60 protein-coding genes (2 of these 60 only partly in view) are annotated in these 53,366 nt (G+C 71.3%); 20 read left to right on the top strand and 40 right to left on the bottom strand.

All coding sequences use genetic code 11. The features are described from left to right. On the top strand, positions 1 to 845 hold the 3' portion of the coding sequence (locus tag ACZ6TI_RS03290; RefSeq protein ID WP_465343341.1) for a phosphotransferase. Its footprint begins 121 nt before the window's first position; only the last 845 of its 966 coding nucleotides appear in the window; its start codon lies beyond the left edge, outside the window; the stop codon is at positions 843 to 845. Here ACZ6TI_RS03290 and ACZ6TI_RS03285 read toward each other — a convergent pair. From ACZ6TI_RS03285 to ACZ6TI_RS03240, 10 genes are all read right to left on the bottom strand, one after another. Continuing rightward, positions 832 to 1,440 carry a hypothetical protein gene (locus ACZ6TI_RS03285; protein WP_465343340.1) on the bottom strand — a complete coding sequence of 203 codons (609 nt, stop codon included), beginning with the start codon at positions 1,438 to 1,440 and terminating at the stop codon, positions 832 to 834. The genes ACZ6TI_RS03290 and ACZ6TI_RS03285 overlap by 14 nt on opposite strands. Next, positions 1,440 to 2,303, bottom strand: a complete 864-nt coding sequence (locus ACZ6TI_RS03280; RefSeq protein WP_465343339.1) for an ATP-binding cassette domain-containing protein — start codon at positions 2,301 to 2,303, stop codon at positions 1,440 to 1,442. Before ACZ6TI_RS03280 ends, ACZ6TI_RS03285 begins: the two co-directional genes overlap by 1 nt. Positions 2,304 to 2,326: 23 nt before the next feature. Then, positions 2,327 to 3,151, bottom strand: coding sequence for a carbohydrate ABC transporter permease (locus ACZ6TI_RS03275; RefSeq protein ID WP_465343338.1), 825 nt, complete (start codon positions 3,149 to 3,151; stop codon positions 2,327 to 2,329). After that, the gene (locus tag ACZ6TI_RS03270; RefSeq protein WP_465343337.1) at positions 3,141 to 4,028 is read right to left on the bottom strand and encodes a carbohydrate ABC transporter permease; all 888 of its coding nucleotides are present in this window, start codon (positions 4,026 to 4,028) and stop codon (positions 3,141 to 3,143) included. Before ACZ6TI_RS03270 ends, ACZ6TI_RS03275 begins: the two co-directional genes overlap by 11 nt. After that, positions 4,025 to 5,227, bottom strand: coding sequence for an ABC transporter substrate-binding protein (locus tag ACZ6TI_RS03265; RefSeq protein WP_465343336.1), 1,203 nt, complete (start codon positions 5,225 to 5,227; stop codon positions 4,025 to 4,027). The genes ACZ6TI_RS03270 and ACZ6TI_RS03265 overlap by 4 nt, the downstream gene beginning before the upstream one ends. A gap of 15 nt (positions 5,228 to 5,242) precedes the next feature. After that, complete coding sequence (locus tag ACZ6TI_RS03260; RefSeq protein ID WP_465343535.1) at positions 5,243 to 6,832, bottom strand: FAD-dependent oxidoreductase; 1,590 nt, start codon at positions 6,830 to 6,832, stop codon at positions 5,243 to 5,245. 1 nt (position 6,833) lies between these two features. Further along, a complete protein-coding gene (locus tag ACZ6TI_RS03255) occupies positions 6,834 to 7,793 on the bottom strand; it encodes a LacI family DNA-binding transcriptional regulator (RefSeq protein WP_465343335.1) in 960 nt (319 codons plus the stop codon). 151 nt (positions 7,794 to 7,944) lie between these two features. Next, positions 7,945 to 8,472 (bottom strand): hypothetical protein, encoded by a 528-nt coding sequence (locus ACZ6TI_RS03250; RefSeq protein WP_465343334.1) that lies wholly within the window; start codon positions 8,470 to 8,472, stop codon positions 7,945 to 7,947. 45 nt (positions 8,473 to 8,517) lie between these two features. Next, positions 8,518 to 9,192 (bottom strand): DUF998 domain-containing protein, encoded by a 675-nt coding sequence (locus tag ACZ6TI_RS03245; RefSeq protein WP_465343333.1) that lies wholly within the window; start codon positions 9,190 to 9,192, stop codon positions 8,518 to 8,520. Positions 9,193 to 9,673: 481 nt separating this feature from the next. Beyond that, positions 9,674 to 9,865, bottom strand: a complete 192-nt coding sequence (locus ACZ6TI_RS03240) for a hypothetical protein (RefSeq protein ID WP_465343332.1) — start codon at positions 9,863 to 9,865, stop codon at positions 9,674 to 9,676. Between the two features lie 122 nt (positions 9,866 to 9,987). Here ACZ6TI_RS03240 and ACZ6TI_RS03235 point away from each other — a divergent pair, with 122 nt between their 5' ends. Further along, positions 9,988 to 10,533: a CGNR zinc finger domain-containing protein gene (locus ACZ6TI_RS03235; protein WP_465343331.1), complete on the top strand. Its 546-nt coding sequence runs from the start codon at positions 9,988 to 9,990 to the stop codon at positions 10,531 to 10,533. A gap of 80 nt (positions 10,534 to 10,613) precedes the next feature. Here the strand turns inward: ACZ6TI_RS03235 and ACZ6TI_RS03230 are convergent, their stop codons facing one another. Next, positions 10,614 to 11,069 (bottom strand): GNAT family N-acetyltransferase, encoded by a 456-nt coding sequence (locus ACZ6TI_RS03230; protein WP_465343534.1) that lies wholly within the window; start codon positions 11,067 to 11,069, stop codon positions 10,614 to 10,616. A 69-nt stretch (positions 11,070 to 11,138) separates the two neighbouring features. Here ACZ6TI_RS03230 and ACZ6TI_RS03225 point away from each other — a divergent pair, with 69 nt between their 5' ends. Next, the gene (locus ACZ6TI_RS03225) at positions 11,139 to 11,597 is read left to right on the top strand and encodes a potassium channel family protein (RefSeq protein WP_465343330.1); all 459 of its coding nucleotides are present in this window, start codon (positions 11,139 to 11,141) and stop codon (positions 11,595 to 11,597) included. Here the strand turns inward: ACZ6TI_RS03225 and ACZ6TI_RS03220 are convergent. The 3 genes from ACZ6TI_RS03220 to ACZ6TI_RS03210 are packed head-to-tail and all read right to left on the bottom strand — an operon-like array spanning position 11,548 to position 15,378. Next, on the bottom strand, positions 11,548 to 13,110 hold the full coding sequence (locus tag ACZ6TI_RS03220; protein WP_465343329.1) for an alpha/beta hydrolase: 1,563 nt from the start codon (positions 13,108 to 13,110) through the stop codon (positions 11,548 to 11,550). The two genes, ACZ6TI_RS03225 and ACZ6TI_RS03220, sit on opposite strands and share 50 nt — an antisense overlap. Positions 13,111 to 13,150: 40 nt before the next feature. Further along, on the bottom strand, positions 13,151 to 14,257 hold the full coding sequence (locus ACZ6TI_RS03215; protein ID WP_465343533.1) for an MFS transporter: 1,107 nt from the start codon (positions 14,255 to 14,257) through the stop codon (positions 13,151 to 13,153). 53 nt (positions 14,258 to 14,310) lie between these two features. Continuing rightward, positions 14,311 to 15,378 carry an ATP-dependent DNA ligase gene (locus ACZ6TI_RS03210; RefSeq protein ID WP_465343328.1) on the bottom strand — a complete coding sequence of 356 codons (1,068 nt, stop codon included), beginning with the start codon at positions 15,376 to 15,378 and terminating at the stop codon, positions 14,311 to 14,313. An 82-nt stretch (positions 15,379 to 15,460) separates the two neighbouring features. On the opposite strand from ACZ6TI_RS03210, the gene ACZ6TI_RS03205 reads away from it, so the two are divergent. Next, positions 15,461 to 16,402 (top strand): SDR family NAD(P)-dependent oxidoreductase, encoded by a 942-nt coding sequence (locus ACZ6TI_RS03205; protein ID WP_465343327.1) that lies wholly within the window; start codon positions 15,461 to 15,463, stop codon positions 16,400 to 16,402. Here ACZ6TI_RS03205 and ACZ6TI_RS03200 read toward each other — a convergent pair. From ACZ6TI_RS03200 to ACZ6TI_RS03190, 3 genes are read right to left on the bottom strand one after another with little or no spacing between them, the layout of a single operon-like run. Continuing rightward, positions 16,383 to 16,751, bottom strand: a complete 369-nt coding sequence (locus tag ACZ6TI_RS03200; RefSeq protein WP_465343326.1) for a DUF3037 domain-containing protein — start codon at positions 16,749 to 16,751, stop codon at positions 16,383 to 16,385. The genes ACZ6TI_RS03205 and ACZ6TI_RS03200 overlap by 20 nt on opposite strands. Continuing rightward, positions 16,748 to 17,467, bottom strand: a complete 720-nt coding sequence (locus ACZ6TI_RS03195) for a HipA family kinase (protein ID WP_465343325.1) — start codon at positions 17,465 to 17,467, stop codon at positions 16,748 to 16,750. The genes ACZ6TI_RS03200 and ACZ6TI_RS03195 overlap by 4 nt, the downstream gene beginning before the upstream one ends. Before the next feature lie 5 nt (positions 17,468 to 17,472). Beyond that, entirely contained in the window at positions 17,473 to 18,096 is a 624-nt protein-coding gene (locus tag ACZ6TI_RS03190) for a TetR/AcrR family transcriptional regulator (RefSeq protein ID WP_465343324.1), read from the bottom strand. A gap of 56 nt (positions 18,097 to 18,152) precedes the next feature. Here ACZ6TI_RS03190 and ACZ6TI_RS03185 point away from each other — a divergent pair, with 56 nt between their 5' ends. Both ACZ6TI_RS03185 and ACZ6TI_RS03180 read left to right on the top strand, forming a co-directional pair. Beyond that, complete coding sequence (locus ACZ6TI_RS03185; protein WP_465343323.1) at positions 18,153 to 18,920, top strand: alpha/beta fold hydrolase; 768 nt, start codon at positions 18,153 to 18,155, stop codon at positions 18,918 to 18,920. Positions 18,921 to 18,950: 30 nt separating this feature from the next. Continuing rightward, positions 18,951 to 19,736 carry a PIG-L deacetylase family protein gene (locus tag ACZ6TI_RS03180; protein WP_465343322.1) on the top strand — a complete coding sequence of 262 codons (786 nt, stop codon included), beginning with the start codon at positions 18,951 to 18,953 and terminating at the stop codon, positions 19,734 to 19,736. Positions 19,737 to 19,899: 163 nt separating this feature from the next. On the opposite strand, the gene ACZ6TI_RS03175 is transcribed toward ACZ6TI_RS03180, so the two are convergent. Further along, complete coding sequence (locus ACZ6TI_RS03175; RefSeq protein ID WP_465343321.1) at positions 19,900 to 20,451, bottom strand: hypothetical protein; 552 nt, start codon at positions 20,449 to 20,451, stop codon at positions 19,900 to 19,902. A gap of 121 nt (positions 20,452 to 20,572) precedes the next feature. Next, entirely contained in the window at positions 20,573 to 22,036 is a 1,464-nt protein-coding gene (locus ACZ6TI_RS03170) for a deoxyguanosinetriphosphate triphosphohydrolase family protein (protein ID WP_465343320.1), read from the bottom strand. 114 nt (positions 22,037 to 22,150) lie between these two features. On the opposite strand from ACZ6TI_RS03170, the gene ACZ6TI_RS03165 reads away from it, so the two are divergent. Next, complete coding sequence (locus tag ACZ6TI_RS03165; protein ID WP_465343319.1) at positions 22,151 to 23,254, top strand: MBL fold metallo-hydrolase; 1,104 nt, start codon at positions 22,151 to 22,153, stop codon at positions 23,252 to 23,254. Positions 23,255 to 23,268: 14 nt separating this feature from the next. Here ACZ6TI_RS03165 and ACZ6TI_RS03160 read toward each other — a convergent pair whose 3' ends face one another. From ACZ6TI_RS03160 to ACZ6TI_RS03145, 4 genes are read right to left on the bottom strand one after another with little or no spacing between them, the layout of a single operon-like run. Then, positions 23,269 to 24,351, bottom strand: a complete 1,083-nt coding sequence (locus ACZ6TI_RS03160; protein ID WP_465343318.1) for a hypothetical protein — start codon at positions 24,349 to 24,351, stop codon at positions 23,269 to 23,271. Beyond that, a complete protein-coding gene (locus ACZ6TI_RS03155; RefSeq protein WP_465343317.1) occupies positions 24,348 to 25,307 on the bottom strand; it encodes a hypothetical protein in 960 nt (319 codons plus the stop codon). Before ACZ6TI_RS03155 ends, ACZ6TI_RS03160 begins: the two co-directional genes overlap by 4 nt. Before the next feature lie 3 nt (positions 25,308 to 25,310). Beyond that, positions 25,311 to 26,021 (bottom strand): LbetaH domain-containing protein, encoded by a 711-nt coding sequence (locus ACZ6TI_RS03150; protein WP_465343316.1) that lies wholly within the window; start codon positions 26,019 to 26,021, stop codon positions 25,311 to 25,313. Beyond that, positions 26,005 to 27,240, bottom strand: coding sequence for a hypothetical protein (locus ACZ6TI_RS03145; protein ID WP_465343315.1), 1,236 nt, complete (start codon positions 27,238 to 27,240; stop codon positions 26,005 to 26,007). Before ACZ6TI_RS03145 ends, ACZ6TI_RS03150 begins: the two co-directional genes overlap by 17 nt. 234 nt (positions 27,241 to 27,474) lie before the next feature. Between ACZ6TI_RS03145 and ACZ6TI_RS03140 the strand changes: the two genes are divergently transcribed. After that, positions 27,475 to 27,765 carry a hypothetical protein gene (locus ACZ6TI_RS03140; protein WP_465343314.1) on the top strand — a complete coding sequence of 97 codons (291 nt, stop codon included), beginning with the start codon at positions 27,475 to 27,477 and terminating at the stop codon, positions 27,763 to 27,765. Here ACZ6TI_RS03140 and ligD read toward each other — a convergent pair. From ligD to ACZ6TI_RS03125, 3 genes are all read right to left on the bottom strand, one after another. Then, positions 27,762 to 28,793 (bottom strand): non-homologous end-joining DNA ligase, encoded by a 1,032-nt coding sequence (gene ligD, locus ACZ6TI_RS03135; RefSeq protein ID WP_465343313.1) that lies wholly within the window; start codon positions 28,791 to 28,793, stop codon positions 27,762 to 27,764. The genes ACZ6TI_RS03140 and ligD overlap by 4 nt on opposite strands. Before the next feature lie 66 nt (positions 28,794 to 28,859). Beyond that, positions 28,860 to 29,354, bottom strand: coding sequence for an LPXTG cell wall anchor domain-containing protein (locus ACZ6TI_RS03130; protein ID WP_465343312.1), 495 nt, complete (start codon positions 29,352 to 29,354; stop codon positions 28,860 to 28,862). A gap of 95 nt (positions 29,355 to 29,449) precedes the next feature. Beyond that, a complete protein-coding gene (locus ACZ6TI_RS03125; protein ID WP_465343311.1) occupies positions 29,450 to 29,893 on the bottom strand; it encodes a hypothetical protein in 444 nt (147 codons plus the stop codon). 68 nt (positions 29,894 to 29,961) lie between these two features. Between ACZ6TI_RS03125 and msrB the strand changes: the two genes are divergently transcribed. Beyond that, a complete protein-coding gene (gene msrB / locus ACZ6TI_RS03120) occupies positions 29,962 to 30,366 on the top strand; it encodes a peptide-methionine (R)-S-oxide reductase MsrB (protein WP_465343310.1) in 405 nt (134 codons plus the stop codon). Positions 30,367 to 30,375: 9 nt separating this feature from the next. Here the strand turns inward: msrB and ACZ6TI_RS03115 are convergent, their stop codons facing one another. Both ACZ6TI_RS03115 and ACZ6TI_RS03110 read right to left on the bottom strand, forming a co-directional pair. Then, positions 30,376 to 31,416 carry a sensor histidine kinase gene (locus ACZ6TI_RS03115; protein WP_465343309.1) on the bottom strand — a complete coding sequence of 347 codons (1,041 nt, stop codon included), beginning with the start codon at positions 31,414 to 31,416 and terminating at the stop codon, positions 30,376 to 30,378. After that, on the bottom strand, positions 31,413 to 32,075 hold the full coding sequence (locus ACZ6TI_RS03110) for a response regulator transcription factor (RefSeq protein ID WP_465343308.1): 663 nt from the start codon (positions 32,073 to 32,075) through the stop codon (positions 31,413 to 31,415). Before ACZ6TI_RS03110 ends, ACZ6TI_RS03115 begins: the two co-directional genes overlap by 4 nt. Before the next feature lie 87 nt (positions 32,076 to 32,162). Between ACZ6TI_RS03110 and ACZ6TI_RS03105 the strand changes: the two genes are divergently transcribed. Genes ACZ6TI_RS03105 through ACZ6TI_RS03095 form a run of 3 tightly spaced genes read left to right on the top strand, consistent with a single transcriptional unit; the run spans position 32,163 to position 34,980 of the window. Then, the gene (locus tag ACZ6TI_RS03105; protein ID WP_465343307.1) at positions 32,163 to 32,897 is read left to right on the top strand and encodes an ABC transporter ATP-binding protein; all 735 of its coding nucleotides are present in this window, start codon (positions 32,163 to 32,165) and stop codon (positions 32,895 to 32,897) included. Next, positions 32,894 to 34,303 (top strand): ABC transporter permease subunit, encoded by a 1,410-nt coding sequence (locus ACZ6TI_RS03100; RefSeq protein ID WP_465343306.1) that lies wholly within the window; start codon positions 32,894 to 32,896, stop codon positions 34,301 to 34,303. The genes ACZ6TI_RS03105 and ACZ6TI_RS03100 overlap by 4 nt, the downstream gene beginning before the upstream one ends. Further along, positions 34,300 to 34,980, top strand: a complete 681-nt coding sequence (locus ACZ6TI_RS03095; RefSeq protein WP_465343305.1) for an ABC transporter permease — start codon at positions 34,300 to 34,302, stop codon at positions 34,978 to 34,980. The genes ACZ6TI_RS03100 and ACZ6TI_RS03095 overlap by 4 nt, the downstream gene beginning before the upstream one ends. 14 nt (positions 34,981 to 34,994) lie before the next feature. Here the strand turns inward: ACZ6TI_RS03095 and ACZ6TI_RS03090 are convergent, their stop codons facing one another. The 3 genes from ACZ6TI_RS03090 to ACZ6TI_RS03080 form a co-directional block, all read right to left on the bottom strand. Next, entirely contained in the window at positions 34,995 to 35,228 is a 234-nt protein-coding gene (locus ACZ6TI_RS03090) for a hypothetical protein (RefSeq protein WP_465343304.1), read from the bottom strand. Positions 35,229 to 35,303: 75 nt separating this feature from the next. Beyond that, positions 35,304 to 35,909 (bottom strand): NAD(P)H:quinone oxidoreductase, encoded by a 606-nt coding sequence (gene wrbA, locus ACZ6TI_RS03085; protein WP_465343303.1) that lies wholly within the window; start codon positions 35,907 to 35,909, stop codon positions 35,304 to 35,306. A 73-nt stretch (positions 35,910 to 35,982) separates the two neighbouring features. Continuing rightward, the gene (locus ACZ6TI_RS03080; RefSeq protein WP_465343302.1) at positions 35,983 to 36,258 is read right to left on the bottom strand and encodes an isoamylase early set domain-containing protein; all 276 of its coding nucleotides are present in this window, start codon (positions 36,256 to 36,258) and stop codon (positions 35,983 to 35,985) included. An 84-nt stretch (positions 36,259 to 36,342) separates the two neighbouring features. Between ACZ6TI_RS03080 and ACZ6TI_RS03075 the strand changes: the two genes are divergently transcribed. Next, positions 36,343 to 36,795 (top strand): GNAT family N-acetyltransferase, encoded by a 453-nt coding sequence (locus ACZ6TI_RS03075; RefSeq protein ID WP_465343301.1) that lies wholly within the window; start codon positions 36,343 to 36,345, stop codon positions 36,793 to 36,795. Here the strand turns inward: ACZ6TI_RS03075 and hemQ are convergent. The 5 genes from hemQ to hemE all read right to left on the bottom strand — a co-directional run bounded on the left by hemQ (position 36,776) and on the right by hemE (position 41,201). Further along, complete coding sequence (gene hemQ / locus ACZ6TI_RS03070; protein ID WP_465343300.1) at positions 36,776 to 37,477, bottom strand: hydrogen peroxide-dependent heme synthase; 702 nt, start codon at positions 37,475 to 37,477, stop codon at positions 36,776 to 36,778. The genes ACZ6TI_RS03075 and hemQ overlap by 20 nt on opposite strands. Next, entirely contained in the window at positions 37,477 to 38,844 is a 1,368-nt protein-coding gene (gene hemG, locus ACZ6TI_RS03065; protein ID WP_465343299.1) for a protoporphyrinogen oxidase, read from the bottom strand. The genes hemQ and hemG overlap by 1 nt, the downstream gene beginning before the upstream one ends. Positions 38,845 to 38,886: 42 nt before the next feature. Then, on the bottom strand, positions 38,887 to 39,258 hold the full coding sequence (locus tag ACZ6TI_RS03060; protein WP_465343298.1) for a GntR family transcriptional regulator: 372 nt from the start codon (positions 39,256 to 39,258) through the stop codon (positions 38,887 to 38,889). A gap of 4 nt (positions 39,259 to 39,262) precedes the next feature. Further along, entirely contained in the window at positions 39,263 to 40,072 is an 810-nt protein-coding gene (locus ACZ6TI_RS03055) for a hypothetical protein (RefSeq protein ID WP_465343297.1), read from the bottom strand. Between the two features lie 82 nt (positions 40,073 to 40,154). Continuing rightward, the gene (gene hemE / locus ACZ6TI_RS03050) at positions 40,155 to 41,201 is read right to left on the bottom strand and encodes a uroporphyrinogen decarboxylase (RefSeq protein WP_465343296.1); all 1,047 of its coding nucleotides are present in this window, start codon (positions 41,199 to 41,201) and stop codon (positions 40,155 to 40,157) included. A gap of 77 nt (positions 41,202 to 41,278) precedes the next feature. On the opposite strand from hemE, the gene ACZ6TI_RS03045 reads away from it, so the two are divergent. Beyond that, the gene (locus tag ACZ6TI_RS03045; RefSeq protein WP_465343295.1) at positions 41,279 to 41,857 is read left to right on the top strand and encodes a DUF3000 domain-containing protein; all 579 of its coding nucleotides are present in this window, start codon (positions 41,279 to 41,281) and stop codon (positions 41,855 to 41,857) included. Here the strand turns inward: ACZ6TI_RS03045 and ACZ6TI_RS03040 are convergent. Further along, positions 41,844 to 42,857, bottom strand: a complete 1,014-nt coding sequence (locus tag ACZ6TI_RS03040; protein WP_465343294.1) for a S1C family serine protease — start codon at positions 42,855 to 42,857, stop codon at positions 41,844 to 41,846. The genes ACZ6TI_RS03045 and ACZ6TI_RS03040 overlap by 14 nt on opposite strands. A 179-nt stretch (positions 42,858 to 43,036) precedes the next feature. On the opposite strand from ACZ6TI_RS03040, the gene ACZ6TI_RS03035 reads away from it, so the two are divergent. The 6 genes from ACZ6TI_RS03035 to ACZ6TI_RS03010 all read left to right on the top strand — a co-directional run bounded on the left by ACZ6TI_RS03035 (position 43,037) and on the right by ACZ6TI_RS03010 (position 50,763). Beyond that, the gene (locus ACZ6TI_RS03035; RefSeq protein WP_465343293.1) at positions 43,037 to 44,350 is read left to right on the top strand and encodes a ribonuclease D; all 1,314 of its coding nucleotides are present in this window, start codon (positions 43,037 to 43,039) and stop codon (positions 44,348 to 44,350) included. Between the two features lie 50 nt (positions 44,351 to 44,400). After that, positions 44,401 to 45,597 (top strand): thiolase family protein, encoded by a 1,197-nt coding sequence (locus ACZ6TI_RS03030; protein ID WP_465343292.1) that lies wholly within the window; start codon positions 44,401 to 44,403, stop codon positions 45,595 to 45,597. Beyond that, on the top strand, positions 45,597 to 47,654 hold the full coding sequence (locus ACZ6TI_RS03025; protein WP_465343532.1) for a 3-hydroxyacyl-CoA dehydrogenase NAD-binding domain-containing protein: 2,058 nt from the start codon (positions 45,597 to 45,599) through the stop codon (positions 47,652 to 47,654). The genes ACZ6TI_RS03030 and ACZ6TI_RS03025 overlap by 1 nt, the downstream gene beginning before the upstream one ends. Before the next feature lie 106 nt (positions 47,655 to 47,760). Further along, a complete protein-coding gene (locus tag ACZ6TI_RS03020; RefSeq protein WP_465343291.1) occupies positions 47,761 to 48,684 on the top strand; it encodes a hypothetical protein in 924 nt (307 codons plus the stop codon). Between the two features lie 133 nt (positions 48,685 to 48,817). Further along, positions 48,818 to 49,867, top strand: coding sequence for a hypothetical protein (locus tag ACZ6TI_RS03015; protein WP_465343290.1), 1,050 nt, complete (start codon positions 48,818 to 48,820; stop codon positions 49,865 to 49,867). A 146-nt stretch (positions 49,868 to 50,013) separates the two neighbouring features. Next, positions 50,014 to 50,763 carry a DUF2637 domain-containing protein gene (locus tag ACZ6TI_RS03010; protein ID WP_465343289.1) on the top strand — a complete coding sequence of 250 codons (750 nt, stop codon included), beginning with the start codon at positions 50,014 to 50,016 and terminating at the stop codon, positions 50,761 to 50,763. Here the strand turns inward: ACZ6TI_RS03010 and ACZ6TI_RS03005 are convergent. The 3 genes from ACZ6TI_RS03005 to ACZ6TI_RS02995 all read right to left on the bottom strand — a co-directional run. Next, entirely contained in the window at positions 50,760 to 51,995 is a 1,236-nt protein-coding gene (locus ACZ6TI_RS03005; RefSeq protein WP_465343288.1) for a sensor histidine kinase, read from the bottom strand. The genes ACZ6TI_RS03010 and ACZ6TI_RS03005 overlap by 4 nt on opposite strands. Then, positions 51,992 to 52,681 (bottom strand): response regulator transcription factor, encoded by a 690-nt coding sequence (locus ACZ6TI_RS03000; RefSeq protein WP_465343287.1) that lies wholly within the window; start codon positions 52,679 to 52,681, stop codon positions 51,992 to 51,994. The genes ACZ6TI_RS03005 and ACZ6TI_RS03000 overlap by 4 nt, the downstream gene beginning before the upstream one ends. A gap of 70 nt (positions 52,682 to 52,751) precedes the next feature. Continuing rightward, positions 52,752 to 53,366, bottom strand: the 3' portion of a protein-coding gene (locus tag ACZ6TI_RS02995) for a PQQ-binding-like beta-propeller repeat protein (protein WP_465343286.1). Its footprint extends 696 nt past the window's final position; the window shows 615 of its 1,311 coding nt (coding positions 697-1,311); the start codon falls outside the window, past its right edge; its stop codon occupies positions 52,752 to 52,754.

The raw sequence follows: 53,366 nt of genomic DNA, 5'->3' as shown, positions 1-53,366 counted from the left end.
CACTGCGCGAGCCGCTCGGGCTGAGCACCTTCGTGCGGTCGCTGAACGTGCATCGGGGCAAGCCGCAGCTGCTGCTGGTCTTCGACCGGGCCGGCGGCGAGCGGGTGGTGCTCAAGATGTACGGCCGGCAGCGCCCCAACGAGAGCGTCGTGCAGGGCGCCTGGGCCGAGCACGGGGTCGCGACCGTGCCGGTGCTGGCGCGCGGCGACGATCCGGTGAGCTGGCTGCTGATGCCCTTTGTGGACGGGGACGCGGTGGACGTACCGCCGCCCGGGTCCGTCGCGGCCCGCGACCTGACCGCCCGGATGGCGGCCGAGCTGGGCCGGGGTCATGCGGTCGACGTGCCGGTCGCGGATCGGTCGGCGCTGAGCGAGCGGCTGCGGCTGCATTACGGCGCGACCCAGGGCTCGTTGATCCGGCACGGCTACCAGCCACCGGACGACTGGTGGAATCTGGTCGCGGCGCAGTTCGACGCGACACCCACCGCGTTGCTGCACGGCGACCCGGCCCCGGCGAACATGCTGTGGAACTCCGGCGGCCCGCACATCTTCGACACCTGCGGTTACCTCGGCCCGGCCGAGTTCGACGCCGCCCGGTGGTGCGCCCGGGTGGGCGGCTGGTCGCACGCCGAGGAGCTGATGGAGGTCTGGCTCGGCGTCGAGACGGCCGCCGACCCGGCCCGCGCCCACCGCCTGCTCGGCTGCGAGCTGCTGATGGAGGCCGGCGTCCGGGAGATCCGCAAGGACGAGGCCGGCGAGCCGTGGGCCGAGCGCGATCCGTGGACCGAGGCGGCGCTCGACCTGGGCGTCGCGCTGCTCGGGTCGGGACGGGTCAGTCGGAGCTGAGGTCGCGGGCCAGCATCGGCACCGCGACCGCCAGCGCGGCCACCGCCCAGACGATGAAGACCTCCACGCCGAAGGCGTCACCCTTTGCCGCATAGAGATAGGCGGAGATCGGCAGTTGCCATTTCAGCTGGCCGATCAGGCCCTCGACCAGTACGAACCAGACCGCGAAGCCGTAGAGCAGCCAGCTCGACCGGCGCACGATCGCGGCCATCGCGGCGCCGAACACGGCCATGATCGGGACCACCGCCAGCGTGCGGCGGTAGGCGAGTCCGCCGTAGTCCTGGAACAGCAGCACCGGGATGCCGCTCAGCGCGGCGATCCCCCAGGAGACCGTCACCGTGGTGATGACCTGCGCGAGCAGCACCTGGATCCGCTTCGGGCGGACCAGATAGATCAGCGCGGCCGTGCGGTGCTGGTAGTGCTGGGCGACGGTGAGCACCGAGATGCCGAACGCGCCCAGCCCGGAGAACAACTGCCACCAGTACGCGTTCTGCACACCGAACGCGGTGGCCGAGACCCCGAACACCACGATGGTCAGCCAGCTCGACCGGATCGTCGCCATCCGGTGCAGTTCGGCGCGGATCAGATTGATCATCAGGAGGCCGCCAGGTTCAGGAAGATCTGCTCGAGGTTGGGGGTCTCGGCGGTCAACTCGTAGAGCGGAACACCCGCGGCGAAGGCGACCTCCCCCGCCTCCTCGGCCGAGAGTCCGACCACCTCCTCGCCGTCGACCTGCGCGCCGGCGCTCTCGAAGGCGGCCGCCAGCAGTTGCGGGTCGCGGCCGCGGACGCGCAACCGTTGCTCGACGGTGCCGTAGAGGTCGGCCAGCGGCGTCGCGTGCCGCATCCGGCCGCCGGCGATGATCACCACGTCGTCGATCAGCTGCGCCAGTTCGGCCAGCAGGTGACTGGAGATGAGCACCGTGCCGCCGGCGTCCGCGTGGTCGCGCAGCAGCCGGCGCAGCCAGGCGATGCCCTCCGGGTCGAGACCGTTGGCCGGCTCGTCGAGGATCAGCACCGGCGGCTCGGTCAGCAGCGCGGTCGCCACCGCGAGGCGCTGCCGCATGCCCAGCGAGTAGTCGCCGGTGCGATGCTGCGCGGCGTCGGTCAGCCCGACCCGGTCGAGCAGCGGGCCGACCCGGGTGCGGCTCGCGCCGGCCAGGATCGCGTGCGAGGTGAGGTGCGCGTGGCCGCTCTGCCCGGGATGGCTGATGCCCTGCTCGAGCACCGCGCCGACCTGTCGCACCGGGTCCTTCAGCTCACCGAACGGCACGCCGTTGATCAGCGCCACGCCGGACGTCGGCCGGGTCAGCCCGAGCAGCATGCGCAGCGTGGTGGTCTTGCCGGAGCCGTTCAGCCCGAGAAACCCGGTCACCCGGCCGGGCCGCGCGCTGAAGGACAGGTCGTCCACCGCGCGCACCTTGCGATATGCCTTGCTCAGCTCGATGGTCTCGATCATCGCGGGCCACTATCCCACAGCGGTCAACCTTTCAGGCCGGTGTGTGCGAGGCCCTCGATGAACTGGCGCTGGGCCAGCACGAACACGATCAGCACCGGGATCGCGGTCATCGACGCGGCGGACAGCTGCACGTTCCACAGGGGACCCTGGTAGGCGTCGGTGAACTGGGTCAGCGCCTGCGGCAGCGTGTAGAGGTTCTTGGAGCTGATGAAGACGATCGGTTCCAGATAGAGGTTCCAGCTGTGCAGGAAGGTGAAGATGGCCACCGCGCCCAGTGCCGGGCGGGCCAGCGGCAGCGCGATCCGGCGGAAGATGGCCGGGCGGCCGAGCCCGTCGATCCGGGCCGCCTCCTCCAGCTCGCCGGGCAGGGTGATGAAGAACTGCCGCATGATGAAGGTGGCCAGCACGCACGGCGCCCCGAAGATCGGCACCAGGATCAGCGGCCAGTGGGTGTCGACCAGGCCGGCCGCGTTGAACATGCGGAAGAGCGGGACGATCGTCACCTCGCTGGGGATGAGCAGGCCGGTCAGCACGATCAGGAAGAGCGCGTTCTGCCCGGGGAAACGGATCCGGGCGAACGCGTAGCCGGCCATCGAAGCGACCGCCAGGGTGCCGGCGGTGACCAGCAACGCGATGTAGGCGCTGTTGAAATACTGCTCGGCGAAGGGCTGCATGGTGAACAAGTCGCGCCACGCCCGCAGCGACGCGTCCCGGGGCCACAGCGCCGGCGGGAAGGCGAAGATCTCCGCGTTGGGCTTCAGCGAGGACGTGACCATCCACCAGGTCGGGAACACGAACGGGATGCACAGCACGCTGAGCAGCCCGTACCCGATGATTTTAGTTCTCATGGAAGACCCACCTCTTGCGCATCTGCCACTGCACCATGGTGAGCGCCAGCACGATCAGGAACAGCAGGACGGAGAGCGTGGCGCCGTAACCGAAGGCGTGGAACTGGAACGCCTGCTGGTAGAGGTAGTAGACGAGGACCGTGGTGGAGGTGCCCGGCCCGCCCTGGGTGAGCACCGCGATCTGCGCGAAGACCTGCAGCGACCCGACCACCGTGATGATCGAGGTGAGCAGGACGGTCGGGCTGATCATCGGCAGCGTGATGCGGCGGAACGTCGTCCAGGACGACGCGCCGTCGATCCGGGCCGCTTCCAGCAACGACACCGGCACGCCCTGCAACGCGGCCAGGAACAGCACCATGTTGAGGCCGACGTTCTTGAAGACCTGCACCACGATCACCGACGCCATCGCGGTGCCGCCGGTGCGCAGCCAGTTGGGCCCCTCGATGCCGACCGCGTCCAGCAGCCCGTTGACGCCGCCGTTGCGCTGCAACATGAAGCCCCAGACGATGGTCCAGGCCACCAGCGACACCACCACCGGCGAGAAGAACGCCACCCGGAAGAACGTGGTGCCGCGCAGTTTCTGGTTGAGCAGCACCGCCAGAAGTAAAGCCAACGCGAGGTTGAAGACCACCAGGCCGGCCGAGAAGAACAGTGTGGCCCGCAGCACGCCGGGAAGGTTCGGGTCGTCCATCAGCCGCCGGTAGTTCTCCGTGCCGACGAAGTCGAAGGTGTCCGCCAGCACGTTCCACTCGTGCAGGCTGTACCAGACCACCAGCGCGAGCGGGATCAGCACGAACAGCACCGTGCCGGCGAGCTGCGGCGCGATGAACAGATAACCCGTCAGGTGGTCGCGCCGCCGCGTCGTCCAGAAACTCACTTCGCCAGCAGCGGCTGGATCGCCGTGCAGACACCGTTCAGCACGGCGGGCACGTCGGCGTCCGGCTTCCACAGCGGATCCAGCGCGGAGCGTACGGCCTGGGAGATCTCCGCGTTCCCGGCGTGGCTGGGCTTGACCACCCCGGACTCGATGCCGTCGATCACCACGTCCTGCAGCTGTTCCGGCTTCAGCAGCGGGTTGGTCTTGGCCAGCGTCTCGGCGGTCAGTTGCGACTTTCGCGGTGGCGGGAAGAACTGCGCGAGCTTGGCCGAGTTCGCGGCGTTGGTGAAGAAGCCGAGGAAGTCCTTGGCCGCGTCTGCGTTCTTGCCCTTCTTCAGCACGCCCAGCGCACCCTGGCCGATCACCGAATACTCGCCCTTGGGCCCGGCCGGCAGCGGCACCAGCGTCCACTTGAACTTCGCGTCCTTGAGCAGGGACGCCCGGGAGATCTGGGTGACCGTCATGGCCGCCTCACCGGCGAAGAAGTCGGCCGCCACGCCCGGCGGCGGCATCGCCTTGTCGGTGAAGATCGACTTGTGGATGAAGGTCATCGCGTCGATCATCGGCTGCTGGTTGAAGCCGCACGTCTTGCCGTCCGCGCTCCACGCCTCGGCGCCCCAGCCCTGGAAGATGGTGGCCAGGTTGTCCCACGACTTGTAGTCGAAGTCGCGCACCACCAGGCCCTTGGACCCGGCCGCGGCAGCCATGGCGTTCTCCCAGTTCCACGGCTCCGGCAGGGAAGCGACGAGATCGGTGTTCACGAAGACGCCGAACGGCGAGGTGGAGAACGGGTACGCGATCAGCTTGCCGTCCTGCCGCCACAGCGCGGTGGCCGCCTCGGACAGCTCGGCCTCGTTCTCGACCGCACCGTCCAGCGGCACCAGCGCGCCGGAGGAGACGAAGTCCGGCGCCGAGTTCTCCAGGATCCAGGCCAGATCCGGCGGATTGCCGCCGGCGATCTGCGTGGTGACCGTGGTGGTGTAGCTCTCGAACGGCAGCGCGTCGAAGGTGACGGTGACATCCGGGTGGGTCTGCTTGTAGTCGGCCGCGATCTGGTTGAACAACGCCACGTGCGCCTCGTTGTTCGACCAGGTGGTCATCCGCAGGGCGACCGGCCCGCCCGCCTCGCCGTCGTCGCCGCCGCACGCGGTGAGACCGGCCAGCAGCGCCAGCACCATAAAGCTCGCTCTAAGTTTCACGGGAGGGGTCCTTCCTCAATAACCGCTGACGTCGGGCCAGCGCAGCTCGACGCCGTCGGCGGTCAGGTGTTGCTGAAAGTCGGCCAGCAGGGCCGGGGTGTTGCGCACCGCGCGCGGGGTGACCGCTCGCGTGAGGCAGAAGGCGGCGAGCGCGCCCGCCACCTCTCCGGCGTTCCACTCGGTGGGGTGGAGCCGGTGCGATCCGTTGGTGATGTGGGTGGTGCCGATGTTCTTGCTCGCCGGCAGCAGGTTCTCCATCCGCTGCGGGATCAGCGCCCCGAGCGGGATCTCGAACGGGCAGGACGCCACGTCGATGTAGTTGTCGCCGCCGGTCGACGGGTGCAGGTCGATGCGGTACATGCCCACGCCGATCGCGTCGGCGTGCGAGACCGCGCCCTTGTCGCCGCGCACGGCCAGCGACAGGTCCTGCTCCACAATGGTGTATTCGGCCCGGATCCGCCGCGACTCCCTGATGTAGGGCGCCATCGCGAGCCCGTCCGCGCCGCCGGTGACGTCGCCGCGCAGCCGCAGACCTCTCCAGCCGGTGCCGCCGTCCGGCCGCGGCGCCTCGGTCTGCAGCCAGTAGAGCGCCGAGAAGGAGAGCTCTTTTGCCTTGGAAATGACGGCGTCGGGATCCGCCGCACCGATCAGCGGCTCCTCGAAATAGTCGATCATCGGCCAGTTCACCAGGCAGATGTCGCTCGGATAGAAGCCCTCGGCGAAGTTCCGCCGCGCCGCGATCCGCCGGAACGTCCACAGGTTCCCGTCCCCCGGATTCACCCGCTGGTCGGCGCTCACCAGCCAGGGGTCGTCGTCCGGGTTCGGCGTGAACGAGCGCGTCGAGATCTCCAGCGTCCGCGGGTTCGGTGTCTGCCAGGAGAGCATCGGCGCGCCCCAGAACTCCGGCTGATAGGCGCGCCACTTGGCATAGCTCGCCGGCCGGTCGACGGTGTGGTCACCGTCCACATGGTCCACCGCGAAGCACACCGAGAACGCCTGCATGTTGCTCTCGTCGCCACGCGCGGGCGCGCTCGGCTCGCCGGTCTCGTCCTGCGACTCGAAGCCGGTCACGAACTCGGCGCCGGTCAGCGGCAGCAGCTCGCCGGTCTCGGTCGCGTCCAGCACATAGGGCCCGGTCAACACCACTTCAGCGCAGTTGTGGGTCACCGTCACCGAGGTCACCCGGTCGCCGTCGACGGTCGCGCGCACCGGCTTCGCCGGCTGCAGGACCGTCAACAACCCCGATCCGCGGTACGGGGACAGCATCGCCTCGATGACCGACACGGCGACCCGCGGCTCGTGACACAGCCGGCTCACGTGGCCCGCGCCCGGGTTCAGGTCCGGCATGGCACGGGCGCGGCCGGTCAGCGGGTAGTGCCGCCGGTAGTAGTCCCGGATTCCGTTGCGCAGCTCGCGATAGCTTCGCGTCACCCCGAACTGCTCGACCCAGCTGTGCTCGTCGGGCGGCACGGCCTGGCTGGTGAGCTGGCCGCCGAGCCATGCGTACTCCTCGGTCAGCAGCACCGAACGCCCGGCGCGCAACGCGCCCAGCGCCGCCGCCACTCCGCCCAGGCCGCCGCCGATCACGACGACATCGGCCCGCATCTCACGCACGGGCCACCGCCAGCGTCGCGCCGGCCACCGGTTCACAGGGCAGCAGGCGTTGCCGCTCCTCGCCGGGTCCCTCCAAAATGGAGTTCAGGATCTCCACCGCCTGCCAGCCCATCTCCCGCCGCGGGATGCGGAACCCGGTGAAGTCGCGATCCGTCACCGCCGGCCGGGTCGGGTCGCCAAGGACCACAAAGGACAGATCTTCGGGTACGCGCAACCCGCGCGCTTCCGCCTCGCCGGCCAGTGCCACGCCGTCCGCGAACTCCTCGACGAAGACGCAGGTCGGTCGCTCGCGCATGACCAGATCGAAGTCGGCGGCCGGCACGTGCGTACCCATCTCTTTTGCCTCTGTCTGGAAGCCGCGCATCCGGTCGGCGTGTGATTCGGGACCGCTGCCCTCACCCACATAGACCAGCCGCCGGTGGCCGAGCTCGATGGCCTGCCGCACCTGAGCGGCGGTCGCATTCGGATAATCGGCGCCCACATAGGGCACCGGACCGCCGGCGTCGTCGCGGCGGCCCACACTGACGAACGGCAGGCCCTCGGCGAGCAGGCGGGCGAGCTCGGCCGGATCGAGCGAACGACCGAGCAGCACGCAGCCGTCCGCGAGGCGCAACCGGTTGTCCTGATGGAAGATGCGCCGCCGGCCGTCGATCACCGGCGCGCTGGTCAGCAGCAACAGGTCGCAGCCGATCCGCTCGGCGCACTCCTCGATGCCGACCAGGAACGGGTGGTAGAAGTCGCCGAGCCCGGCCGGGAACACCGACTCGTAGGTGAAGACGCCGAGGATCCGGTTGTGCCGGGCGGCGAGGCGCCGGGCGATCGGATCGGCCACATAGCCGGTCGTGCGGATCGCCTTGAGCACCCGCTCCCGGGTCTCCGGCGCGATCCGCACGTCGGCGTCGTCGCGCCCGTTCAGCACCAGTGACACGGTGGCCTGACTGACCCCGGTCATCCGAGCGATGTCCTGCTGCGTCACACGCCGCCCCGCGGTCACCGATCCCCCTGACTAATACGCATTAGTTACGCCGAGATGACAGCATGACCAGCGCGATAATCGCGCGTCAAGAGAAAAGCGTTTACTAATAGGTATTAGCAGCGATGCGTCAGCGAAGAAGGGCCTTCATGCCGTTGCGGTAGGCCATCGACTGGGCGCCGGATTCCCTCCGCAGGTCCTGCACCTCGGCCGAGGCCAGCACCGCGCCGGAGCCCGCGGTGAAGTCGAAGAGGTCGGCCTGGGCACGCGACTCGAAGGCGGCCCAGGAGAGGCTGCCGGGCGGCGGAACGGCGGCCGCCCGGTCCATCTCGAGGGCGACGGCCAGGGCCAGGCCGGCCATCCGCGGCAGGCTCTCCGGCGCGATGGCCGCGACCACGTCGATCGCCGCGACGGCCGCGCCCGCGCCGCGCAGCCCGGAGAGGCGGGCGCGCTCGCGATCCCTTTCCAGCGCGGCGCTCGGGTGCCAGGCGAGATCATGACCGGCGAGCCGGATCCAGCTCGCCTCGACGCCCTGCCGCACCTCGGGGAGATCGGTGCCGAAGGGCGCGTCGAGGCGTCCGAAGAAGATCGTCAGAAGCGAGCTGACCCGGTCGGCGAAGGCCACCGAGAGGCAGAGCTCCCTGCTGGGTTCGGTCACGACTCCCCTTCCCTGGGCCGGTTGATCCGGCCCGAGCGAAGGTACTCAATCGGGCTGCTTCGCGCTCGCCCGGCGGCGGTTCACGGCCAGCAGGAACAGCCAGAGCCAGCCGACCGAGACGCACAGGCGCTGCCACAGGCCGGCGGTGGCGGCCAAGGGATCGGTGCCGGTGAAGCCGATCGTCGCGAGGACGAACAGGGTGGCGAAAGCCAATCCGCTCAGCGCTGAATAGACCGCGAATCCGATGGATCGGGTTCTCCGGCGGGTTCCGTGACCGGCGAACACGACGGACGCGATCGGCATGACGAGCGCAAGGGCGAGAAAGCCGGGAAGTCCGAACGCGAAGTCGTGCAACCGGCCGTGCCAGGTGACCGGGCCGGTCAGCGGGTCGGTCACGAACACGCCGGCGCCGATCAGCGTCACGCCCCAGACGGCCACCAGGGTCGGCAGCACGCCCGGGCCGAGGCTTCGCCGGAGCCCGATCGCGAAGAGCAGCATGAGCGATCCACAAACCAGGAAGTTCGCGATCTGCGCCCAGCCGTGCGGGCCGAGGGCGAGCGCGCTGACCGGCTGTCGGAGCACGTCCGTGCTGAAGACGCCCTCGATCAGGTAGGCGGTCGTGAAGAGCGGGCCGGCGACGAGACCGGCGACGAGCAACCGGTTCGGCCGGGAGGGTGGTCGCTGAGGTGCCGCAGCGGCAACGGCCGTCAACACGGTCATGCCGTCAACCGTAGTTGACAACCTCCGAGGCGTCAACCTTGGTTGACAGATCCGGCGACCTCGGCGGGTCAGATCGAGAGCAGCAGGTCGACCACGCGGTCGGGGCCGTCTCGCAGGAAGTTGTGGCTGGTGTGCCACTCCTCGTAGCGCCAGGCCGGATCGTCGCGGACCTTGGCCATCGAGCCCGGCGCCTGCAGACCGCCCGGCGTGCCCAGAGCGGCACGTAGACCTTGCCGGGCACCCGCTTCCAGGCGCCGGTCAGCCGGACCCGCTGGATCAGGGTCGCGAGCGGATGCGGCCGCGCCCGGTCGTCGAAGAAAGGCAGCGGCGCGATGGTGCGGCCGTCCTCGCCGGCGCCCTCCTCGGTGATCTGCGGCGAGCCGTCCGGCATCAGCGTCGTGGTGAGGCACAGACTCGGCCGTTGCAGCAGGTCAACGAGACTTTCCGGAAGATCCGTACATCGACGGTACGTCGCCCGCGGCTAAGCGACGCGGGTGCGCGGGCGGGCCGGCTCCTCGGCCAGCACCCGGCCGACGCGGATCAGAACGCCTCCGATGCGGTGCCGCCAGAAGTGGGGTTCGCGCGACAAGGCAACCCGGCGGGCCTGCTCGGCCTCACGCAACAGCTCCTCGCGGCGCAGATCGGCGGCGGTGGTGATCAGGTATGGGTACATGATGGTCGCCCTCCCGACACTAGCAAAACGTCTTTGTTGGTGTTGTTGCCAACCGTAGTACCCTTGGCGGCACCGGTCAAACCGCTTTGCTGGTGTTGGGAGGGCTGATGTTGGGAGGGACAGTGCCCGCGAGTCGAGTCCCGGAGCAGTTGCACCTGGTGGAGTCGTTCGGCAACTCCGTCGACCTCAGCAGCGAGCAGGACGACCTGGAGTCGCCCGAGCGGTTCGCGCGCTGGCTGGCCGACCACGGCTTCCCCGGGATAAAGCCGTCCGCCGCGGATCTCGAGCTGGCCACGGATCTGCGCGCCGCCCTGCGCGACGAGATGGCCGCGCATCACGACGGCCTGGCCGACGCCGGAGCCCGCGCCCGGCTGGACGGCTACGCGTCCCGGATCCCGCTGCGAGCGGCCTTCGGCGAGGGCCGGGCGACTTTCGTCCCGACCGGCAAGGGCGTGCCGGCAATGCTGGGCAAGGTGCTGGCCGAGATGGTGATCGCCGAGCGCGAGGGCACCTGGCACCGCCTCAAGCTCTGCCACGAGGACACCTGCGCCGTCGTCTTCTACGACCACAGCAAGAACCAGTCCAAGACCTGGTGCTCGATGGCAGTCTGCGGAAACCGCAACAAGACCCGCTCCTACCGAGGCCGCCAGCGAGACACCACTCCCTGACGGCCGCCGCCCGCAGAGCGGGCAGAGCCGCTCGGCTCCCGGAAGGCCGGCGGAGTGGGGGTCGGGCGAGCGGTCGGCGATCAGAGCGGGCGCTTCATCCCCACGTGCGAAGCCGCGAAGCCCAGCGACTCATAGAAGCGATGCGCCTCGGGACGGCTCTTGTCGCTGGTCAGCTGGGCCAGCGCGCACCCCCGCGCACGCCCTCGTTCCAGTGCCCACTCCATCATCTCCCGGCCGACCCCGCGCCCCCGAAGGTCGGAGCGCACCCGGACCGCTTCGATCGTCATCCGGGAAGCGCCGCCCCGGCTCAGCGACGGCGTGAAGGTGAGCTGGAAGGTGCCGACCACCTCGGAGGCGGCCGAGACGGCGACGATCAGCTCGTTCGACGGGTCGGCGTCGATGGCCTCGAAGGCCGCCCAATGCGCCGCGTCCGCGGTCTCCGAGACGACGCCGTCGCGGGCCCGGCTCACGCTGTCGTCGGCGAGCAGCGCGAGGATCGACGGGACATCGGCGCGGGTCGCATCGCGGAAGGTCAACACGCGGCCCATCCTGACACGCCCGACCGGCTGACCCGGGTCGTGGCGCTGACCGGGCACGATGTCGCCATGCGAACCGTGCTGGTGCCTTTCCACAAGGCGTACCGGGGGCTGGTCTGGATGGCCAACTCACCCCGGACGCTGATCCTTTCCTACGCGCTGCTGATCGTCGTCTGCGGCCTGCTCTATCGCGTCTTCGAGGCCGACGTGTCGATCGGCGACGCGCTGTGGTGGGCCGTGGTGACCGCGTCCACGGTGGGCTACGGCGACATCTCGCCGTCGTCGTGGCAGGCCCGGGTGATGGCCGGCATCCTCATCTCGATCATGGTGCTGGTCGTGGTGCCGCTGATCACGGCGCACTTCGCCAGCAAGCTGATCGTGGACCAGGACGCCTTCGGTCACGAGGAGCAGGAGGAGCTCAAGAGCAACCTGCGCCGGGTGCGCACGCTGCTCGAGGAGCTCGCCGAGCGGGAGGGCGTCAACGTGCCGGACACCGAAGTCCCTCCTTCGGCACCTCCAGGTCGATGAGGTAGTCGTCCACCGCGTCCACGATGCACGGAGTGCTCGGATAGGCGGTGTGGCCCTCGCCCTCCCAGGTGAGCACCTGCCCGGTGCCGAGCATGTCGGCCAGCTCGGCGGTGTTCTCATAGGGCGTCGCCGGGTCGCCGGTGGTGCCGACCACCACGATCGGGGGCGCGCCGACGGCCGGGCCGGCCGGATAGGGATCACGCTTGCCGGGCCAGAAGGTGCAGGTCATCATGCCCATCGCCAGCGATGCCCCGAACAGCGGGTATTTCGTGCGCCACTCGCTCTGCAATTGCCGGATGCGCTCGATCGACGGTGTGTCGTCGGCGTCCGCGCAGTTCACCGCCAGGTTGGCGTCGAAGAGGTTGGAGTATTGCCCGTTCGGCTTGCGGTCCGCGTATTGATCAGCGAGGTCGAAGACGCCCTTCGCGTTGCCGCCGCGCAGGTCGTTGATCGCCTTGGCCAGTGACACCCAGCCGGTCTCCGTGTAGAGCGACGAGATCACCGCCAGGAAGATCCAGCCGGCGGTCGCGTCCCGGCCGTCGGCGCCGGGCACCGGGTTGGCCCGTGCCTTCTCCAGCGCGTCGGTGACCGCGCCGCGGGCGTCCGGCGCGATCGGACACTGCCCGGTCGTCCGGGCGCACCAGCCGGTGAAGTTGGTGAACGCCCGCTCGAAGCCCTTGGCCTGCGCCTCCGACCCGGCGACGTAGTCCTGCTCGGGGTCGACCGCGCCGTCGAGCACCAGCGCCCGGATGTTCTTGGGGAACAGCTGCGCATAGGTCGCGCCGAGCAGCGTGCCGTAGGAGAAGCCCAGGTAGGTCAGCTTGGTGTCGCCGACCGCGGAGCGGATCGCGTCCATGTCGCGGGCCGCCTGCTCGGTGGAGAAGAGCGGGAGCTGGTCGCCGTATTTCTGCCCGCAGCCCTGGGCGACCTTCTTGTTGATCGCCACCACCGCGTCGAAGTCGGCCTGGCTCACCGGGTCGGGCTCGGCCGCGAAGGACGCGTCCTGGTCCTTGTTGGTGATGCACTTGACCGGGTTGGACCGGCCGACGCCGCGCGGGTCGAAGCCGACGATGTCGAACTTGTCGGTCACCTCGGTGGGCAGGCCGCCGAGCTGCGGGCCGAAGGACAGGTAGACCGCCAGGTCGATGCCGGACGCGCCGGGCCCGCCGGGATTGAGCACCAGCGAGCCGACGCGGTCCTGCTGGGTGCGCGACCGGATGCGCAGCATCTGGATGTCATAGGTCGAACCGCCCGTGGGCGCCGCCCAGTCGCGCGGCACCGCGACCGAGGCGCACTCATAGGTCATGCCGGACGCGCCGCGCCCCACCAGCTGCTGCGGCACCTCGGGGCAGGCCACCCACGACGCCTGGGTGCCGGGCACGGCGGGGGGCTGCGCCGGGCCGGGTGCGGCGGTGCCGGACTCGTCTGGTGCGATCACCGGCAACGTGCAGCCCGCGGTCACGACGACGGCGGCGGCGAGCAGGGCGACGACCGGGCGGGGGCGAAGCGGCACGAGGCTGACCCTTCGTGGAGCGAATCTGTTCCGAGGAAGGCTAGCTTGCCACCCTGACAACATTCCTGAGCGTCACCGCCAGCAGAGCGGCGGCGGCCAGCTGGCAGGCGCCGACCAGGATCAGCAGGCCGAGCCGGGAATGTTCGTAGAGCAGGCCCGCGGCGGCGCCACCGGCCAGCGCGGCGACACCCTGCACGGCCGCGAAGACGCCGTAGGCGGTGGCCCGGCGGTGCGCCGCCACCAGGTCCGCGACCAGCGCCTTCACGGTCGAGTCCTGCACGCCGACCGCGGCGCCCCAGAGCAGCGCGCCGGCCACCACGGCGCCGGTCGAGCCGCCGAACGCGAGCACCGGCGCGGCCGCGCCGAGCACCGGCAGCCCGAACAGCACCCGTCCCCGCCACCGGTCGAACAACCATCCGCTGACCAGCGCCGCGACCGCTTCGGCGGCCATCGCGGCGGCGTAGAGCACCGGCACCCAGGCCAGCGAGATCAGCCCGTCGCGGCCGGCGTGGAAGGAGATCAGTCCAAAGGTGACCAGCCCGGCGGTGGCCAACCCGGCCGACGCCGCGAAAAGGTAGAAATGCCGCGAAAGGCGGCCGGTCACCACCCCGGGCGCGCGAGAGACCACAGGCGATGCCCGACGCAGGCGAAGGAGCAGCGCCAACGCGACCGCGCCCGGCACGAAGAGCAGCGCCAGCGCCGGGGAAAGCGTGCCGGTAAGAGCCAGGATCCCGGCCACCAGCAGCGGCCCGGCGAAGGCGCCGATCTGGTCGAGCGCCTTGTGCACGGCGAAGCCACGGCCCATGCCGACCTGCGCGGCCGCCGCGGCCAGCAACGCGGACTTGGCCGGCGAGCGCACCGCCTTGCCGGCCCGCTCGGCCAGGATCAGCACCACCGCGAGCACGAGCCCGGCCGACCCGGCGTACGGCGCGATCGCCAGCAGTGGCACACAGACCGCCGTCAACGCGTACCCGGCGAAGGTGAGTGACCAATAACGGCCGGAACGATCCGCCAGTGAGCCGGCGCCGAGCCGCAGGAGCAGGGCCATCGCCTCGCCGGCGCCGGTGATCAGGCCGACCGCGGCGGCGGAGGCGCCGAGGGCGGCGAGCAACGGGCCGTGCACCGAGCGGGCGCCCTCATAGACCATGTCCGCGGCCAGACTCACCAGCCCGAAGCCGGCGACCACCCGCCACGCCGTCTTCACCGGCTGGTCAGGACCTCGGCGAGGTTGAACTGGACCGGGCGTTCGAGCTGCTCGTAGGTGCAGCTGCGGGGGTCGCGGTCGGGACGCCAGCGCTCGAACTGGGCGGTGTGCCGGAAGCGGATGCCTTCCATGTAGTCGTAACGGACCTCGACCACGCGCTCGGGGCGCAGCGGGACGAAGGAGAGGTCCTTGCCGGCGTTCCAGCGGCTGGTCTCGTTCTTGCGCGGGGTGCGCTCGCCGGACTCGTGGGCGGCCCAGTTCCACGGGTGGCCCTCGAAGGACGTGACCAGCGGCTGCATCTGCTCGAAGAGTTCCTCGCGGACGGCCATCGAGAACGAGCCGATCACGCCGACCGAGGCCAGCACGTCGCGGTCGTCGTACAGGCCGAGCAGCAGTGAGCCGATCCGGTTGTCGGCGCTCTTGTGCACCCGGTAGCCCGCGACCACACAGTCGGCGGTGCGCTTGTGCTTCACCTTGAACATCACGCGCTTGTCCGGCTCGTACCCGATGTCCTTGGGTTTGGTGATGAGGCCGTCGAGGCCGGCGCCCTCGAACTCGGCGAACCACCGCCGGGCCGTCTCGAGATCTTCCGTCGCCGGCGTCGTGTAGATCGGCGGCTTGGCCCCGGCGAGACAGTCGACCAACATCGCCCGCCGCTCTTCGAACGGCTTGTCCGTCAGATCGAGGTCGCCGAGCGCGAGCAGGTCGAAGGCCACGAACCCGGCCGGCGTCTGCTCGCTGAGCAGCTTGACCCGGCTGGCGGCGGGGTGGATGCGCTGCTGCAGCGCCTCGAAGTCGAGCGTGTTGCGGGCGGTGTCCGCCACGATCACCTCGCCGTCGATCACCGCCCGGTCCGGGAAGTTGGCCAGCACCGCCTCGACCACCTCGGGGAAGTATCTGGTCATCGGCTTCTCGTTGCGGCTGCCGATCTCGACCTCGGCGCCGTCCCGGAAGACGATCGAGCGGAAGCCGTCCCACTTCGGCTCGTAGATCTGCCCGGGCGGGATGTCCGCGACGGGCTTGGCCAGCATCGGCTTCACGGGCGGGTTGATCGGCAGGTCCATCGGCCCAGTCTGCACAATGTCGCGGCCGAGGGAAGTCCGGATCGCACGTCGGATTGTCGAGATCTGCGGGTAGTCCCTGGTCATGAGCTCACGGGTAGTGGTGTTGACGGGTGCGTCCAGCGGCATCGGGAGGGCGGCGGCGGTGGCCTTCGCGGCGCGCGGGGACCGGGTGGTGCTGGCCGCACGCGGTCTCGACGACCTGCACGCCGTGGCCGCCGAGTGCGGTGGCGATCCGCTCGTGGTGGCCACCGACGTGACCGACCGGGACGCGCTGGACCGGCTCGCGGCGAGCGCCGTCGAGCGGCACGGCCGGATCGACGTCTGGGTCGACACCGCGGCGGTGATGGCGTACGGCCGGTTCGAGGACGTGCCGGCCGAGGCGTTCGACCGGGTGGTGACCACCGACCTGCTCGGCTCCGCGAACGTCGCCCGCACCGCGTTGCGGCAGTTCCGGGCGCAGGGCCGGGGCACCCTGATCCTCTGCGGCTCGCTGCTCGGGCACGTCACGGTGCCGTACATGTCGGCCTACGTGACGTCCAAGTGGGGACAGCGCGGGCTGATCCGGACGCTGCGCCAGGAGACCCGGGACGCGAAGGACATCCACGTGTGCTCGCTGGCGCCGGGCAGCGTGGACACCCCGATCTACACCAGCGCCGCGAACTTTGCCGGGTTCGTCGGCCGGCCGCCGCCGCCGGTGGACAAGGCCGATCGGATGGCCGGCGCGATCCTGAAGATCGCCGATCGCCCGGGCGGGGAACGCTCGGTCGGCGCGGCCAACCGGTTCATCGAGCTCGGCTTCACCGCGTTGCCGCCGGTCTACGACGCGCTGGTCGGCAGGCTGGCGCGAGGCTTCGCGTTGTCCCGGCAGACCACCGAGCCCGGTCCCGGCAACATCTTCACCGCCCGGTCCCGGGTCGAGGGCGGCCCGGGGCGGTGGGGACGGCTGCGGGTCGGCGCGCTGGCCGGCGTCTCCGCCCTGGCCGTGGTGGCGGTCACCCGCCGGCTCAGAGGACCAGGAGGCTGACCAGCCGGTCGAGCTCGGCGGCCGGGTCGGCGGCCAGGCCCATGTGCACCGGCCCGGCCCGCAGGATCGTGCTGCGCGGCGCCACCAGCCAGCGGAACCGCTCCCCCAGCGACAGGCCCTGGGCGGCGCCGTTGCCGAGGCAGGTGGTCTGCCAGCCGTCCAGCGCGGTGCGGATCGCCTCGACGTCGGCCTGCGGGTCGAGCGCGCGCAGCTTGCCGATGTCGAGCCGGGTGCGCGCCGCCAGGAAGTCGCGGCGCTGGCAATAGAGCAGCACGCCGACGTTGATCACCTCGCCCCGCTCGATCCGGGGAACGGCCTGGATGATCGCGTATTCGTAGGGGATCCTCACGGCAGCCACGCCTCCGGCCGGGCGGCCCGCGCGCTCAGATGCGCCACGTAGTCGCCCGGATCCACGTCGAGCCACTCGGCCGGCACCAGAGCGACCACCTCGGCCAGCAGTTCCGTGGTCAGCTCGCCCGCCAGAGCGGGCCCTTCCAGAGCCAGATCTTTCGCGTACGCCCGCAGCACGTGATCGTCCCACCGATACGGCCGGTGCACCTTGCCCGCGGCCCCCGGCCAATCGTGATGGAAGTACAGCGTCGCGCCGTGATCGATCATCCACAGGTCGCGGTGCCAGATCAGCAGGTTCGGGTTGCGCCAGCTCCGGTCGACGTTCTCGGTGAACGCGTCGAACGCGACGATCCGGCTGGCCAGCCTGGCGTCGACCGGGTGCGCGTTCGGCTCGTAGCCCAGCGCGCCGGGCAGGAAGTCCATCCCGAGGTTCGCGCCGGCGCTCGCCTTGATCAGCTCCTGGACCTCCTGGTCCGGCTCGGCGCGCGCCACCACGGGATCGATGTGCGCCACCACCAGCTCGGGCACCGGCAGCCCGAGGCGCCGGCCCAGCTCACCGGAGATGACCTCGGCGACCAGGGCTTTCGGTCCCTGCCCGGCGCCGCGGAACTTCACCACGTAGGTGCCCTCGTCGTCGGCCTCGACCACGCCGGGCAGCGACCCGCCCTCGCGCAAGGGCGTGACATAACGGGTGGCAGTGACCTCGCGCAGCACGGAGATCACCCTAGCGTTCGGAGCGTGCGCGCCATCCAGTCGCGGTACCAACCGGCCGGGCGACCGCGGTCGCGGACGATGAGGCTGAACTGCAGCGGCGACATCAGCACCCAGAGCGTGTCGCGTACGTCCGCCACCTCGCCGTGGCCGGCCCGGGCGACCACCGTCTCGGCCAGCAGCCCGGCGCCGACCAGCCGTTGCCGGTCGAGTTCGGCGAGCAGCGCGGCGATCTGCGGGTCGGCGTCGGCCGCGCCGAACACCACCGCATAGAGCGCCGACGACCGCTCGGCCACCTCGGCGAACGAGTCGGCCATCCGCTCCACCATCTCGTCGAACGTGGCGGCCTCGTGGATGCGCCGCAGGACCGGGCGATCGCGCAGCGGCCGGTCGTCGGTGTCGCCGGCGATCGCGGTGTCCACCGCCTCCTTGAGCAGGTTGACTTTGGAGCGGAAGCCGGCGAAGACGGTCGGCGCGGAGACCCCGGCCTCGCGAGCGACCAGGGCGATCGAGGTGGCCGCGTAGCCGTGCTCGGCGAACAGGCGGCGGGCCACCGCGAGGATGCGGTCGCGGTTCTCCCGGGCCTGGTTCTGTCGGCTACTGGCGTCGTACCGCCTTTTCGCTTGCTTCATTGGCTTAGCTTAAGGCATATTCGATATAACTTCAGTCAAGCGAAAAGAGGGAAGCGATGTTCGAGGTGCGTGAGGCCGGTTCCGGCCCGGCGGTGCTGCTGGTGCACGGCGCCGCGGAGGACGCCGGGATGCTCGACGGCTTGGGGCACGCGCTGGCCGCGCGCGGGTTCCGGGCGCTCTGGTACGACCGGCGCGGCACCGGCGGCAGCACCCGGCTGGAGTGGCCGGGCAGCGGCGCCGACCAGCATGCGTCGGACGCCGCCGCCCTGCTGCGCGAGCGTGGCGCGGTCGGCGCGACGGTGCTGGGCTTCAGCTCGGGCGGCGTGATCGCGCTGGCCCTGGCGGCCCGGAATCCGGAGGTCGTGTCCCGGGTGATCGCCTGGGAGCCGGCCGCGCTCGGCGTGCTGGACGGCGGCGCCGAGATGCACGCGGCGATCATGGCGCCGATCGAGGAGTTCATGGCAGCCCACCCGGGCGACTGGACGGGCGCCTTCCACGTGATGATGACCGTGATCTCCGGCGGGCGGGCAGACCTGGCCGGGCCGGAGGTCAAGGCGATGTCGGCGAACGCCGAGGCGGCCCTGCGCGACGACGGCCCGCTGATCACACTGCGCTCTTTCGGGCCCGATGAGCTGCGGTTCCCCGGCCTGACGCTGGCGCTGGGCGAGACTCCCGACCCGCTGCACGCGCAGATCGCCGAGCGGCTGGCCGAGCTGGCCGGCCGGCCCGTGGTGGTGGTGCCCGGCGCCGACGACCACGAGATCTACATCAGCCGCCCGGAGGTGCTGGCCGACTGGCTGGCCGGGCAAGCGAACGGCAACTGACCGGCAAGCCCTCTCCGGCATGCTGATTTCATGATCACTTCCCTCGGCACTCTGCTCGGCATCTGGGCGCACCCGGACGACGAGGTCTATCTGTCCGGCGGGCTGATGGCCGCCGCCCGCGACCACGGAAACCGGGTGGTGTGCGTGACCGCCACGCTCGGCGAGCACGGCACCCCCGACCCGGCGCGGTGGCCGCCGGCCCGGCTCGCCCGCACCCGGGCGCACGAGCTGCGCGCCTCCCTGGCCGTGCTCGGCGTGACCGAGCACCACCAGCTCGGACTGCCGGACGGCGGCTGCGCCGGCCAGCCGTTCGACGCCACGGTGGACCGGATCGCGGCCATCGTGGACGAGGTCCGGCCGGACACCATCCTGACCTTCGGCCCGGACGGCATGACCGGCCACGAGGACCACCGGACCGTTGGCGCCTGGGCGCTCGCGGCCCGCGACCGGGCGGGCTCCGGCGCGCGGCTGCTGCAGGCCACCTTCACCGACGAGTTCCTGGACGCCTGGCAGCACGTCTACGACCAGCTGCAGGTGTTCATGGACGACGCCAAGCCAGTGTCCACACCGGAGCGAGACCTCGCCGTCCACCTGCGTCTCGACCCGGAGACCGCAGACCGCAAGCTGGTCGCGCTACGCGCCCAGGCCACCCAGACCGCAGCCGTGGTCACCCTGCTAGGCGAGGACACCATGCGCGACTGGCTCTCCACCGAGACCTTCGTAGCCGCACCCCGTGTTGTCGCCGCACCCCGTGTCGTCGCCGCACCCCGTGTCGTCGCCGCACCCCGTGTCGTCGCCGCACCCCGTGTGGTGTAACCGCAACCAAGGTCGCATTTCGCCGCCGGTGACTTGCGGCCGAAAAAGTGCAAGGCGTAGCCGAGGGACTTTTTCGGTCGCAAGTCACCGGGTAAAAGGCGAAATGCCGGAGGAGCGAAGCGACGACCATTCAGGAGGGCCGGAGGAGCGAAGCGACGACCAATCAGCTCGGCCCCTGCTTACGCAGCTCGTCCACCTTGGTCATCGCGTCGCGGAGGTCGGTCAGCCACTCGTCGGTGTGCTGGCCGACCAGCTTGACGCACCAGGCCAGCGCGTCCGAACGGGAACGCGCGACGCCGGCGTCGACCAGCGTGTCGAGGATCTGCCGCTCGGGCTGGCGCAGCCGGGTCATCACCGGCGCGGCCAGGTGTGTGAACAGCTCGTTGGCGTCGCCGCAGCGCAGTCCCCAGGCGACCTTGCGCTGGTAGCGGTGCTCGACCTGGCGGGCGACCCGGATCCGGTCGTCGCGGGTGTTCTCCCGGAACTGGTTGATCCGGCCGGACTGGGCGGCGGCCCGGTCCGCGTCGGTGGCGTCGGCGGCCAGCTCGGGTGGGGCGAGGCGGCCCCAGATGATGATCTCGTCGCGGTCGATGACGACCTCGGGCGGCTCGGTGAACCAGCCGTCCGGCGTCGCGCCGGTGATCCAGGCGGCGGCGTCGTCGGCGGGTGGCGGCTCGTTGCGGGCCCCGGCGGGGGCGGAGTGTCGGAAGCGCATGATTACATGATTACACCGTTACAGGCGCGGTCATGTTCGCTCTGAGCGAACACGATCGCGCCAAACCCGACAGGACGGGACCGTGCCGTTGCCGCTCTGCACACCTCATAGGCAACACCCGTCACAGGACGAAGGAGTCCGTCCACAGCTGACGGCTGCGCCCCGCCAGCGCCTCCATCAAGCCCACCGCCTGGTTGTCGGTGAGCGCCGCCACGAAGTCCACGACGGCTCGTCCGCGGGCGCGTCCGACCCGGTCCGGCGTACCCTCCGGCAGCTCCGCCTCGGCGAGCTCGACCAGATCGCGGAGCCGGCTCGGCAGGCGCTCGGTCTCGTCCGGATCGGTGAGCCAGGACAGCAGCGCCTCCACCAGCGAGGCCAGCAGCCGGCCCTGCCCGCGCTGGTGCAGGGCCAGGTCGGGCCGGGTGAGGACGAACTCGTTCTGGACGAACTTGAGGACCTGCACCTCGTGCCACTGCTCGGCGGCGAGCAGCACGTGCCCGGAACGCACGGCCGGTTGCCCGGTCACCTCGATCGAGTCGACCAGCCGCTTGGTCCAAGTCGCCGAGAAACTCGCGACCTGCGCCTCCGCCGCCAGCGAGCCGTCGAAGGGCGCCGCCAGCAGGCCGTCCACCAGTTCGGCGCGGACCCGTTCGACCGCGGCCGCGAACGCGTCGTCGTCAGCCATCCACGAGTCCTTGCGATGCAGCTGCCGGCGCAACGACTCGATCGCGCTGCCCGGGCCCACGTCCGCCGACGCATGCCGCTGCCAGGCGATCAGCTCGGCGGCCACCGCACCGGGCTGGAGCACGCCGACCCGGTGCACGTCTTCCAGATCGTGGATCGCGTACGCGATGTCGTCCGCCGTGTCCATCACCGAGGCCTCGACGGTCTGCTGCCACTCGGCGACCCGCCCGGCGAACGGCGCCCGCGCCCGGATCATGTCGTCGACCTCGGTGGAATAGGCCCCGAACTTGAGCGACCCGCCGTCCGGGTCGTCCGGTGGCGCCGCGGCCCCGCGGGGCGGCGGATCCATGAACCTCGGATGTGGTTCGGGATGCGTGCGGCGGGTCCACGGATATTTCAGGATCGCCGCCCGGGTCGCCGCCGTCAGGTTGAGCCCGATGGTCGCCTCGCCGCGGATCTCGGTGCTGGTCACGATCCGATAGGACTGGGCGTTCCCCTCGAAGCCGTCGCGCAGCCGCAGCCGCCCGCGGGCCAGGTTGTCGAGCACCCGCTCGCCCAGGTGCCCGAACGGCGGGTGTCCCAGGTCGTGCGCCAGCGCCGCGGCCTCCACCACGTCCGGGTCGCAGCCGCCCAGCTTGTCCAGCAGGTCCGCGTGCACGCCGGCCGCCAGCCGCTCGGCGATCGCCCGGCCGACCTGCGCCACCTTGAGGCTGTGCGTGAGGCGGTTGTGCACCAGCAGACCGGTGCCGCCCGGGCTGATGACCTGGGTCACACCGCCCAGGCGGGCGAAGAACGGACTTCCGACGATCCGGTCGCGGTCCACCCGGTACGGGCTGAGCGCCAGATCGCCCGGCGCGACCAGGCTGTCCCCGAAAACCCTTGCCGCGCGCGGATCATCCATGACTTGACGTTACCGAAGGCCCTGCCTGAGGGGACGCTGAGAGGGGCGGTGGCGAAGAACCGTCCCGGCCGGTCAGACTTGGGGCCGGGATCACGTACTGGGAGGGCTTGGCGGATGGCGAAAAAGGGACGTACCGGTGCTTTGATGGCTTTGGGGCTCGGGGCCGCGCTGGCCTGGGCGGCCAAGGACATCCCGAAGCAGATGGGTGCGCGCGCCAAGGGTGCCCGGCTGGCCCGGATGGAGCGGTCTCCGCAGTTCCGGGACGGCAAGTTCCAGAACTCGGTGCCCGCGGTGATGGTGACGGCCGCTTCGATGCCGCGCCTGCTGGCCGCGTCGCTCACCGGCCGCGAGATGCGGCACCCGCACGCGCCGATCCCGGTGGTCACCCCGGCGCCGGCCGATGACTCGGCCGGCCTCTCGGTCATCTGGTACGGGCACTCCTCCGCGATGATCGAGATCGAGGGCCGCCGGGTGCTCGTGGACCCGGTGTGGAGCGACCGCTGCTCCCCGTCCCGCCTGGCCGGCCCGCGCCGCCTGCACCAGCCCCCGGTGGCGTTGCGCGAGCTGCCGCCGCTCGACGCCGTGCTGATCTCCCACGACCACTACGACCACCTCGACATGGAGTCGATCCAAAATCTGGTGGATTTGCAGGCGGCGCCGTTCCTGGTGCCGATCGGCGTGGGCGCCCACCTGGAGCGCTGGGGCGTGCCGCCGACCCGCATCGTCGAGCTCGACTGGAACGAGCGGGTCAGCATCGCCGGCGTCGAGTTCGTGGCCACGCCGGCCCGGCACTTCTCCGGTCGCGGCACCACCCGGGACACCACGCTCTGGTCGTCCTGGGTGATCGCCGGGCCGAACCGCAAGGCCTTCTACTCCGGCGACACGGGTTACTTCCCCGGCTTCGCCGACATCGGCGCCGAGTTCGGCCCGTTCGACGTGACCCTGGTGCAGATCGGGGCGTACGGCGACGCCTGGCCGGACATCCACATGTTCCCGGAGGACGGCGTGGCCGTGCACGTGGACGTGCAGGGCGGCCTGATGATCCCGGTGCACTGGGCCACGTTCAACCTGGCCATGCACGACTGGGCGGAGCCCGCCGACCGGGTCTGGGCCGAGGCCAAGGCCCGCGACATCCGGCTGGCGATCCCGCGGCCGGGCGAGCGGGTCGACGTGGACAACCCGCCGCCGGTCGACGGTTGGTGGCAGCAGATCGCCTGACGCCGCGGGGCGGTTCAGGCGATCAGGTCGAGGCGCCGGCAGGCGCGGCCGAGCTGGTCGATCAGCTGATGCTGGTCGGCCGGCACCGCCTCGCGCAGCAGGTCGAGCAGCCGCCGCCACGGGTCTTCGGCCGGATACTCCTCGAGGGCACGCACCAGCCGGGTGAGGTCGATTCCCCGGCCCAGCGGATCGAGGATCAGGCGCGGCAGCGGGTCCGGCAGCTCGGCGACGATCTCCTGGATGTCCGCGAGACTGCGCACGACCGGTATCGCCTTCAACAGCTCGACCAGTTCCCGGACGCTGCCCGGGGCCAGGGTCTGGCCCGGCGGCACGCGCATCCGGGGGATGCGCGCGGTCGCGTCGCGGGGATGATCGCGGGGATACCGGGCGTTGATCGAGAGCCAGGGTTCCTGGCCGAAGGCCGAGTCGTTGAAGGTGGACGCGGTCGGCACCTGACCCGGGGTGCCGCGCCGGACCGCCGGCAGCACCGAGGCGGCGGTCAGATGAGCGGGGCACGAGCCGTCGACATCCTGCAGCCCGTCGCGCAGGACGTCGGTCAGCACCCGGCTGAACCGGAAGCCGTAGGCCGCCTCGCCCGCCGTCGCGCTGGTCAGGGCCGCCAGGTTCTTGCCCCCTTCGCGCGCGCTCGCGAGCAGGTCGTCGCCGGAGGGCGGCGCGGCGCCCGCGAAGCAGGTGTCGACGATCGCCGCGACCCCCTCGACGTGCTGTTCCACCGCGGCTTCGACGAGGAGCTGGTTGACCGACACGGACTTGCGCTCGACATCCTTCTCGGAGTCCTTGCCCATGAAGTACAGGTTCTGGCCGGCGCCCCGGAAGCCGTGTCCGAGGAAGGCCAGGACGAGCGTCGCGCTTTCCTGGCCGGCCCGGTCGACCGCCTGCCGGACGGTTCGCGCGACGACTTCGGGGTGCAGTTCCTCGTCGTCGGAGAGCAGCGGGTGCTCGGGAACGGCCTCCCGGCAGGCGCCGCGCCGCGGGTCCAGGAGCACCTCGTGCAGCCCGCGCGCGGCCGCCGTGAAGCTCTCCAGCCGGCCCATCGCACGGCACTGTGAGGCGATGACCAGGGCCAGCCGGGTCACCGCTCGGCCATGGCTTCGGCGACCCGGCCGGCCACCTCGCCATGGGCCAGATACTTGGTGGCGTCGTGCACCCACACGCCGTCGGAGTCGACCCGCCTGCTCTCCGGCAGCAGCCCCGCGCTGTTCGCCCGCACCCGCTTCTCCAGGACCGGGTTCACCGCGATGATGTCGTCCCGGTCCCAGTAGTTCGACCAGGAACCCACCCGCTCCGGCACGCGGGGCAGTTGCGGCCGGATCCGGGGCCAGACCGCCGCGCGCATCCCGATCGGGGACCCGATGGTCACGAACAGCGGAATGTCGGCCGCCACCTCGTGCAGCGTCTCGAGGGCCACGACGGAGCCGAGCGAGTGCGCGACGACGATCGACGGCCCGTCGCCGATGGCATCCAGCAGGCGACGCCGGATGCGTACGTCGAGGGTCTCGCCGTCCCGCGCCTCGGCGCGGGCCAGATAGCGCGCCACCTGGCTGAAGTCCCACACCATGGCCTTCGCGGTCAGCCATTGACCCGAGCGGCGCATCGGCGGCACCGACACCAGCGTGGTGGCCACGTTGATCAGGGTCTTCACCGGCGCGAGCAGGCCCTGCGGCTCACCGGGCGGGTCGAGCCGCGCCGCGGCGTCGTCCAGCATCGCCTGGGTCCGCTCGTCGGACTCCGGAAAGACCTCGCGGCGAGCCTCGACCACCTCCCGGAAGAAGTCCGTGGTGATCTCCTGCTCCGCGTCGGACAGGTCGAACTCGTCGCCCTGCTGTTCCTTCTCGGCCTTCTCCTCGACGAAGAGCGACGCGTAGGAGACGAACTCCACGTCGAACTCGTCGTTCCGCAGGGCCCGCGAGAAGGCGCCGTGACCGGCGTGGGCAGCTCCGTCGGCGAGCGCCGCGGACCACTTGGCACGGTATTGCGCCGCGTCCCGCTGACCGCCGATGCCGTGGATGAAGATCAGCCGTGGGATCGCCACGCGTCACCGCCGCTCGTCGAACTCGATGGTCTGCCGCAGCTTGCAGATCAGGTCCGGCCGGTAGTAGCCCTTGCCGACCGTGGTGTTCGGATAGACCATCGAGCGCGGCCCGATCAGCACGCCGGGGTTGAGCACGGCGTTGCACCCGACCTGCACGTCGTCGCCGAGGATCGCGCCCAGCTTGCGCAACCCGGTGTCCACCGGCTGCCCGTCGGCCGGGATGACGATCGTCGGCCGGCGCCCGTCCGGGTCCCGCCGTCCGGTGATCGGAAGGTTGCTCAGCTTGGTTCCGGCGCCCAGGTTGACCCGGCGGCCCAGGATGCTGTCGCCGACGTAGGCGAAGTGCGGCGCCTTGGCTCCGGGCAGGAGCAGCGCGTTCTTGGCCTCGCCCGCGTGCCCGAGCAGGCTGCCTTCGAGGAAGACGCACGCCTCCCGCACGTAGGCGCCGTGCCGGAGTGTCACGCCTGGACCCACATAGGCCGGTCCCTTGATGTAGACGCCGGGATCGATGGTCGCGCTCTCGGCGACGAAGAGAGGGCCGTCGTCCAGCACGGCGGTGGGCGCCACCGCGCCCTTGACGATCCGCCGGCCGGCGAGCAGATCGTCGACCAGTTGCGGCAGCTCGGCGAGGATCTCGAACACCGTGGCGAAGCCGGCGAGCGGCTTGCCGATGTCCAGGTCGGCAACGTCGAAGAAGTCAGTGGGATGAAACATCGTTCCCTCTCTCGGCTCGCCCGGCCCAGGCGTTCACTGCCTTGTTGGCGGCGGCCACGACTATGTCTCGCGTGTCCACATCCTCGGGCCCGTGCACGAGAGCGTGGACGAACACGGCGTTGAACACTCCTTTGGCGCCGATGCCCCGTCGCGCGGCCAAGCCCTGCGCCCGGACCTCGGTGACCTCGCCATTGAAGAGGAGGTGTGCCACCCCGACGCCGTCCACGTCCGGGCTGCGGACGATGACGATCGGCGGTGGCCGGCGGTGCTCCGCGAAGTACTCCAGGTTGCCCCTCGGATCACCGTCCCGGACGACCAGGCCGTCCGCCTCCATGAGCTCGCAGAGTTCGCTCGCCGTGCACAGGTAGACGTCGATGAGCTGTTTCCGGAATGCCGCGAGCAGCGCGTTCACCGCGCTCGGGTTGACCGCGGCCCGGAAACGCCCGTGCTCGAGACAGACCAGCACCTCGTAGGACAGGTGCTGGAGGGTGTCCTGCAGATCCGTGTGCAGTCCGGTGCGGAAGTAGCCGGCGATGTAGAGCACGCCACCGCGCTGCGTGTGCCAGCTCACGCTCTGCTTGATCGTGGACCACTCGAGCGAGCCGAGCGCACCGGTGTGCGTGAAGGTCGTGTGGAAGTCTCCGACCTCCTGCACCAGGTGCACGGACACGCCGCACTGGCCCTCCGACCGCTGCCGTGGTTTCCGCCCGCGGATCCAGGACTCGTCGGCCAGCAGGTCGCGGAGCACGTCACTGAGCGGCTCGGAAGCGCCGAGGCGGGTGTAGAGATGACTCTTCACGCCCCTCCACCGGTGCAGCGCGCGGCCGAAGTAAATGGCCGAGCCGCCGCAGGTCAGTTGCGGGGTGTCCAGGCTGTAGAACTCGTTGTCATCGAGCTCGGAAGCGGTGACCGGTTGCAGTGTCAGGTCGAGGTAGACGCCACCGACCACCACGAACTTCGGGCGTCCCGCCCGGCGCAACTCGGCGATGCGCCAGGGCGTCGAGAAGTCCGCTCGCGGCCGCCCGCTGTCCCGGCGCCACGGCGGATAGGCCTTGTCGGCGACCGGGCGCAGCAGTGTGCGGAACACCGGATACGGACTCAGCTTGCGATAGAGGCCGTTGATCACCGGTGCTCTGTTGATCCAGAGCACGGTGACCAGCACGAAAAGCACCACCAGGGTGACGATGAAGCCCGTCGAGGTCGGCAGGAACTCGTCCATCGGCCGCCTCCCGCCCCGCGGCGACACTTTCGCCGGTCGGAGTCCTGATTAGACAGGCAGTGGTATCGCCCGCGCATCGGTCGTGTGTCGCCGCCGCCACACCTGTTCGACATCGACGGTCGCGACTTTCGGGGGATGAACGCCAGTACCCCGATAGACTGATTCCGGCCACTGTGCAGTCGGCAACGCGACCGTTGGCTGGCATTTTTCCGACGCCGATGGTCGGATCACGGCATGCCGCCCAGGGCCACTGTGATCGCTGACCCCGCCCGGTCGTTCGACTACCGTTCCACGCCGCGCACCCGCCGACCAGCACCTTCGGTCGTCGCGGGAGCCCTCACCGCCGGCGTGACGGCCGGCATCGCCGCCATGATCGCGGCCACCCCCGTCATCTCCGGCCTGGCCGCGACGGCACCGGCCGTCGCGACCGCGCTCGTCGCGCTGTGGGCGGTCGGCTGGGCGTGCACCGCCACCTGGTACACCCAGCGCACCCTGCTGAGGGTGCACCGCAAGCGCCGCGGCTAGGACGACGCGTCCCAGTTTGCGGCGTTCTTCCGGCTCGGCTGCACCCGGGGCGGCTCGCCGGGCATCTTGGGGTGGTCGGGCGGATAGGGCATGTCGCCCTGGCCGTCGGCCTCGTCGCGTTCGGACCACTCCAGCAGCGGCGCCAGGTCGTACGCCTGATCGTCGATCTTGGCATGGGGGTCGCCGATCTCGGCGAACCGTTTCGGGACCGTGCGCAGGTCGAAGTCGTCGGGCTCGACCTCGGTCAGCTCGTCCCAGGTGACCGGCGTGGAGACCGTCGCGCGGGCGTTGGCGCGCAGCGAATAGGCGCAGGCGATGGTCCGGTCGCGGGCCATCTGGTTGAAGTCGATGAACACCCGCTCGCCGCGCTCCTCCTTCCACCAGGACGTGGTGATCAGCTCGGGACGCCGCCGCTCCGCCTCCCGGGCCAGCGCGATCGCCGCCCGCCGCACCTGCACGAACGAGAACTCCGGCTTGATCCGCACATAGACGTGCACGCCGCGGCCGCCGGACGTCTTGGGCCAGCCCTGCCAGCCCAGGTCGGCGAGGACCTCGCGGAGCACGCCGGCGGTGGCCACCACGTCGTCGAAGTTCGTGCCGGGCTGCGGGTCGAGGTCGATGCGCAGCTCGTCGGGGTTTTCCACGGCGGCGGCGCGCACCGGCCACGGGTGGAACACGACGGTGCCCATCTGGGCCGCCCAGGCCACGTGCGCCAGGTCGGCCGGGCACAGTTCGTCCGCGGTGCGCCCGCTCGGGAAGGTGATCTTCGAGGTGGTGATCCAGGGCGGGACGCCGCGGGTGGAGATGCGCTTCTGGAAGAACATCTCGCCCTCGATGCCGTCCGGGAAGCGCTGCAGCGTCGTCGGGCGCTGCCCGAGCGCGCGCATGATGCCGTCGCCGACCGCCAGGTAGTACTCGAAGACGTCCCGCTTCGTGTAACCGGGCCGGGGGAACATCACCTTGTCCGGGCTGGTCAGCCGCACCGCCCGGCCGGCCACCTCGACCTCTTCAGCGTTCCGAGTCGCCATGGCCCCGACCATAGACCGACAGGGCCGCCCAGCACGCGGCTGGACGGCCCTGTCGGGCGAGAAAGATCAGGCCGAGCGGCGGCGACGCGTGTACCAGACCGCGCCCGCACCGGCGGCGACCAGCAGCGCGCCGAGGCCGATCGTGGTGCCGGCCGGGGCGCCGGTCAGCGGCAGCGTGCCACCGGCGCTGACCCCGCCACCGGGCGTGGTCGGCGGGACCGTCTCCGGGCTCTCGCCGCCCGGGGGAACCGAGTCGGTGGTGCCGGTCGGCGTGGTCTCGCTCGGCGACGGCGTCGGGCTCTCGGTGCCGTAGCCCGCGTTCCCGCGGGTGTCGTCGGTGGCGTTGTCGTTCGGGATGTCCGTCGCGGCCGCCTGCCCGCCGCCGTATCCGTCCGAGTCGGCGTCTGCGGAGACCGAGGGGTTCGCCGTCACGGACGGACGCCCGCCGCTCTCCGGCCCGGCGCCGGTGGCGTAGGCGGGCGTCCCGGCGAAGGCCAGGGCGGCGAGGGCGGTGACGCCGACCGCGGGAAGTGCTGCGGCCAACCGGCGCGTCAAGCTCATGTGAGGAGTCCGTTCTGTTGCTGAGGGTCCGTTTCCGTCCGGGGGAGTTTAACCACTAATGTCCGAATTAGCGGTAACCGCCCCCCGCGAGTCCTTCAGCACGGCACGCCACCGAAGCGGTGACTGCGCCAGAGATGCGACAGCGTGGAGACCTTCAGCTCGAACTGGGGATCGGCGTCGAGAAGCCCGTCGCCGCTGTAGGGCGCGGCCAACTGCAGGCTGTCGCCCGATTCGAGATAAACCGACACGACGGTACGCGCGCCGCGCCGCTCCGCCCGCAGATCCACCACCCGGCTCCACGGCTCGTGACTGTGCGCCGTCCGGATCCCGCGCGCGTCGATGACCGTGCCGCGGCGCCCGCTCAGCGCGCCACCCACCGCTCCCGCCAGCAGCGACGTGCCCGCCAGCGCCAGCCAGAGCGGGCTCGGCACCGGCGCGAGGGCCGCCGCGAGCAGGGCGCCGGCCAGGCCGACGAGGATTCCGGAGAACAGGCCGTGGCGCAGGGCCTGCTGCCAGGTGGGCGTGAAGGCTGCTGTCATAGCAGGCTCAACGAGCGCCCCAACGGGGTGGGCCGCACGTCGGGTGCGACCGACGTACGGTTGACGACATGGCATCCGACAAGACCACCCTGCCCACCAGCGAGGACGAGTGGCGCGTGCGCCTGAGTCCCGCCGAGTTCCGGGTGTTGCGCCAGGCCGGCACCGAGCCCGCCTGGACCGGCGAATATGTGGACACCAAGACCGCCGGCACCTATGAGTGCCGGGCCTGCGGCGCCCAGCTCTACCCCAGCGACGCCAAGTTCGACTCGCACTGCGGCTGGCCGTCCTTCGACGACGCGATCCCGGGCGCGATCAAGGAGATCGACGACATCAGCCACGGCATGGTGCGCACCGAGATCCGCTGCGCCAACTGCGACTCGCACCTCGGCCACGTCTTCCGCGGCGAGCGGATGACCGACAAGAACACCCGGCATTGCGTGAACAGCCTGTCCATCAAGCTCGACCCCGCCTGACCGGGCGGCTCAGAAGAACACCTCGACGTCGAGGCCGCCGCCCGCCCGCGGCCTCGCGACGAGCCGGGCGTCGTGCGCGCGGGCGATGGCGCGCACGATCGCCAGCCCCAGTCCGTGGCCGCCGTCCCGGCTGACGCGTTGACGGCCGAGCCGGCGGAACGGCTCGAACAACTCCTCGACCTGCTCGGCGGCGATCACCGGTCCGGTGTTGCGCACCGAGAAGCGGCCCGGACCCGTGCGCACCTCGACCGTGCCGCCGGGCTCGTTGTGCCGCAGCGCGTTGTCGATCAGATTGGCGACCAGGCTCTCCAGCAGCCGCGGGTCCCCGATCACCTGGTTCTCCACCAGCGCCGCCTCGACCGTGATCGATGCGGCCGCCCGGGTGGACAGCACGCCGCGGGTCATCGCCGCCAGGTCGATCGGCTCGCGCATCTCCAGGCCCTGCTCGCCGCTCGCCAGGCTGAGCAGCGCTTCGATCAGCCGTTCCTGCGCGGCGCCCAGCTCGAGCACGTCCCGGCAGGCCGCCCGCAGCGACGCCACGCTCGCCTCCGGGTCGGCCAGCGCCACCTGCAGCAGGGTCCGCTCGGCGGTCAGCGGCGTACGCAGCTCGTGCGAGGCGTTCGCGACGAAGTGCCGCTGCGCCGCGAACGCCGCCTCCAGCCGCGCGAACAGATCGTCCAGCGTCGCCGCCAGCTCGCCGAACTCGTTGCTGCGGCCGGTGTCGCCGAGCCGCCGGTGCAGGTTGCTGGCCGAGATCTCCCGGGCGGTCGTGGTGATCGTGCGCAGCGGGCGCAGGAACCGCCCGGACACCAGCCAGCCCAGCACCAGCGCGATGCCGACCATCACCACCAGCCCGATCGCCGAGGCGACCAGGATCCGGTTCACCTCGGTGCCCGGTGGCGCGCCGGGCCCGGGGTCGAAGCCCGGCGTGACCGGCGCCGTGCTGCGGCTCTGCAGCACCGGGATGCTGAGCAGCAACGCGCCGGAGATCAGGAACGGCACCGCGTAGAGCAGCGTGAGCTGGGTGCGCAGCGAGCCCCGGGCGGTCACGCCGCGCCGATCCGGTAGCCGCCCTCGCGGACCGTGTGGATCATCGGCGGATCGCCCAGCTTGGCCCGCAGGCGCCGGATCGTGGTCTTGACCGCGGTGGTGAACGGGTCGGCCTCGGCGTCCCAGACCCGTTCCAGCAGGTCCTCGGCGGACACCAGCCGGCCGTCCGCGACGAGCAGGCACTCCAGCACGGCGAACTCCTTCGGGCTCAGGTCGAGCCGGCGCCCGGCCCGCATCGCCACCCGGCGGCCCGGGTCGGCGGTCAGGTCGTCGCAGGTCAGGATCGGCGGCGCGGCCGCGGTCGCGCGCCGGGCCAGCGCCCGCACCCGGGCCACCAGTTCGGCGAAGTCGAACGGCTTGGGCAGGTAGTCGTCCGCGCCGAGGTCCAGCCCCTCGATCCGCTGGCGCACCTCGGCCGCCGCAGTCAGCATCAGCACCCGGCTGGTTCCGTGCCCGGCCACGATCCGCCGGCAGAGCTCGTCGCCGTGCACACCGGGCAGGTCGCGGTCGAGCACCACCACGTCGTAACGGGTCACGGCGAGCTGGTCGAGCGCCTCGGCGCCGTCCAGCACCACGTCGACCGCCATGCCCTCGCGGCGCAGCCCGGTGCCGATGGTGCGGGCCAGGATCTCGAAGTCTTCGACCACCAGGACGCGCATGGCGTCCAGATTGCCAGTCCGCGGGTGTCAGCGGGGTGTCGCCGGAGGACACCGTGCCGACACCGCCGGCTGCGTAGAACAGGCCGCATGACTGACGAGACGATCGCGGTGCACGGGTTGCGCAAGAGATTCGGGCCGGCCCTGGCGCTGGACGGGATGACGTTCACGGTGCGGCCGGGACTCCTCACCGGCTTCGTCGGGCCGAACGGCGCCGGCAAGTCCACCACGATGCGCGTGATCCTGGGGCTGGACGCCGCGGACGAGGGCACGGCGCTGGTGGGCGGGCGACCGTACCGGAATCTGGAAAGGCCCCTGTGTCATCTCGGATCGCTGCTGGACGCGGCGGCCCTGCAGCCGAGCCGGACGGCGCGCAACCATCTGCTCTGGCTGGCCCACTCGCAGGGGCTGGGCGGCCGGCGGGTGGACGAGGTGCTGGCGCTGACCGGCCTGACCGCGGTGGCCAGGCGCCGGGCGGGCGGGTTCTCGCTGGGCATGCGGCAACGGCTCGGCATCGCCGCCGCGCTGCTCGGCGACCCGCCCGCGCTGATGCTGGACGAGCCGTTCAACGGGATGGACCCGGAGGGCATCTTCTGGATGCGCGGCTTCCTCAAGGAGCTGGCCGCGGCGGGCCGTGCGGTGCTCGTCTCCAGCCATCTGATGAGCGAGCTGCAGGACACCGCCGATCACGTGGTGGTGTGCGGGCGCGGCCAGGTGATCGCGGACGCGAGCATGGCCCAGCTGCTCGACCGGTGGGCCACGCTCGAGGAGGCCTATCTGGAGCTCACCCGGGGCGCGGTCGAGTTCCGCGGAGCACCGCGATGAGCGCCTTCGGACGGCTGGTGCACGCCGAGTTCACCAAGTTCCGGACCGTGCGCGGGTGGCTGGTCGCGGTGGGCGCCGGGCTCGCGCTGATGGTCTGGCTGGGGGTCGGACCCGGGATGGCCGGCGGGTGCGACGAGACCTGCGTGCTCCCGGTCGGGCCCGGGGGTGAGGAGGTCAGCGACAGATTCACGTACGTGCATCGGGCGTTGACCGGGGACGGCACGATCACCGTGCGGGTCGCCGGGTTGACGTCGGAGCCCAGGGCCGTCCCGTGGGCCAAGGCCGGGCTGATCGTCAAGGACGGCACCCGACCCGGCTCGACGTACGCGGCGGTGCTGCTCACCGGCTCGCACGGGGTCCGCCTGCAGCACGACTACACCCACGATCGTGCCGTCGCCGCGGGCTCCTGGCTGCGCCTCTCCCGGGCCGGCGCCACGATCACCGCCGCCACCTCGCCCGACGGACTGGCCTGGACCACCGCCGGCGCGGTCCGCCTGCCGGACCTGCCGGCGACCGCGCAGGCCGGCATCTTCGTCACCTCGCCGCAGTGGGCGGAACTCGTCCGTCCGGCCGGAGCGCAGGGCGGCCCGAGCCGCGCCACGGGCGTCTTCGACCACCTCACGACCTCCTGGTCGGGCTCGGAGTGGACCACCACGAGCGTCGGCGGTGACTCGGGGTCCGCGTCACACGAGGGTGAGAGCTTCCGTCTCTCCGGCTCCGGCGACATCGCGCCGGCGGTGGCCGGCGCCGCGGGCTTCGGCGTGGGCGTGACGCAGACCCTGCTGGGCACCTTCGTCGCGATGCTGTTCGTCGTGGTCGTCGGCGCGATGTTCGTGGCCGGCGAATACCGCCGCGGTCTGATCCGCACCACGCTGGCCGCCTCGCCGGGACGCGGCCGGGTGCTCGCCGCCAAGGCGGTCGTGCTCGGCGCGATCAGCTTCGGCATCGGGCTGATCGGCGCGGCCGTCGTCGTCACGATCGGCCGGAAGGTGCTGGTCGCCAACGGCGTCTACGTCCACCCGGTGTCGGCCGGCACCGGGCTGCGGCTCGTGCTCGGCACCGCGGCCCTGCTCGCCGCCGCCGCGGTCCTCGCGCTCGCGCTCGGCGTGCTGCTGCGCCGCGGCACGGTCGCGGTCACCACCGCGATCGTCCTGGTGGTGCTGCCCTATCTGCTGGCGATGACGGTGCTGCCGACCGGTCCGGCGCAGTGGTTGCTGCGAATCACGCCGGCGGCCGCGTTCGCGGTGCAGCAGAGCACGAAGCAGTACGCGATGGTGGAGAACCTCTACAACCCGCCCAACGGCTACTTCCCGCTGCCGCCGTGGGCCGGGTTCGCCGTGCTGCTCGGCTGGGTCGTCGTGGCCCTGGCCGGTGCGCTCGCCCTGATCCGGCGGAGGGACGCATGAGGCTCGCCCTGCACGCGGAGTGGACCAAGCTGCGCACCTCGCCCGGCACGCCCTGGCTGCTGGCCGCGATCGTGCTGACCACGGTCGCGACCGGCATCGCGTCGGCCGCGGTCACGCCGGACAGCCCCGATCCGGTTCGCACCGCGCTCACCGGCGTGCAGATCGGCCAGACCGTGGTGGCGGTCCTCGCCGTGCTGATGATCGGCGGCGAGTACGACACCGGCATGATCCGGGTCAGCATGGCGTCGATGCCCCGGCGGGCCACGATGCTGGCCGCCAAGGCGGTGGTGCTGAGCGCGGTCGTGCTGGTCGCCGCCGTGCCTGCCGTGGCGCCCTTCTCGGTGCGCCGGCCGGGCGTCGGCTCGATGCTCTATCTGGTGCTGATCGCCCTGCTCAGCCTGGGCGTCGGCGCCGTGGCGCGAAACTCCGCGGCCGCGATCGGGGTGCTGCTCGGGCTGTTCTTCGTGGTCCCGGTGCTGATCCGGGCCGTGTCCGATCCGGATTGGCAACGACGCCTGGAGCAGATCGGGCCGACCACCGCCGGGCTGGCCGTCCAGGCCACCACGGGCCTGGCGGACCTGCCGATCAGCCCGTGGCGCGGGCTGGCGGTGCTGGCCGCCTGGGCCGCCGGCGCGTTGCTCACCGGCGGGTTGGTGCTGCGACTGCGCGATGCCTGATCAGGCGTGCGCGGTCAGCTCCAGGCGTCACTCATCTCGGGCTGGTGGTTCAGCGCCGAGATGTCCCGCGGGGCCTGCGCCCGGTTCGCGGAGAAGCCCAGCTCGGCGCCGATCTGCTGCCAGCGCTCGAACAGGACCCCTTCGGTGAGGACGTCCTTGATGTCCTGATGAGAGGCCCGCAGCTCAGCCACCGCCGCCTCGTAACGCTCTACCCTTTTGTGCAGGTCGGCACCCTCGTGAACAGTCATGTCCACAGGCTAGCCAGAATCGAACCATTCTCGGCTTCATATCGAAAAATGCGACACGCCCACTTTCGGGTGGTATCAGTCCTTCAGCTTTTCGGCGATGGAGACGATGCGCTGGGCGAGGTGGTCCAGCGCGGCGTTCTCCACTTCGGTGAGCGGCTCGTCGTTGTTGCCGCCGGTCACGTGCGAGACCCCGTACGGGTTGCCGTCCCGGAACTTGCTCGGGTCGGTGTAGCCGGGGGCCACCACCAGGCCGCCGAAGTGGTAGATCGTGTTGTAGAGCGCGAGCAGCGTGGACTCCTGGCCGCCGTGCGCGGTCATCGAGGCGGTGAACCCGGCATAGGCCTTGCCCGCCAGCAGCCCCTGGCCCCACTGCGGGCCGAGCGTGTCCAGGAACTGCTTGAGCTGGCTGGCGACGTTGCCATAGCGGGTCGGCGTGCCGAACAGCACGGCGTCCGCCCACACCACGTCGTCCCCGGTCGCCTTCGGCTCGTTCTTGGTGCTGTCGAAGTGCTGGCTCCACGCCGCGTTGGACGCGATCGCCTCCTCGGGCGCGAGCTCGGCCACCTGGCGTACGCGCACCTCGGCGCCGGCCTTCTCGCCCGCCTGGCCGAGCCGTTCGGCCATGCCGTGGATGGTGCCGGTCGACGAGTAGTAGATGACCGCCAGTTTGACGTTGGCCATGATGCGTCGCCTCCAGTTAGTTGCTTGCAGCGTCAACAAACCGGAGGTGCCCGTCCCGGGCCCGATCAAACGCCTAGAGTCGCAGCTCACTTCCGTGCGGGCCGACGGCGTCCGCGTGCTCGTCGTCGAGCCAGACACCGCCCGAGGCGAGGTAGCGGAACGCGTAGTGGCCCGGCGCGAGCTGCACGCTGATCGTCCGGGTGCCGTCCTTCCGGGTCTTGAGCTCGTGCTGCCCCGGCTTCCAGTCGTTGAACGTGCCGACCACGCTGACCGGCCCCGAGGGCTGGTCGGCGGGCAGACAGAAGGTGACCCGGGTCTTGTTCCCGAAGAGCTTGCTGCGCTTGATCATGGTGTCCCTCCACACAGAACGTCACTCCATGCTGACCATGGAGTGCTCCGCAGCGGGTGAAGGCGCGCCGCCTAAGATTCACCGATGCACCCGGATCCCCTGGTCGAGACACGTTCGGCGTCGTTTCGCGACCTCGACACGACGACACTCCACGCGATCCTCAAGCTGCGTGGCGACGTCTTCGTGGTCGAGCAGAAGTGCTTCTACGCCGACATCGACGGACGCGACACCGAGCCCGGAACGCGGCATCTATGGCTTTCCGAGGGCGATGAGACCCTCGCGTATCTGCGCATTCTGGACGACGGCGATCACCTGCGGATCGGCCGCGTGCTGACCGCCCCGGCCGCCCGCGGCGCCGGACATGCCCAGCGGCTGATGGCCGAGGCATCGACGATCATCGGCAACCGGCCGAGCGTGCTCGACGCCCAGTCCCACCTCGTCCGTTTTTACGCCAAGTTCGGCTATGAACAGACGGGCCCGGAATACCTCGAGGACGGCATTCCGCACATTCCGATGGCTAAGGCAGGTTCGCGATGAGCTCGGTGACCGAGCGCTTCCGGCCGGTGTAGAAGGGCACCTCCTCGCGGACGTGCCGGCGCGCGCCCGAGGCCCGCAGCTCCCGCATCAGGTCGACGATCCGGTGCAGCTCGTCGGCCTCGAAGGCCAGCATCCACTCGTAGTCGCCGAGCGCGAACGACGCCACCGTGTTCGCCCGCACGTCCGGGTAGCCGCGCGCCATCCGCCCGTGCTCGGCCAGCATCGCGCGGCGCTCCTCGTCCGGCAGCAGGTACCACTCGTAGGAGCGGACGAACGGGTAGACGCAGATGTAGGCGCGCGCCTCCTCGCCGGCCAGGAACGCGGGCAGGTGGCTCTTGTTGAACTCGGCCGGCCGGTGCAGGGCCATCTGCGACCACACCGGCTCGAGGTGCCGGCCCAGGGCGGTGCGGCGGAACAGCCCGTACGCGTCCTGCAGCGCGTCCGGCGACGCGGAGTGCCACCAGATCAGCACGTCGGCGTCGGCCCGCAGCCCGGCCACGTCATAGGCACCGCGCACCGTGACGTCCTTGCCGGCCAGCTGCTCGAACAGCGTGTCCACCTCGCCGGCCAGGTCCTCGCGCAGCGCGGGCAGCGGCGACGAGGCCCGGAACACCGACCACATCGTGTAGCGGATCGTCGCGTTCAGCTCGTTGATCCGGGCGGCGTTGCTCTGGTCGCTCATCAGTCCTCCAAGGTCTTGCAAACGTCTTCGGCGGCGCGTTCCCCGCTCGCGATGCAGGCCGGGATCCCGACCCCGTCGTAGGCCGCGCCGGCCAGCCCGAGGCCGGGCAGATCGGCGAGCGCGGCCCGGGCGGTGGCCACCCGGTCGAGATGGCCCGGCGCGTATTGCGGCAGCCCACCACCCCAGCGCTGGATCCAGGCGTCGGCCGGGGCAGGCAGCGGCATCCCGATCAGGTCGCCGAGCTCGGCGTGCGCGACGGCGAGCAGGGTGCGGTCGTCACGCTGCAGCCGGTCCGCCTCGCCGGCCCGGCCCAGCGAGGCCCGCACGATGGTGAAGTCCCGCGGCAGATGCGTCCACTTCGTCGTCATGAAGGTGGCCGCCTTGACCAGCGTCCCTCGCGAGGGCGGCACCAGAAAGCCCGAGAGATCCGGCAACCGGGTGCCCGGCGGGAAGGCGAACCCGGCAAGCGCCACGCTCGCGTAGTCGAGCACCCCGACCAGCCCCGCGGCGGTGGCGGACACCCCGTCCAGCAGCCGCGCGGCGGCCTTCGCGGGCACCGCGAGCACCACGGCGTCGACGTCGTCGATCTGCGTCGCCGGGACCGGCCCGAGCAGCAGCCGCCAGCCGTGCGCGGTCGCTCCCAGCTCACGCACCGGGAGTCCGAGGCTGATCCGGGCGCCACTCGCGGCGGCCGCGGCGGCGACGAGCCGGGTCAGCCCGCCGCGCACGGTCGCGAACACCGGCCGGCCGGCGACCTTCACCGCGGCTGCCCGCTCCTGCGCGAGACGGACCGCACCGGCGAGCGTGTGCTCCTCGCGGGCCGCGGCGGCAAGGCCGGGCATGGTCGTGGCCAGCGACAACTCGTCCGCGCGGCCGGCGTAGACCCCGCCGAGCATCGGGTCCACCAGCCGGTCGATCGCGTCCGGGCCATAGCGGGCCCGGACCAGTTCGCCGACGGCGATGTCCTCGCCCTCGCCGAGCAGCGCGGCTCCGGAGTCGACCTCGCCCGGTTCGGCCGGGATGCCCATCAGCGTGCCCGTGGGAAAGGGCGCCAGTCCGTCCGGGCCGGCGACCGCGGCGGGCACGGCGGCCGGGTGGGCGAGCACCGGCCCGAGGCCGAGCCGGCGGGCCAGCAGGACGGCGGCCGACTCCCCGCCATCGGGGGCGCTCATCAGGAACGACTCGGCTCCGCGCTCCACGGTGACGCCGGCCAGCTCTCCGGTGCGGAGTTTGCCGCCGAGGACGCCGCTCTGCTCGTACACGATGATCTCGGTGCCGGCCGGCGCGAGCGCACGGACCCGGACGGCAGCCGCCAGCCCGGCGATCCCCCCGCCCACCACCGCAACCCGCTTCCGCACGCCCCCCACATTGTCAGGTCACCCTTACCACCGACCACCCGCCCCCGACGTTCAGCCGACCTCGGGAACGCCCTGGGCCAGCGCCGCCTGGACCATCCGGACGGCTTCCGTGGTGTCGATGCCGAGGCCGGCGATGACGGACGCGTACTCGGCGGCGGCGCGGCGGGCCCGTTCGCGTCCCTGCTCGCCGGCCGCGGACACGAACGAGCCGGCCGCTCCGCGGGTCTCGATCAGCCCCGCCTCCTCCAGTTCGCGATAGGCCCGGCCGACCGTGTTGACCGCCAGGCCGAGGTCCGCGGCCAGGCGGCGGATGGTCGGCAGCCGGGTGCCCACGGCCAGCGTGCGTTCCTGGATCTGCCGGGCGAGCTGGGCGCGGAGCTGCTCGAACGGTGGGACGGGCGAGGCCGAGTCGATGACGATCATGCGTTCACCGAGCGGTGGAGCCGCGCTGGGCGGCCAGGGCGCTCCGCCCGTCCCAGGCCGTGATCGAGAGGAGCGCGATGACGCTCAGGATGATGAAGACGAGCCAGCCCGTGTTCCACGGATCGAGCCCGGTGTCGAACACCGACACGACCGGCAGCGACCACACCACGGTCGGCACGGCCACCTCGCGGGCGTCCTCGACACGCATGAGGACGTCGGCCTTCAGCGAGCCCTCGTCGTCGGCCACCACCGGGTGGGTGAGCACATGGCGCAGTTGGACGGCCGTGCCGACCGCGACCCCGCACAGCCCGATGAGCAGGATGACCGCCGCGTACCTCGCGGCGCCGTCCCGCATGGTCAGGGCCGCGATCGCCAGCACCGCCGCGCCCGCATAGGTGACCGCCAGCAACGCGGCCCGCCGCACACCGAGCACGGTTCGCCAGCCGGGCCGCACGGAGTGGGTCGCCCGTCGCGGCAACTCCGCGCCGGCCTGCTCATCGACCCGCCGCACCCACCGGTCCAGCAGTGACAGGCCCAGCACCAACCCGGCCACCAGGGCCGTCAGCACCACCAGCGCCCAGCGCCGCTGCGTTCCGAACCCGTCATCCGCGGGACGGATCGGCAGGGCGGAGACGTAGACGAGGGCGGTCGCGCAGAGAAACACGGCCGGCAGGACGGCAGCGACCAGCCGCGCACGTCGCCGCACCGCCAGGCGCGCCGCCAGCATCGGTGCCGGCGTGACGTCGGCCAGGCCCCGCGCCGCCAACCACAGACGGGCTATCTCGACCTCCGTCGGACGCACTTTCCTCGGCATGGCCGCCTCCCCGCTTGTCGCAAGTCTTGTCTCACTATCTTGAGACAAGACTTGCGACAAGTCAATGAGCGGGCGGAGACCTTCAGCGGGCGGAGACCTCATGGACCAACTCCACGAGCCGAGTCAGCACGTCCGGATCCGTGTCCGGCAGCACGCCATGGCCGAGGTTGAAGATGTGCCCCGGAGCAGCCCGCCCCTCAGCCAGGACCCGCCGCGCCTCCGCCTCGACCGCCGGCCAGGGCGCGAAGAGCACCGCCGGATCGAGGTTCCCCTGCACCGACTTCCCCGGCCCGATCAACGACACCGCCCGATCCAGCGGGGTGCGCCAGTCGACCCCCACCACGTCGGCCCCCGCCGAACCCATCGCCTCGAGCAGGATCGCCGTCCCCACCCCGAAGTGGATCCGCGGCACTCCCGAAGACGCGAGCCCGGACAGCACCGCAGCCGAGTGCGGCATCACATAGCGCCGATAGTCGGCCTCCGACAACGCCCCGGCCCACGAGTCGAAGAGCTGCACCGCGCTGACCCCGGCCGAGATCTGCGTCCGCAGGAACGTCAGCGTGATCGAGGCCAGCCGCGAACACAGTGCGTTCCACAGGTTCGGATCGCCGTACATCATCGCCTTGGTCCTGGTGTAGGTCCGGGACGGACCGCCCTCGATCAGATAGCTGGCCAGCGTGAACGGCGCCCCGGCGAAGCCGATCAACGGGGTCGGGCCCAACGAGGCCGTGAGCATCCGCACCGCATCGGCCACGAACGAGACGTCGGCGGGAGAGATCGAGCGCAGCCGCGAAACATCAAGAGAAGAGCGGATGGGCGCAGCGATCACCGGCCCGGTCCCGGCCACGATGTCCAGGTCGATGCCGGCCGCCACCAGCGGGACCACGATGTCGCTGAAGAGGATCGCGGCGTCCACCCCGTGCCGGCGCACCGGCTGCAGCGTGATCTCGGCGACCAGCTCGGGCCGGCGGCACGATTCGAGCATGCCGACGCCCTCCCGGATCTTTCGATATTCGGGCAACGAGCGGCCCGCCTGGCGCATGAACCAAACGGGGGTGTGCGGCACCGGCTCGCCCCGACAGGCGCGGACAAAAGCCGAATCCAATGGCGTCGTGGTCACTCGCGACATGGTGCCACGCCGGGCCGACCTGGGATGCGGCGTGCCGATCGACGACGGAGAGCGTTGATCGGCATACGCTTCAGTGCATGACGCCCACGTCCGCGACACCCGAGGCGTTCGCCCGCGCCGTCGCCGGACTGCGCGCCGCCACCCCGCGCGACGAGATCCTGCTCGAGGAGATCGCCGCGCCGCAGCGGCTGGCGCCCTTCGGCTTCGCGATCAGCGCGACCGTCCTCAAGGACCAGGAGCAGGACGAGGTGGCCAGCGGCCGGCTGATCCTGCTGCACGATCCGGACGGTCACGAGGCCTGGCGTGGCGACCTGCGACTGGTCACGCTGATCACCGCCGAGCTCGAGTCCGACATGGCCGGTGACCCGCTGCTGCCCGCGGTGGCCTGGACCTGGCTGACCGACGGCCTGGAGCAGTTCGACGCGGCCTACACGGCGATCGGCGGCACCATCACACAGACCGCGTCCACCCGGTTCGGCGAGCTGGCCGGCCCGGCGCCGACCGCCGATCTGGAGATCCGCGCCTCCTGGACGCCGACCTCCACCGATCTGGGCGCTCACCTGCAGGGCTGGTGCGCGATGCTGGCCTCGACGGCCGGCCTGCCGCCGCCCGGAGTGACCGCGCTGCACAACCGCTCGCGGATCAGCACACCTTAAAGGTCTCGCAGGCGGTCTTGATCGAGACCGCCAGCCCGATTCCCTCGGCGTCCCGCGCCTTCGCGGTGGCCAGGCCGACCACCTCGTTCTTGGCGTTCACCACCGGTCCGCCGGAGTTCCCGGGATTGATCGGCGCGTCGAACTGGATGCTCTGCCCGTCGGCGTCGTCCGGCCGGAACGCGCTCACCACGCCGGTGGTCACCGTGTCCTCCAGGCCGAGCGGCGCGCCCACCACCACGATCTGCTGGCCGGGCTTCACGTCCGCGCGGGCCGGCGAAAGACCGTCGATCTTCCGGTCCGCGCGCAGCAGCGCCAGATCCTTGCCCTTGTTGACCTTGACGATGGTCGCGGACACCTCGTCCTTGCCGCGTTCCAGGAAGACCTTGCGCCCGCCGTCCGCCCACACCGACTCCACCACGTGGTAGTTCGTCAGCATGTTGGCCTTGCCGTCGGCCGCCTTGTCGCCCACCGAGAACGCCGTCCCGGTGAAGTCGCCGGCCCGCACCCGGAAGACGCTGGGCAGCACGGTCGAGGAGATCGCCTCGGGGTCGAAGACTCCCTGCAGCTGCTTCTCCAGCTTGTCGGTGCGGGTGGTCAGCACCGCCGCCTTGTCACGCTCGGCGGCCAGTTCGGCGGCCAGCCGGCTGTTCCCGCTCTCCAGCCGCCACACCAGGAAGCCGCCGACGGTCACGACCACCATCACGAGCACGAGGATCAGAGATCTGCCGCGGCCCCGGGACTTCGGCGCGGCCTCCGCAAAAGATCTCTGCGGTACGGGCGCAGCCGCCCGAGCCGGACGCGGATGTCCCACGTGTTGCGGCCGCTGCGGATAGCGCGACCGCTGTGCGGCCTGCCACTCCTGGTCGAGCGCGCGCATCTCGCCGGTGTCCCACTGGGTGCCGAAGATCCGTTCGCCGGTCTCCCAGGGGTCCGGTGCCGGGCGCATGTCCTCGGGCTGTCGTGGCCCGGGCACGCCGAGGGATCCGTACGGATCATGCATGGCACTCATCTGCGGTGCGGCCTCCCGGTTTCGCGCTCCGGCCTCTAATACGCAGCGCAACGCCCGCCGGATGAGTCCCGACCGGATAATTTCCGCGAGTCCACCATCGGAGTCGATCGAGAATCGACGCGCCGGGACCGCTGCGCACACCGGAACGGGTACCCCCGTACGGTTACGGAGTGACCGACGAAGCACCCCAGCGCCGTCGGGACGCGCCGGACGAGGTAGTTGACGGACCGCACGAGGTGCCCTCCGACCCATCGCAGCCGGACGGTCCCGTTCCGTTGACCGCGCCCCGCGACGGCACCCCACGCCCGGTGGAGACCACCGCTGAGCTGGCCGAAGTCGTCGCCAGGATGGCGGCCGGCACCGGTCCGGTGGCGGTCGACGCCGAGCGCGCCTCGGGGTACCGATACACCCAACGTGCCTATTTGGTGCAGTTGCGCCGGGCCGGCGCGGGCACGGTGCTGATCGACCCGATGCCGCTCGACGACCTGCGCACGCTCGACGCCGCGCTGGCCGACAGCGAGTGGGTGTTGCACGCCGCCAGCCAGGACCTGGCCTGCCTGGCCGAGCTGGGCCTGAAGCCGCGGCGGCTGTTCGACACCGAGCTGGCCGCCCGGCTGGCCGGCTTCGAGCGGGTCGGACTGGCCGCGCTGACCGAGCAGCTGCTGGGCTACACGCTGGAGAAACATCACTCGGCCGCGGACTGGTCCACCCGCCCGCTGCCGGAGTCCTGGCTGACCTATGCGGCGCTGGACGTCGAGATGCTCACCGACCTGCGCGACCACCTGGCCGACGAGCTCGAACGCCAGGGCAAGGCCGCCTGGGCCGCGGAGGAATTCGCTTCGCTGGTCGCCGGCGCGTACGGGTCACCGCGGGTGCGCCCCGACCCGTGGCGCCGCACGTCCGGAATACACCGAGTCCGCGGCGCCCGGGCCCAGTCCCGCGTGCGCGCCCTCTGGTATGCCCGGGACGGCGTCGCCGCCCGCCGCGACTCGGCCCCCGGCCGGGTGCTGCCCGACTCGGCGATCATCGCGGCCGCCGAGCTCGACCCGAAGGACGAGCGCACCCTGCTCGGCCTGCCCGGCTTCGGCGGCCGGTCGGTGCGCCGGCTGGCCCGGGTGTGGCTGGACGCGCTCGACGAGGCCCGCACGCTGCCGGACGACGCGCTGCCGGTGAACCAGCCGGTGGACGGCCCGCCGCCGCCGCACCGCTGGGCCGAGCGCGACCCGGTGGCCGCGGCCCGGCTGGCCCGCTGCCGCCAGGTGGTGATCGGCACCGCCGAGGCGCACACGCTGCCCCCGGAAAACCTGATCAGCCCGGACTTCATCCGGCGGCTGGCCTGGGCGCCGCCGGAGGAGATCACGCCGCAGACCGTCGGCGACACCCTGCGCGGCTTCGGCGCGCGGGCGTGGCAGGTGGGCTTGATCGTCGACGGCCTGACGAAGGCGCTCCCCGAGACAACTTCATCGGTTGCTGGCGAGGCGTAGTTACTCGCGAGTAGGATCCGGGGCATCCACTCTCGCCTGGGAGGCTTGCTGTGCCCCGTGAAGTCCGGGAGGTCGTCTTCGTCGACGGCGTCCGCACCCCGTTCGGCAAGGCCGGCGGCATGTATGCCGAGACCCGCGCCGACGACCTGGTGATTCGCTGCATCCGTGAGCTGCTGCGCCGCAACCCGCAGCTGCCGCCCGAGCGGGTGGACGAGGTCGCGATCGCGGCCACCACCCAGATCGGCGACCAGGGCCTGACCATCGGCCGCACCGCGGCGTTGCTGTCCGGCCTGCCCAAGACCGTCCCGGGTTACGCGATCGACCGGATGTGCGCCGGCGCGATGACCGCGGTGACCTCGGTGGCCGGCGGCATCGCGATGGGCCAGATGGACATCGCGATCGCCGGTGGTGTCGAGCACATGGGCCGGCACCCGATGGGCGAGGGCGTCGACCCCAACCCGCGGATCCTGGCGGAGAAGCTGGTCGATCCGTCCGCGCTGGTGATGGGTTCGACAGCGGAAAACCTGCACGACCGGCTGCCGCAGATCACCAAGGAGCGGGCCGACGCGTTCGGGCTCGCCTCGCAGGAGAAGACGGCGAAGGCGTACGCGAACGGCAAACTGCAGGGCGACCTGGTGTCGGTGGCGACCCGCAGCGCCGAGACCGGCTGGGGTCTGGCGAGCGTCGACGAGGCGCCGCGCGAGACCTCGATGGAGAAGCTGGCGACGCTCAAGACGCCGTTCCGCCCGCACGGCAAGGTGACCGCGGGCAACGCGGCCGGCCTCAACGACGGCGCCACCGCCGCGCTGCTGGCCGACGAGGGCACGGCTCGCGAGCTGGGCCTGCCGGTCGCCATGCGGCTGGTGTCCTACGGCTTCGTCGGCGTCGAGCCCGAGGTGATGGGTTACGGCCCGATCCCGTCGACCGAAAAGGCGCTGCGCCTGGCCGGCCTGACCATCGAGGACATCGGCCTGTTCGAGCTGAACGAGGCGTTCGCCGTGCAGGTGCTGGCGTTCCTCGACCACTTCGGCATCGCGGACGACGACCCCCGGGTCAACCCGTGGGGCGGCGCGATCGCGATCGGGCACCCGCTGGCGTCCTCCGGCGTGCGGCTGATGACGCAGCTCGCCCGGCACTTCGCCGAGCACCCCGAGGTGCGGTACGGCATCACCGCGATGTGCATCGGCATCGGCATGGGCGGCACGGTCATCTGGGAGAACCCGGCGTGGGAGGGGAACGGCAAGTGATGGAGTACCCCAACGAGGTCGTCACCAAGGCGCTGGTCCGCCTGGTCGCGGTCCCCGGCCTGGTCAAGAAGGCCGCACTGATCACCCTGGACAACGGCTTCGACCACACCAAGCCGAACAGCTTCGGCCCGGCCGGCCTGGCGTCGCTCGACGCGGCGATCACCACGGCGCTGGAGTCCGACCCGGCGTTCGTCGCGCTGACCGGTAAGCCGTACATCTTCTGTGTCGGTGCGGACATCACCGGCATGCCGCTGCTCACCGAGCGGTCGCAGGCCCTCGAGCTGGGCGAGCTGGGCCACCGGGTGTTCGCCCGGCTGAAGGACTCGGCGGTGCCGACCTTCGCGTTCGTCAACGGCGCGGCGCTCGGCGGCGGCCTCGAGGTCGCCCTGCACTGCCACTACCGCACGGTCTCCGGCGGCGCGGCGGCGCTCGGCCTGCCCGAGGTCGCGATCGGCCTGATCCCCGGCTGGGGCGGCAGCCAGCTGCTGCCCAACCTGATCGGCGTCCCGGGCGCGGCCCAGGTGATCCTGCAAAATCCGCTGACGCAGAAGGTGCTGAGGCCCAAGCAGGCTGCCGAGCTGGGCTTGGCCGACGTGCTGCTGGAGCCGGCCGACTTCCTGGAGCGCTCGCTGGAGTGGGCGGCCGGCGTGGTCAAGGGCGAGGTCACCGTGTCCCGCCCCGAGGTCGACCGGGACATGTGGGACGGCGTGCTGTTCTTCGCCAAGCAGCAGCTCGACGAGCGGTTGCACGGCGCGGTCCCGTCCGCGAACAAGGCGCTCGAGTTGCTCGCGCTGGCCAAGGACGCGTCGTTCGCCGACGGCACGGCCGCCGAGACCGAGGCGCTGGCTGACCTGATCATGGGCGACGAGTCGCGCGCCAGCCTCTATGCGTTCGACCTGGTGCAGCGCCGCGCGAAGCGTCCGGTGGGCGTACCGGACAAGGGGTTGGCCCGGAAGGTCGCCAAGGTCGGCATCGTCGGCGCCGGTCTCATGGCATCCCAGCTCGCGTTGCTCTTCGCCCGGCGCCTGCAGGTGCCGGTGGTGCTGACCGACCTGGACCAGTCCCGGGTCGACAAGGGCGTGTCCTACGTGCACGCGCAGATCGACAAGCTGGTGGGCAAGCGCCGGATGGACGAGGGCACCGCGGCCAAGCTGCGCGGCCTGGTGTCCGGTTCGGTGGACAAGTCGGTCTTCGCGGATGCCGACTTCGTCATCGAGGCGGTGTTCGAGAATCTGGACGTGAAGAAGCAGGTCTGGGCCGAGCTGGAGAAGATCGTCTCGCCGGAGGCGGTGCTGGCCACGAACACCAGCTCGCTGTCGATCACCGCGATGGCGGCCGACCTCGAGCACCCCGAGCGGGTGGTCGGGTTCCACTTCTTCAACCCGGTCGCGGTGCTGCCGCTGCTCGAGATCATCCGCGGCGAGCGCACCGACGACGTCACGCTGGCCACCGCGTTCGCGGTCGGCAAGGAGCTGAAGAAGTCCTGCGTGCTGGTCAAGGACGCGCCCGCCTTCGTGGTGAACCGCATCTTCACCCGGCTGACCAGCGAGGCGTTCAAGGCGATCGACGCCGGCACCCCGCTGGCCACGGTCGACACCGCGCTCGACCCGCTGGGCATGCCGATGCGCCCGCTCGCGCTGCTGCAGCTGGTCGGCCCGGCGATCGGCCTGCACGTGGGCGAGACGTTGCACGCGGCCTTCCCGGACCGGTTCGGCGACAGCCCGGCGCTCCGCAAGATCGTCGACGCCGGCCTGCCGCTGATGGTCGACGACGAGATCAACCCCGAGGTGGCCAAGCTGGTCGAGGGCGGTTCCGCGCCGCTCACCGGTGATCAGGTACGCGAAAAGGCCGAGGCAGCGCTGGCCGAGGAGATCCGCCTGATGCTCGACGAGGGGGTGGTGGCCGAGGCGCAGGACATCGACCTCTGCATGCTGCTCGGCGCCGGCTGGCCGTTCCATCTGGGCGGCATCACGCCCTATCTGGACCGCAGCGGCACCTCGGAACGAGTGACCGGACAGCGATTCCTGCCGAAGGGCATCGCCGGCCTGCCGGCCTGATGTCCGCTATCCGACGCCCCTGTGTCACATCCGACACGGGGGCGTCGCGGCTTGACCACTGTAGGTAGGCTCCGGCGGCCAGGCTTGCCATTCTTCTGGAGATCACATGTCGCAGCCGCCCTATTCGCCCTATCCGCAGGATCCCCATTCGGGACAGCCGTCGTCGGGCGGGCCGCAGGGTTACCCGCCGCCGGGCATCCCGCAGCAGCCCCCGGGTTACCAGGCACCACCTGCGCCTTCCTCGGGCGGCGGCTATGCACCTCCGCCGCCCGCGCCGCCGGGCGGTGGATATCCGCCGCCCCCGGATGATCAATTCGGCGCGGCGCCGCAATACGGCGGCCAGCAATACGGCGGCCAGCAATACGGCGGCCAGCAGCCTCCGCAATACGGCGCGCAGCAGCCGCAATACGGCGGGCAGCAGCCGCAATTCGGGGGTCCGCCGCCGAAGAAGAAGTCGTCCGCGCTGAAGATCGTGCTGATCGTGGTCGGCGTGGTCGCGCTGCTGTGTGTGGGCGGCGTCGCCGTCACGTTCTTCGCGGCCAAGGACAAGGTCGAGGAGGTCGTCGACGCGGCGAAGATCACCGTGACCGAGCCGGTCACGCTGGGCGGCCGCGAGCAGATCACCGACCCGCAGCTGGACGCGAGCGTCTCGCAGCTCGACTCCGAGATGGCCAAGGTGCCCGGCGCGACCAGTTCGGTCGGCGCGGCATACGGCGACATCCAGAAGCAGGACCTGGTGATGGTCGTCGCGGCGTCCTCGCTGTCCGGCTCGGCGCAGAGCCGCTACGACGAGTTCACCTCCGGGATGAGCTCGTCCGGCATGGCCCCGACGAACATGACGGACACCGAACCGGGTCCGCTCGGCGGCATCGCCAAGTGCGGTGACACCGACAGCTCGGGCGTGCCGATGGCGATCTGCGTGTGGTCGGACAACGGCAGCATCGGCATGATCGCGATGCTGTTCAAGCAAAAGGCCGACCTGGAGAAGGAATTCGTCGCGATGCGTGGCGAGATCGAGAAGAAGAGCTGACATCCGGGTGGGGCGCGGGCCCCAAAAGCCCGCGCTTCGCCCAGCTCGGACATGATCGTGCCGGTTCAGGTGACCCGTTGACCGGCATCGGCGACTAGGGTCGTCCATCTGTAGCCGTATCGATGGAGCGTTGATGTCCCAGCCGCCGTACCCCGGCCAGCCGTCGGGCCCGCCCGACCCCAACCAGCCCTGGTCCGGCCAGCCCTACCCGGGCCAGCAGCCGCCCGGCCAGCAGCCCGGCCAGCAGCCCAATCAGCCCTACCCGGGGCAGCAACCGCCCTATCCGGGCCAGCCATACCCGCCGACCCAGCCCTATCCGTCGGGTCAGCAGCCCTATTCGAGCCCGCCGGCTCCGGACGCGCCGCAATACGGCGGGGGTTACGGGCAGCAGCAGACGCCCGGCTACGGCCAGCCCGGTTATGGGCAGCCGGAGTTCGGCCAGCCCGGCTCGGGCCCGCCGGACTACGGCCAGCAGCAATACGCGCAGCCCGGTTACGCGGCCCTGCCGGTGCCGAAGAAGAAGTCGAAGGCGCTGCCCATCACGCTGGTCTCGATCGCGGTGGTGCTGGTGCTCTGCGGCGGCGGCACCACGGCCGTCGTGCTGGCCGCCCGCAACACGGCCAACGAGATCGGCACCATCGACCCGACGCCGACCTCGACGTCCGACGACGTGACCGACCCGACCGCCGAGCCGACCACGGAGCCGACCACCGAGCCGCCGGCCAAGACGATCACCATCGTCGAGCCGAAGACGCTCAACGGCCGTCCCAAGCTGACCGACCAGCAGTTCGAGGACGTGGCCGACCAATTGCAGGCCGACCTCGACAAGATCCCGAACGCGTCGAACACGGTCGGCGCGCTCTATGGCACCGTCGCCAAGCGCGACATCGTGGTGGTGGCCGGCGTCGAGGCGCCGGTGCGCAACCCGAGCCAGGAGCTGAACGGCACCTTCCTCGGCGCGGGCGTCGGCGGCCTCAAGGTCACCAACATCGTCACCATCGATCCGGGCCCGCTCGGCGGCGTCGCCAAGTGCGGCAAGGCGGACGCGTCCGGGGTCGACATGGCGCTCTGCGCGTGGGCCGACGACGGCAGCGTGGGCTGGATCATCTGGTACTTCAAGTCGGTGTCGAAGGCCAAGGGCGAGTTCGCCAAGATTCGCGGCGAGGTCGAGAAGTCAAGCTGACACGCGCCGCGGCGCGGTCACATGGTCATATCACTCCAGACACGAACGCGACGCGGTTCTCTTCGGAGGGCCGCGTCGTCACATTCACCGTTCAGGATGGGCCGCTGACGAGCGATCCCCGATCGGTGAATGAAGGAGTTTGTCCGGTGCCCCTGCCACAGCTGCGCCGCGTCCGCTGGGCGGTCCGCGCGACCCTGCTCCTCGGCGTCGCCGCATCCGTGGTGGCGAACATCCTGCACGCCATGGACAACCCGATCAGCCAGGCGATCGCCGCGTGGCCGCCGCTGGCGCTGCTGCTCACCGTCGAGCTGATCTCCCGCGTGCCGGTGCATCGCAGGTCGCTGGCCTTCGCCCGGCTGGTCGCCACCGCCACCATCGCGGGCATCGCGGCCTGGGTCTCCTATTGGCACATGGCCGGCGTCGCGGCCCGCTACGGCGAGACCGGCGCATCGCCCTACCTGCTGCCGCTCTCGGTGGACGGCCTGATCGTGGTGGCCAGCATCTGCCTGGTCGAGCTGGCCGGCCGCATCTCGGCGCTGGAGGCGGAGGCCCGTGCCATCCCCGGCCTGATCCCGGCACCCGTTGCCGTGCCACCAGCGGGGCCCGCGCCCGTTGCCGTGCCACCGGCAGGGCCGGCGCCGCAAGCCGCGCCCGCCGGATCGAAACTGTCGGCCCGCGCCGCCGCCGAGCTCAAGGGCTATCTGCCGGCGAAGCCCGCGCCCGCGGCCGGCGCCACTCCGCCGGGCGGCAGCATCCCCGAGCTCACCCCGTCCGCCACCAAGCGACCCCGGGCAACGGCCGCGGCCCGATCCACGACGCCGCGGACCACTGCCACCGCGCGGGCGACGTCCACCGCCCGGCGCGCGCCGGCCAAGAAGGAGAAGGCGGACGCCTAGGTCGTCGGCGCGACGCCCAGGTTCTTGCTGACCGGCACGGATGCCGACGCCGCGACCACCGGGGTCGTGTCGGCGCCCGGCAGCGAGACGGTGACCTCGAGGCCGCCGCCCGGCTGCGCCACCGCGGAGACCGTGCCGCCGTGCGCGTCGCACACCGCGCGCACGATGGACAGGCCCAGTCCGGAGCCGCGTGACCCGGTGCGCTCCCATCCGCCGCGGCGGAACGGCTCGAACAATCCGGGGACGTCGGCGGGCTCCACCTCATAGCCGGTGTTGCCGACCACCAGGACCGCCTGACCACCTACCGCGGCGGTGCGCAGCCAGAGCTTGCCCATCAGGTGGTTGTAACGGATCGCGTTCTCGATCAGGTTGCCGGCCAGCCGGTCAAGCAGGCTGGGGTCGCCCACCACCGGCGCCGGCGACAGGTCGGTGCTGACGTCGAGCTTGAGCCGTTCGGCCTCGGCGCGCACCGCGGACAGCGCGTTGTAGACGCTGGTCGCCAGGTCGGCGGGCACCTTGCGGACCAGCCGCCGGCCGGACTGCGCCTCGCTGCGGGCCAGCACCAGCAGGGCGTCGACCAGGCCGTTCGCCCGCTCGGAGGCGTTGCGCACCACCTTGGCCATCCGGCGGTATTCGGCGACGTCGGCCTCGTCGTCGCTGAGCGTCACGTCGATCTCGGTGCGCATGACCGCCAGGGGTGTCCGCAGCTCGTGCGACGCGTTGGCCACGAATCTCTTCTGCGACTCGAACGCCCCGGCCAGCCGGTCCAGCATCGCGTCGAAGGTGCGGGCCAGCTCGGCCACCTCGTCGTCCGCGCCGGAGTAGCGGATCCGCTGGTCCAGCGTCTCCTCGCCGAGCCGCTGCGCGGTGGCGGTCACGTTGTGCAGCGGGCGCAGGGCGCGGCCGGCCACCGCATAGGCGCCGGCGATCCCGATGATGCCGATCGCGAACAGCGCGATCAGGCCCTTGACCAGCAGTTCCTGGGAGGCGGCCTGGACCAGGTCCCGCTGCCAGGCGGCGGCGTCCAGGGTGCGGCCGTCGGCGAGCACCACCTGGGTGCCGATCCGCAGCTCGTCCGCGGGGTGCAGCGCGTCGCCGACCAGCAGCCAGGCGAGCAGCACCAGGATCGCGCCGGCGCCGACCAGCAGAATGCCGTTCAGCAGGGTGAGCCGCAGCCGCAGGGTGGGCCGCAGCCGCACCTGATCGGGCTTGCGGCCGGCATAGACGGTCATGCCGACGAACCTGGTGTGACCACGACGGGTTCCGGAACCCGGTAGCCGGCTCCGACCACCGTCTCGATCAGCGGCGGGTCGCCGACCTTCTTGCGCAGCGTCATCATCGTCACCCTGACCGTGGTGGTGAACGGATCGGTGTTCGCGTCCCAGACGCGCTCCAGCAGCTCCTCGCTGGACACCACCCCGCCGCGCGCCTTGAGCAGCTCCTCCAGCACGCCGAACTCCTTGTTGGTGAGATCGACCGGCGCGCCGCCGCGGGTCACCACCCGGCGGGTCTGGTCGAGCACCAGGTTGCCGACGGTCAGCACCGGCGGCGCGGCCGGCGTGGCCCGGCGGCCCAGCGCCTGCACCCGCGCGACCAGCTCGTCGAACGCGAACGGCTTGGGCAGGTAGTCGTCCGCGCCGAGTTGCAGGCCCTCGACCCGATCGGCGACCGTGCCGCTCGCGGTCAGCATCAGCACCCGGGTCAGCGCGCCCGAGGCGACCAGCGCCGCGCAGATGTCGTCGCCGTGCATGCCGGGCAGGTCCCGGTCCAGCACCACCACGTCATAGCGCGTCACATAGGCCATCTCGTGACCGGCCAGCCCGTCGTACGCGACGTCCACCGCCATGCCCTTGCGCCGCAGCCCGCGCGCAATCGCATCGCAGAGGTTCCGCTCGTCTTCCACCACCAGCACGCGCACGCCCGCGCCTCCCGATCTCGCACCGCGGCCAAGCCTCGTCGCTGAGGTGTGAAGAGGCCGTAAGTGCAGGCTACTTGAGCTTCCAGATCCCGACCGAAGCGTCGATCCGGCGGCAGACCAGCACGTCGTGGGTGGTCTGGCAGTCGCCGGACACCTGATCGGCCACGCCCAGCAGCCGGACGCCCAGCGTGGCGGGGTCGAGCCGGGCATACCACACGATGTTGTCCACCAGCCGCTCGCGCAGCCCGACCACCGTCCCGTCCGGGCCGGCGTCGCCGATCGAGCGCCACGGCCCGAAGTCGCCGCGCACCCGCCCGGTCGCCGGGTCCAGTACCGACACCACGTTGATCCGTTCGGTGCCGGTGTTCTCCATCGCCAGCAGATGGGCGCCGGCCTGATCGGCGTAGTTCCAGCGGGGATCCGACCAGCGTTGCGCCCCGGTCGCCGGATCCAGCACGCGCAGCCCGCCCTGCCAGCTCAGCGAGCAGATCGCGCCGGCACAGCCGGGCTGCACCCAGCGTCCGGCCAGATCGGTCTCGCTGTGCCACTTCTGCACCAGGCCGGGCAGCGCATAAGCGGTGGTGCCGGTGGGCGCGCCGACCAGCAGCAGCCCGTCGGCCGGCCAGACCGGCACGTCGGCGCCGGCCGGCAGATTCCGCAACGGCACCCGGGCGGTCGCGCTCAC

It is taken from the genome of Actinoplanes sp. NPDC051388 (genome assembly GCF_055586225.1).
Note: the sequence above shows the minus strand (reverse complement) of the source record. Positions and strands in the feature narration are given on the sequence as shown.

What these genes read in the sequence shown, in the direction of transcription:
- ACZ6TI_RS03180 (WP_465343322.1), top strand. Translation starts at nt 18,951, where the DNA reads ATGATCACTTCCCTCGGCACTCTGCTCGGCATCTGGGCGCACCCGGAC.
- ACZ6TI_RS03280 (WP_465343339.1), bottom strand. Translation starts at nt 2,303, where the DNA reads ATGATCGAGACCATCGAGCTGAGCAAGGCATATCGCAAGGTGCGCGCG.
- ACZ6TI_RS03140 (WP_465343314.1), top strand. Translation starts at nt 27,475, where the DNA reads ATGCCGCCCAGGGCCACTGTGATCGCTGACCCCGCCCGGTCGTTCGAC.
- ACZ6TI_RS03145 (WP_465343315.1), bottom strand. Translation starts at nt 27,240, where the DNA reads ATGGACGAGTTCCTGCCGACCTCGACGGGCTTCATCGTCACCCTGGTG.
- ACZ6TI_RS03205 (WP_465343327.1), top strand. Translation starts at nt 15,461, where the DNA reads ATGAGCTCACGGGTAGTGGTGTTGACGGGTGCGTCCAGCGGCATCGGG.
- ACZ6TI_RS03040 (WP_465343294.1), bottom strand. Translation starts at nt 42,857, where the DNA reads ATGCATGATCCGTACGGATCCCTCGGCGTGCCCGGGCCACGACAGCCC.
- ACZ6TI_RS03060 (WP_465343298.1), bottom strand. Translation starts at nt 39,258, where the DNA reads ATGATCGTCATCGACTCGGCCTCGCCCGTCCCACCGTTCGAGCAGCTC.
- ACZ6TI_RS03240 (WP_465343332.1), bottom strand. Translation starts at nt 9,865, where the DNA reads ATGTACCCATACCTGATCACCACCGCCGCCGATCTGCGCCGCGAGGAG.
- ACZ6TI_RS03005 (WP_465343288.1), bottom strand. Translation starts at nt 51,995, where the DNA reads ATGACCGTCTATGCCGGCCGCAAGCCCGATCAGGTGCGGCTGCGGCCC.
- ACZ6TI_RS03165 (WP_465343319.1), top strand. Translation starts at nt 22,151, where the DNA reads ATGGCGAAAAAGGGACGTACCGGTGCTTTGATGGCTTTGGGGCTCGGG.
- ACZ6TI_RS03090 (WP_465343304.1), bottom strand. Translation starts at nt 35,228, where the DNA reads ATGACTGTTCACGAGGGTGCCGACCTGCACAAAAGGGTAGAGCGTTAC.
- ACZ6TI_RS03110 (WP_465343308.1), bottom strand. Translation starts at nt 32,075, where the DNA reads ATGCGCGTCCTGGTGGTCGAAGACTTCGAGATCCTGGCCCGCACCATC.
- ACZ6TI_RS03080 (WP_465343302.1), bottom strand. Translation starts at nt 36,258, where the DNA reads ATGATCAAGCGCAGCAAGCTCTTCGGGAACAAGACCCGGGTCACCTTC.
- ACZ6TI_RS03130 (WP_465343312.1), bottom strand. Translation starts at nt 29,354, where the DNA reads ATGAGCTTGACGCGCCGGTTGGCCGCAGCACTTCCCGCGGTCGGCGTC.
- hemQ (WP_465343300.1), bottom strand. Translation starts at nt 37,477, where the DNA reads ATGAGCGACCAGAGCAACGCCGCCCGGATCAACGAGCTGAACGCGACG.
- ACZ6TI_RS03055 (WP_465343297.1), bottom strand. Translation starts at nt 40,072, where the DNA reads ATGCCGAGGAAAGTGCGTCCGACGGAGGTCGAGATAGCCCGTCTGTGG.
- ACZ6TI_RS03015 (WP_465343290.1), top strand. Translation starts at nt 48,818, where the DNA reads ATGTCCCAGCCGCCGTACCCCGGCCAGCCGTCGGGCCCGCCCGACCCC.
- ACZ6TI_RS03215 (WP_465343533.1), bottom strand. Translation starts at nt 14,257, where the DNA reads ATGGTCTATGAGGGCGCCCGCTCGGTGCACGGCCCGTTGCTCGCCGCC.
- hemE (WP_465343296.1), bottom strand. Translation starts at nt 41,201, where the DNA reads ATGTCGCGAGTGACCACGACGCCATTGGATTCGGCTTTTGTCCGCGCC.
- ACZ6TI_RS03275 (WP_465343338.1), bottom strand. Translation starts at nt 3,151, where the DNA reads ATGAGAACTAAAATCATCGGGTACGGGCTGCTCAGCGTGCTGTGCATC.
- ACZ6TI_RS03105 (WP_465343307.1), top strand. Translation starts at nt 32,163, where the DNA reads ATGACTGACGAGACGATCGCGGTGCACGGGTTGCGCAAGAGATTCGGG.
- ACZ6TI_RS03075 (WP_465343301.1), top strand. Translation starts at nt 36,343, where the DNA reads ATGCACCCGGATCCCCTGGTCGAGACACGTTCGGCGTCGTTTCGCGAC.
- ACZ6TI_RS03045 (WP_465343295.1), top strand. Translation starts at nt 41,279, where the DNA reads ATGACGCCCACGTCCGCGACACCCGAGGCGTTCGCCCGCGCCGTCGCC.
- ACZ6TI_RS03260 (WP_465343535.1), bottom strand. Translation starts at nt 6,832, where the DNA reads ATGCGGGCCGATGTCGTCGTGATCGGCGGCGGCCTGGGCGGAGTGGCG.
- ACZ6TI_RS03245 (WP_465343333.1), bottom strand. Translation starts at nt 9,192, where the DNA reads ATGACCGTGTTGACGGCCGTTGCCGCTGCGGCACCTCAGCGACCACCC.
- ACZ6TI_RS03020 (WP_465343291.1), top strand. Translation starts at nt 47,761, where the DNA reads ATGTCGCAGCCGCCCTATTCGCCCTATCCGCAGGATCCCCATTCGGGA.
- ACZ6TI_RS03025 (WP_465343532.1), top strand. Translation starts at nt 45,597, where the DNA reads ATGGAGTACCCCAACGAGGTCGTCACCAAGGCGCTGGTCCGCCTGGTC.
- ACZ6TI_RS03190 (WP_465343324.1), bottom strand. Translation starts at nt 18,096, where the DNA reads ATGAAGCAAGCGAAAAGGCGGTACGACGCCAGTAGCCGACAGAACCAG.
- ACZ6TI_RS03285 (WP_465343340.1), bottom strand. Translation starts at nt 1,440, where the DNA reads ATGATCAATCTGATCCGCGCCGAACTGCACCGGATGGCGACGATCCGG.
- ACZ6TI_RS03095 (WP_465343305.1), top strand. Translation starts at nt 34,300, where the DNA reads ATGAGGCTCGCCCTGCACGCGGAGTGGACCAAGCTGCGCACCTCGCCC.
- ACZ6TI_RS03225 (WP_465343330.1), top strand. Translation starts at nt 11,139, where the DNA reads ATGCGAACCGTGCTGGTGCCTTTCCACAAGGCGTACCGGGGGCTGGTC.
- ACZ6TI_RS03150 (WP_465343316.1), bottom strand. Translation starts at nt 26,021, where the DNA reads ATGTTTCATCCCACTGACTTCTTCGACGTTGCCGACCTGGACATCGGC.
- ACZ6TI_RS03185 (WP_465343323.1), top strand. Translation starts at nt 18,153, where the DNA reads ATGTTCGAGGTGCGTGAGGCCGGTTCCGGCCCGGCGGTGCTGCTGGTG.
- msrB (WP_465343310.1), top strand. Translation starts at nt 29,962, where the DNA reads ATGGCATCCGACAAGACCACCCTGCCCACCAGCGAGGACGAGTGGCGC.
- wrbA (WP_465343303.1), bottom strand. Translation starts at nt 35,909, where the DNA reads ATGGCCAACGTCAAACTGGCGGTCATCTACTACTCGTCGACCGGCACC.
- ACZ6TI_RS03100 (WP_465343306.1), top strand. Translation starts at nt 32,894, where the DNA reads ATGAGCGCCTTCGGACGGCTGGTGCACGCCGAGTTCACCAAGTTCCGG.
- ACZ6TI_RS03125 (WP_465343311.1), bottom strand. Translation starts at nt 29,893, where the DNA reads ATGACAGCAGCCTTCACGCCCACCTGGCAGCAGGCCCTGCGCCACGGC.
- ACZ6TI_RS03170 (WP_465343320.1), bottom strand. Translation starts at nt 22,036, where the DNA reads ATGGATGATCCGCGCGCGGCAAGGGTTTTCGGGGACAGCCTGGTCGCG.
- ACZ6TI_RS03255 (WP_465343335.1), bottom strand. Translation starts at nt 7,793, where the DNA reads ATGACCGGGGTCAGTCAGGCCACCGTGTCACTGGTGCTGAACGGGCGC.
- ACZ6TI_RS03210 (WP_465343328.1), bottom strand. Translation starts at nt 15,378, where the DNA reads ATGGACCTGCCGATCAACCCGCCCGTGAAGCCGATGCTGGCCAAGCCC.
- ligD (WP_465343313.1), bottom strand. Translation starts at nt 28,793, where the DNA reads ATGGCGACTCGGAACGCTGAAGAGGTCGAGGTGGCCGGCCGGGCGGTG.
- ACZ6TI_RS03175 (WP_465343321.1), bottom strand. Translation starts at nt 20,451, where the DNA reads ATGCGCTTCCGACACTCCGCCCCCGCCGGGGCCCGCAACGAGCCGCCA.